The following is a 57,671-nucleotide window of genomic DNA, read 5'->3' on the forward strand; positions in this document are numbered from 1 at the left end:
AAAATTTATAAGGATGATTTAAAAAGAGTGTTTTCTAGTTATGCAGCAATAATTGTTATAGCAGCACTTTGCATACTACCTTCCCTATATGCTTGGTTTAATATAGCGGCATCCTGGGATCCATATTCAGAGGAGGCAACAAGTGGAATAAAAATTGGGGTAGTAAATAATGATGATGGAACTACCTTAAAGGATAAAGAAATAAACATAGGTAATGAAGTTATTGATGAGCTTAAAAATAATAAAAGCTTAGGGTGGCAATTTGTTAGTGAGGAAGATGCTAAAAATTCTGTAGAAAACGGAAAATATTACGCAATGATAACTATTCCTGAAAACTTCTCTAAAGACTTAACTTCAATAGTTACAGATGAAGTGAAAAAAGGGGAAATAATATATGAAGTTAATGAAAAAATAAATGCCATAGCACCAAAATTAACAGATAAAGGGGCTACAGGTGTACAAGAAAATGTAAGTAAGGCTGTAGTAGAAGCAGTTAGTCATGCCATTTTTGGAGTTGGTAATAGTCTTGGAATAGAGCTGGAAAATCAAATTCCTAAAATATCAACATTACATAATTCACTATTAGAGTTACAGGGTAAGTTTAATGGCATAAATGAAACAACAGATTTGGCATATGATGGTGCAACAAAATTAGATGAATTAATAAAAGAAATACAAAAAGATATACCACTAATTCAAGATACTATTAAAAATGCAGAGGGGTTAAGTTCGAGTATAGAAGAATTTTTAGTGGGATCAAAGGATGGAGTAAATAAAATAGCACCAATAATAAAAGATGATATTAACATAATAAATGAAATATCTACAGATGTTTCAAAATACACTGAAGGTGTGATAAATGCAATTAACTCTGGTTCTGAAAAAGTTCCTGAAATGATAGATAGCTTAATAGGTAAGGTTAATGGTATGGAAGACATAACAGAATCATTAATAAATCTTCTTGGAAAGTTAAACAAACTAAGCCCTTTAAAGCCGCTAGATAAGCTTATTGGTGATTTGCAAACTGTTAGTAATACCTTAAATGATGCAATACAATCATTAAATACAGCAAAGGACAATGCTATAAACGGAATAAAGCCAGATTTGAGTCTTTTAAACAATGTAATAACTCTATCTAACAGGGTATCTTCCATAACATCAGAGATATACAATAGTTTTGATACTACAATTATTCCAAAGTTAAATGAAATTTTTGATAAGGGATATGAGGTGGCAGAAAATGCTGTTTTAATATTAAAAGAAGCAGAAAATAAACTACCTGAGGTAGAAGATATATTAAACATTGCCTATAAAGGTGTGGGAAATGGTATAGAAGGTTTAGATTATGTAAAAGAAGTTCTTCCAAAATCAGAAGAGATGATTAATGATTTAACAGAAAAAATAGGAGAAATAGATAATAACCAGGAACTAAATGAAATTATTGACCTATTAAAAGCTAATGTGCAAAAAAGAAGCGATTTCTTATCTAATCCAGTAAACATTATAGAGCATAAAATATTCCCTATAGCTAACTATGGTACAGCTATGACACCATTTTATTCTGTACTATCTTTATGGGTAGGAATATTACTTTTAGTTTCCATACTAACAGTAAATTCAAAAGGAGAATATAAAGTACATGAAGTGTACTTTGGTAAGCTATTACTATTTTCAACTATTGCAGCTATTCAAGGATTAATAGTGGCACTAGGAGATTTATATTTATTAAAAATAACCTGTGCAAATCCAGCACTATTTGTAGCAGGAAATGTATTTACAAGTATTGTGTTTACGTTTATTGTGTATTCATTAGTATCTGTCTTTGGAAATGTAGGTAAGGTTATGGGTATAATACTCTTGGTTCTTCAAGTAGCAGGATCTGGAGGAACCTTCCCAATACAATTAACACCAAAGTTTTTCCAAGTCATAAATCCGTATCTACCATTCACATATGCCATATCCTTCTCTAGGGAAGCAATAGGCGGAGTAGTTCAAACTGTGTTAAGTAGAGATATTATAATCTTATTAATATACATTGCTTTAGGGTTAATAATGGCAATTGTGCTTAAGAAGCCTATTAATAAGCTTTTACATGGATTTGTGGAGAATTTTGAGAAAAGTGAAATTGGGGAGCATTAAATTCAAATCTTTATCTCCTTGACTGGAGGTATGTAAATAAAAAATGGAGCCAGAAAGTCAGTATGACAATCTAGCTCCATTTTATAGTTCATATGAGTAAGTGTTTCAAATAATATATCTTGTTTAAATTAAAAAATAGATTGCATAAAATATATATCAAACAATAAACATTATAACGTGGAAATCATACCCAATAAATACTATAATAAAGTTGTAGGTATATCTAGAAGGGGGTAATGTTAATGGGAAAAGTTTTACTTGAAAGAAAAGATGTAGACCCAGGGATGACTTGGGATTTATCTGCTATTTATGGAACGGTGGAAGAATTTCAGAATGATGTTAAAAGGATGAGTGAACTTTCACAAAAAATACAACAAGAGTATAGAGGGAAATTGAATACTGCAGATACAATTAATGGGTGCTTAGATGAACTGAGAGAGCTATATAAAGTTATGGTATTAACAGTGAATTATGCAGAGCTTGCAGTGGCAGTAGACTATACAAACAATGAAAATCAAGATAGAAGTTCTAAGACAATGAATTTAATTGCTGAAATTGAAAGTGGTCTTAGTTTTGTTGATAGTGAAATAATAGAGGCAGATGATCAGGTTCTTGATGCCGCTATAAATTCATCTAAAGAAAATAGCAATTATTTAAAAGAAAAGAGAAGAAGCAAGGCTCATGCACTTCATCCAGAGGCAGAAAGAGTGTTGGCAGCTTTATCTGAAACATTACAAGGGCCTTATAAAATCTATGAGCAGGCTAAGCTTGCTGATATGGATTTTAAGAGTTTTCAGGTTAATGGAGAAACTCATCCACTTAGTTATTCGCTTTATGAAAATAATTATGAGTATGAAAAGGATACAGAGGTTAGAAGGGCTGCTTTTAATGAATTCTCTAATAAGTTAAGAGAATATAAGAACACAACCGCTACGGCATATCAGCTTCAAGTACAGAAGGAAAAAACCATGGCGAGCCTAAGGGGCTTTGATTCAGTGATTGACAGTTTATTGTTCCCGCAGCAAGTTGGAAGGGATTTATATGATAGGCAGATAGATTTAATAATGGAGAATCTTGCACCTCATATGAGAAAGTATGCAAGACTGCTTAAAAAGATACATGGTTTAGAGGAAATGACTTTTGCAGATTTGAAGATTACAGTTGACCCTGAGTATGATCCAGATGTAACTGTTGAAGAGTCTAAAAAGTATATTGAAGATGCCTTAGCTATTTTAGGTGATGATTATTTAGATATGGTTAAAAGGGCATATAGTGAAAGATGGGTTGATTTTGCACAAAATAAGGGGAAATCCACAGGTGGATTTTGTTCATCACCATATGGAAGTCATTCCTTTATATTATTGTCATGGAGTGAGAAGATGTCAGAGGTATTTACGCTAGCACATGAACTCGGACATGCAGGACACTTTAGCCTTTGTAATGAAGCACAAAATATATTTGATACAGATGTTTCAATGTATTTTGTTGAGGCACCATCTACTATGAATGAACTTCTTATGGCAAATTATCTTTTAAAATCTAGTGATGATAAGAGATTTAGAAGATGGGTGTTATCTTCAATGATCTCAAACACTTATTATCATAATTTTGTTACTCACCTGTTAGAAGCTGCTTATCAAAGGGAAGTATACAAAGTAATTGATGCAGGTGGAAGTGTTCAAGCTGAAACCCTTAGTAAAATTAAGAAGGATGTCCTTGAAAAATTCTGGGGTGAGGATGTGAAAATAATAGATGGGGCAGAGCTTACATGGATGAGACAACCTCACTATTATATGGGCCTTTATTCTTACACATATAGTGCAGGTCTTACCATAGGAACAGAAGTGAGTAAGAGGATTTTAGAAGAGGGCCAGCCAGCTATAGAGGATTGGAGAAAAGTACTTAAGGCAGGTGGATCTAAGACACCGGTTGAGCTTGCAAAGATGGCAGGGGTAGATATAACTACTGATAAGCCTCTTCTTGATACAATTGATTATATTGGAAGTATTATTGATGAAATAGTTAAACTAACAGAGGAAATGTAGGAAGCAGATAAAACTCTCCATATTATATACAATGATATTAAATATACATCATAGATATAAATTGAATCTAAAAAAGATGACTCCTGTTCATGCAGGGGTCATTTTTAAATACTGCAAACAGCATGATATGGTTATAAAATGACTATTCTTGTTAGTGGGATTGCTTTGGGCGTATTTATTATATGTGGGTTTATTTATGATGTATGGGGTATTTCTTGGATAGTATATCTAGTTATTAGTAATACATATAAAAGTAAAGGTTTAACAAGTGTTTAGTAGCGGTTTAAAAATATTTTGCAATTAGTTTAAATTGCTAGAAAAAAATATTAGAATATTTGAAATATACAAATTTATCACCATAAGTTAAAATGTTTAAATGATACTATTGAAAAAAAGGAGGTAATAATATGACTAAAAATGAAACTAAGAGACCATCTTTCGGTGTATCATTCGTAATTTTATTATTCTTAATTGTTGTTTTGGTGGCTCAAGTAATTGCTACAGGAAGCCCAAGTATTCGTATGACATTAATTTATTCTACGGCATTTGCGGCACTTGTACTTATGGTGACGGGAACATCTTGGAAAATTATTGAAGAGGGCATACTGCATGGTTGTTCAATTGCAGCAGTACCTAATGTTATTATGATCCTTATTGGTATGCTTATACCAGCATGGATAGCAGCGGGGAGTATTCCAGCGCTTATATATTATGGACTTCAGATTATTAATCCATCGTTTTTTCTAGTAACGGTTGCAATTGTTTGCTCAGTTGCATCTATTTCAACTGGTAGCAGTTATACAACGGGTGCTACATTTGGAGTTGCGTTTATTGGAATTAGTATAGGACTAGGTATACCAACTTATATGACTGCTGGTGCTGTTATTAGTGGAGCTATAATTGGGGATAAGCTATCTCCATTATCAGATTCAACTAACTTGGCTGCAGGAGTATGTGAAACAAATTTATTTGATCATATTAAGAGTATGATGTATACAACTATTCCAGCCTTTGTAATTTCATTGGTTTTATATGCAGTAATAGGGTTACGTTATTCAGCTGATAGTATTGATACTTCAGCAGTTCAGGTTATCTTAGATGGAATTTCACAGAACTTTAATATAACACCATTATATGCAATTGTTGCGATTATACCTATGGCTATAGTAATAGTTCTTGGTTTAAAGAAGGTTAATGCTATTATAACTATGGTTATAGCAGGTGTTGTTGGAATGATTATTGCAATAGTTATGCAAAAGCATGGAATTCTTGAGATGATAAACTTTATGGATTCTGGATATATCATGAATACAGGTATAGCAGACGTTGATAAGCTTCTTAGTAGAGGTGGTATTCAGTCAATGATGTGGACTGTTTCAGTAGCTATTCTTGGTATGATATATGGCGGAGTTCTAGAGAAAGCGGGCGTACTAGATGTACTTTTAGATAAAATGGTTGCTATAACTAAGTCAGCAAGAAGCTTAATTATAACTCATGTATTTTCTAGTATAATTATTAATTTGTTATCTGCTAGTCAATATGTAGCTATTTTAATACCAGGAAGAATGTTCTTACCAGCATATAAGAAACTAGGTATAGATTTAAAAGTTGCTTCAAGAACCTGTGAGGATTCGGCTACGGTTACGTCACCTCTTGTACCATGGGGTTTATGCGGGGTTTATTTTGCAGGAGTCCTTGGGGTTGATACATTAGCTTATTTACCTTATACATTCTTAGCTCTTCTTGTACCTTTAATATCTATATTCTATGCTTGCACAGGAATATTTATATTTAAAAAAGAGGTAAAAACAGATAATAAGAATGCACAAGCTTAAGGAAAGAAAATATGAATTGTAATATAAAAAAATTTAAAAAGGGAAAAGGCAAAATATATGATTAATAAAGTTGAAACCACGGAATTGTTGAAAAAACTAGTTTCTATTTCTAGCCCATATTTTGAAGAGCAGGAAATAATGGAATATGCAAAAGCTTGGTTCTGCAAGATGGGGATGAAGGCATTTATCCATGAATATCATGAAGATAAGGTAACTGGATATCATGGGCAAAATGTACTATTGGAATTAGAGGGAACTAAACCAGGGCCTGTTATATGTTTGAATGGGCATCTTGATTCAGTTAAGTTATGTAACGGTTGGACAAAGGATTCCTTTGGAGAAGTAATAGAGGACAAATTGTATGGACTTGGAGCTCTTGATATGAAGTCGGGCTGTGCATCTATCATGGTTGCGGTGGAGCATTTCTTTAAAGAGCATAAAGACTTTGCAGGAAAGATTAAAGTATCCTTGGTATCAGTGGAGGAAGGGCCTTATGGAATGGGAACCAACGCTTTAATAGAGGATGGATACTTAGATGATGTGGATTTTTCTATAATCACTGAGCCAAGTGCAGGTTTTACAGGAAAGCCATTTCCAGATTTGTGTTTAGGTGCAAGGGGAGGCTATGGGCTTGAGATAGAGTTCTACGGTAAATCAGCTCATGCGGCATCCCCTGAAAATGGAATAAGTGCTGTTGAAGATGCTGCTAAGGTAGTTTTAGAGTTAAAAAATATTGAATATGTGGAAGATCCACATTTGGGAAAGGGCACTTGTTGTGTGGTGGCAATAAACTCTGATGGTGGGGCATGCAGTGTTCCAGATTTTGCTTCTATTAAAATGTTTTGGCATATAGTTGTGGGTGAAGGTCCAGATACAATTACAAAACAAATTGAGGAAGCCATTAAAAGGGCTGGGGTTCAGTGCCAGTATAAAATAAAATTTAGGGAAGCTCCTTCAGAGAACTCAAAGGGATATATGCCATATACCGTATCTGAAGATGATATTATGGTAGGTAAGTTTATTGAATCTATTACTAAGGTTACAGATAAAAAACCATCTATTTCATATTTTAGCAGTATAGGTGACTTTTGTTATCTTGGTACTAGGATTAATGCACCTGCAGTTATATTTGGTGCAGCTGGGGAGAATTATCACAGTGAGGATGAGTATGTTACATTAGACAGTGTCCACAAAACTTCAGAAGTAATTTTTGATTTTTTAGTGAAAACATTAGTTTAAAGTTAATAGTTATTTTGCATATAAAATGATGTATAATATTTATACAAACATTAAAGGAGATGAGAGCTAGTGGATGTAAATATACTAATTATTAATGGGAAATGTTTATCTATGGATTGTAATATTGTTTACAATTGGATAGGGATTAGTAATAATCGTATTGTAGCTCTAGGCTTTGGTGATGAGTATAAGAATGTTATTAATCATTTTGAGAGACTTATAGATGCTGAAGGAAAAACAGTACTACCTGGATTTATTGACAGCCATTTTCATATGGTTCAGACTGCACTGAATAGGTGTTTTGTTGACTTGAGTGAGGCTAAATCTTTTAAGGACATAGGAGATTTAATTGCTGAGGCGGGAAGAAGTAATCCAGGTAGTAATGTAAAAGGTATACGTATAGACCAGAATAATTTAATTGAAAAAAGGATGCCAAACAGACATGAAATTGATGAGTTTTGGAATGACACTGCAGTGTGGCTTAACAGCTACGATTATGTAACAAGTGCATTAAATACCTATGGTCTTTTATATTACAAGATTCCATTTACTCAGGTTGGGGTACAGTATGATGATAAAAATATGCCAACGGGAATATTTAAACTTAATGCAAATGCACAACTTAGAGCAAATATTCTAAATGAAATTGATGATTTTTATCGTCTAGATGCTCTTAGTAAGCTTATGCCACACCTTGCAGCCAATGGGCTGACTACAGTAAATGCTGTAGAAGGTGGTGTAGTATATTGTGACCGAGATGCAGCTTTTATATATGATGTGATAAAACATAAAAGAGTATATCTAGATATGGAGCTCTTTTTTCAAACCTTTGATTTAGAACGTATACAAGAGATGGGTTTAAAAAGGGTTGGTGGAAGTTTGTATGTTGATGGTACCTTCAATTCTAGGGCGGCAGCAATATCCTTTGATTATAATGATGCTAAAGGTGTAAGAGGAACTTTAAATTTCACTCAGGATAAACTAGATATGATGGTTGAACAGTGTTATAGAAGAAACCTTCAACTAGCATTGTATACATTAGGTGATAGAGCTATAGATATGGCACTTAAAGCACATGAAAGAGCAGTAAATCTTACGGGGAAAACAAATCTTAGGCATAGATTGGAACACGTAGAGCTTCCTACAGATGAACATATTAAAATGGCTAAGGAGCTAGGGATTATTTTTTCCATGCAGCCAACTTATGAGCTGATTTGGGGAGGTCCTAATAAAATGTATTCTCAAAGGTTAGGGGATAGGTATAAGGATACAAATCCTTTACGTAAAATTATTGATGGTGGAGTAAAAATCTGTGGTGGTACTGACAGTGACACTACAGAAACAAATTACATATATGCCATATATGCAGCGGTAAATCATTCAAACCCCCAACATAGAATTCAGGTCATAGAAGCCATTGAAATGTTTACATGCAATGGGGCATATGCCATAAATAAGGAAAATGAAAAAGGGTTTTTAAAGATAGGATATGAAGCAGATATAGTAGTTCTGGATGATGATATTATGAGTATAAATAAGGAAAATATTAAGGATATAAAAGTTAGGACAACTATTAAGCTAGGTAAAATAATTTATGAAAATGGCCAATTTATTGAATATTAATGAGTGGTGATAGATAGTTTTATGGTAAAGATTAATTTGTTAGGCAAAATAAAAATAGAATACATGGATGAGAATTATGAGAAAACATTAAGCAATAAAACTATTGCCCTTATTTATTTGATGATTGCAAATAAGGGACGTTATCTTGCAAAGGATAAAATTATGCTTTATTTGTGGCCTGATAGTTTAGAAGACGCGGCTAGGTATAATCTAAGGTACAACCTGTGGCTGCTGAAAAAAATACTTCCTCCAGGCGAAAATGGAGAGACTTTGATTATATCTGAAAAAGATACTTGTATTTTAAACGATAATTATCCTTTTGAATGTGATCTTATAGATATAAAAGAGTTTAATTTTGACGGAGCATCTATAAATGATTTATTATATGTAAGAGAATTATTTCATGGCAATATCATGGAGGGCTGGTATCTAAAAAATTGCAATGAGTTTAATGAGATGATTTTATTCGATCGTATGATGTGTGAGAATAGACATATGGAACTTTTAAGAGCTTTAACAACTAGGTATGAGACTAAAGAAGAATATAGCAGATCTCTTGAGATACTTAAGGAAATGGCTGTTATAGAGCCAGACAATGAAGAAATAGCTCTGAAAATTATGAAAAATTATATCAGTATAGGAAATAGAACTGCGGCTATAAGTTATTATAAAAATTTTGAAACATCTTTGTGGAATAGTCTTAATATCACCCCTAATGAGGAGATAAGTAGTTTTTATAAAAGTTTATACGCAGGAAATCAAGATAATAAATCCCATAGTGATCAGCTTGAAACGTGCAATAATAGAAAAGAAAAGTTAACAATACGGGGATATTGTATTAGTAATATAGAGTATTTTTTAATTGCAGATGTCATTTCACAGATTGTAAAACTTATAAAGCCACAATACTTGATAGAATTTAACCCAGGTTTTGTCTATGATTTGAGTTATATCCAAAGAGAATTACTAGTTGAATACGGGAAGGTTAACCAGAGTGAAGAGCAGAGGATTAGTAGTGATTTGCCCGGCTTGGTCCCAAATGTTAGACTGATTCATGGATTTTGCAACTTGATAGATATTGTAACAAAGTACTATGTTTTGGAGTTGAACGTAAAGAATTATAAGAATATAGATAGTATGTCTCAAGGAGTAATAGAATATTTAGAGTATATTAAGGTTGAGGGGCTAATTATAAATGTTCTTTAAATTTTTTTGTTCCATAAAAAACAGGAGTGTGGTTTCTACAACAAATGTTCTATAATCTGTTAAAATCAAATGTAAATCGAATAAAATATATAAATTAAAGTGTAAGTGGACAGGAATTTCTGTAAACTTGCACTTTAATTTTTGAGGTATTTTGGTAATTAAAGTTGAAAGTAAATATAATTTACAAAAAGTACTTTACCTGTCGTAGTAGTTGTGTTATGATATTACTACGATAGATAAAGTAATAACTGCATTAGATGGAGTAAAATGTTGATAAGGCATCTGAAGATGAGTAATAACTAAAAAAAAGTCCAACATATTGACTTATTTATTTTTGAAGATGCTAAAAGAAAAGAAGGTGATAAATTGATAAGTAGCGATATAATCAGAGGATATAATGACACCATAATTCTAAGCCTCCTATTAGAGGGAGATTCCTATGGTTATGAAATATCTAAAAATATTAAAGGTATAACAAATGAAGAGTATATGATAAAGGAGACAACCCTTTATTCGGCATTTAACAGACTAGAGAAAAATGGATACATAGAGGCATATTTTGGAGCTGAAACCTATGGGAAGAGACGTACATATTTTAGAATAACACCAAAGGGGAAAGAATTTTACAGAGAAAAATGTGAAGAATGGCAATTAACTAAAACTGTAATAAATAAATTTATTAAGGAGATGGATTAAGTGGATACAATAATTAATTATGTGGAGAATATGTTTAAAACTTTACCAAGGACAAAGGAATTGAAAAATCTAAAATCTGAAATTTTGAACAATATGGAAGATAAATATAGTGAACTGAAGTTAGATGGAAAGTCTGAAAATGAAGCAATAGGAATTGTTATTTCTGAATTTGGCAACATCGATGAGATAATCAGGGAGTTTGGTATAGAACTAGGAAATGATAAGTTGGAAGATGATCTTGTATCAATAGATATGGAACAGGCTAGGGAATATCTAAGAATTAATAAGAAAGCAAATTTTATTGTTAGCATAGGAGTAGCCTTGTGTATGACAGGAGTAGCAATTCTAGTGTTTTTAATTCAGCTTATAGAGGATGGAAAGATATTTAGCACTCTTGGTGAGGATAAGGCGACATTTGTACCTGTTACTATATTATTAATTTTTGTAGGTGTGGCAGTGGCATTATTTATTTTTGTTGGAGTTACAATGGAAAATTATCAGTATATAGATAAAGGAGCTTTTAAGTTAGATTCTACAGTTAGGATATTCTTAAAGGAAGAAATGGATTCAATGAAGCAAAACAAGACTATTGGAGTAATTGTTGGAGTTAGTCTTTGTATTCTTTCACCAATTATATTGTTTATTGGTGGAACATTTGGGGATTCAGGGTATGTTTATGGATCGTCTATTCTTATTATGGTAATTGCTTTAGCGGTATATATTTTCATAAATATAGGTGGAAGTACTGAAAGGTATAAAAAGCTTTTACAGCAAGCGGAATACAGTATTGAGGCTCGTAAAGGAGATAAATTTATAGGTGGAGTAGCTAGTGTTATTTGGCCTTTAGCTACAGCAGTATTTCTTATATGGGGATTTATCTATGATGGGTGGAGTATTTCTTGGATAGTTTATCCAGTTACAGGAATAATATTTGGGATATTCTGTAGCATTTATAAATCAATTAAGGGTATTGAAGTAAATTAAAATTATAAAAAGTTAAGATGTTGTGAAAAAATAGCTATAGGAAAATTTGAGAAAGTGTAAGTTGGCAAGTATTTCTGTCAACTTACACTTTAATTATGGTTAGTTATAACTCATTAAAATAGAGTATGTTTAATAAAGTAGCTAGTCCTTTTTCTTTGTTGCGTCAACTATATCTTGGAATCTACTCATTATATACTCATAATTTTTCTTGTTATGAGGTAATAAACATTGAGAGCAGTCTTTTATTCCGCCTTCAATATACTTTGGATTTCCACCACAGTTAGGGCCTAGTGCATATAGTGGACAATAGCAGAATAAGCAATTAAACTCATCAGGTTTATTAGTATCATGACAAGGAAAAAATTCACAATCCTTGTGATTAAAAAACTTGTAATTTTCGCTCATTTACAACTCCTCCTAAATTATTTTAATAGCTCACGTGGGCTATTTATATTGTATAATCAAGTGATTAATATATTCAAGTTAATATTCATATTTAGAAAGAATTTTAAGGAAATCACTCCTTCGTGAAGGAGAGTTCCAGTGTGGAGAGAGAGTTATCTATTAAAAAACGTGTTGTAAGGCAGTGAATTCATGTATTATAATATGTTTATACTTATGATAAAAAAATTATTATTCTTAATTTTAGGGGGGCGTTTATTTTGAAAAATGCAGAACAAATAAGAAGAGAACTTGAAGAGTCAAAATTAAAAATATCTGAAAAAAGATCCAACTCTAAAGAACGTATAGAGAGGATGAGAAAAAAAGGCGAAGAAATAGTTGATAAAACAGAAAATTGGAGTCGCTCTGGTTGGGAAGATATGAGTGATAAACAAGCTAATACATATAGTGGATTTATGAAATTGATATTTAGAATTATAGCTATAATGCTTATTTTATTAGCTATAGTTTTTCCACCATTTATAATTATATCAATAGTTCTTTTTTACTTATCATTTAAATTTGATGCTAAGAAAATTAAAAATGATTACAAAGGAAGTAAGAGCTTTATACTGTCAATAGCAGGAGTATTGATAATGTTAATTTCATTTGTAGTACCTCCGTTAATAATTTTAGCTGTTGCTTGTTTTATTGCAGCGTATAAAGAGAAAAAGAAGAATGAAAATGAATCAAATTTAGAAGAGAAGTAGCAAGTTCAGTACTAGGGTTATTGCCGAAGTTGTCACAAGGTTAAAATTTCTTAGAAGATAACAATAGATACGCAAGAATTAAAATACATAATATTAAAGAATAAATCCACAGCAATGCAGAGATGTGTTGTTGTGGATTTTTGTTGTAAAAGTTAATGTATTAACAGGGGAAATAGGCATTTTATGTAATAAAGCAAATTGATTAAATAAAATGAAGCAAAGACATAAAAAATACAACAGATTCCATTATTATTTAAAAAAATTTAATATAATATTGAAAACTTATAAATTATTCTGTATAATACAAAAGTAGACAAAAAAAGGTCGAATTTGCGTCATTTTAAAATGTATATATTAAATGATTTCGCAGAGTCCTTTATAAATCTATTAATGAAAATACTAGCAAGGGTAGGCGAGAAGAATGAAAGTATTAATTACAGGATTTGATCCATTTGGCGGAGAAAGTCAAAACCCCGCATATGATGCAGTAAAGTTATTACCATCAGAAATAGCTGGAGCAGAGGTTATTAAACTAGAAATTCCAACTGTGTTTGGCAAGGTTAGAGAAGTTTTAGAGGCAGCGATTATTAAACATAAGCCAGACGTAGTGATATCAATTGGACAAGCAGGCGGAAGCTTTGGAATTGAAGTTGAAAGAGTTGGTATAAACTTGGCAGATGGAAGAATTGCTGATAATGAAGGTGTACAGCCAATTGATGAAATAATATTTGAAGATGGAGATAATGCATATTTCTCAAATTTACCAGTTAAAGCTATGGTAAAGGAAATTAGAGATGCAGGAATTCCGGCAACTTTATCATATTCAGCAGGTTCATATGTATGTAACTATGTTTTATATTCGATACTATATCTAATTAAGAAAAAGTATAACAATATTAGAGGTGGATTTATTCACGTTCCATATGCACCATCACAAGCTACTAGTAAAGCCTCAAATACTCCAACTATGTCAGTAGAAAACATTAGTAAAGGAATAGAAGCGGCGATTAGAGCTAGTATTACAAATGACAAAGACATAAAAACAGCAGAAGGTAAGATTTCATAAAACAATAAACATGTTTTAAGGATAAAAGTTAAAAAAATAACAAATGAAGTTTAGGGGGAAAAAATATGATTAAACTTATTGGTATCTTAATCGTAGTAGTAGGATTTACTTTGAAAATGAATTCTATCGCTATCGTTTTAGTATCAGCATTGGTAACAGGACTTGTAGGTGGACTAGCAATTCCAGAAATTTTTGAAATACTTGGAGCAAGCTTTGTAGACAATAGGACTATTTGTATATTTATTATTATTATGCTTGTAACAGGTACATTAGAGAGAAATGGATTACAAGAGGTTGTAGCAAATGCAATTTCAAAAATAAAAAGAGCGTCATCTGGATTAGTAATAGCTAGTTATGGAGTGATGAGAACTATATTAGGAGCATTTGATATAAATGTTGGAGGAGCGGCTGGATTTGTACGTCCTGTAGTAGTTCCAATGGCAGAGGGTGCTATAAAAGCAAAATATGGTGAAGTAAATGAGGAGCATCTTGAAGAAGTGAAAGGGATGTCAGCAGCAATGGAGAATATTGCTTGGTTCTTTGGACAAGTTTTATTTGTTGGAGGTTCAGGAGCATTATTAGTACAATCAACTCTTAAGGATTTAGGTTATGAGGTAGATCTTTTAGAAATGGCTAAAGTAGAGATTCCGGTAGCTATAGCGGCAATAGCATTAGCATCGGTATACTTTATACTAAAAGATAAAAAGATTGCAAAGAAATGCTATAAGGATACAAAAGAAAAATAGAAAGAGGTGAAGTGTATGTCATTCTTTATGAATGCTGAAATTGGATTATCAGATAAATTATTAGAAGTATTATTTATTGTTATGGGACTCGTTGCACTTTATGTTGGAGTTAAAACACTTTTAGATAAAGAACATAAATCAAAAATTGGAACTGCAACATTTTGGATTGCACTGGCTATAGTTATAGGTTTTGGAAGATGGATTCCAAACAAGGTAAATGGTTTACTTATTGTTGTTATGGCTATACCTTCTGTATTCAACAAGGTTTTACCAGGTGAAAACAAGGTTGCAACGCCAGAGCATAGAAATAAAATGGCAAAAAAGATAGGAAATAAGATATTTATTCCCGCATTAATGATGGGTGCTTTTGCAATTATATTTGCACTATTTACAGATATAAGTCCACTAGTTGGAGTAGGTGTGGGAGTTTTTGTTGCTATGATAATGGTTGTTGTTATGGCTAAAGAAACAAAACCAGTTGATTTTTTAGATGATGCTAAGAGAATGCTTGATATGGTTGGACCATTATCAATATTACCTTTGTTACTAGCTTCTCTTGGAGCTATATTCACAGCGTCAGGTGTTGGTGAAGTTGTTTCAAGCTTAGTTGGATGGATGATACCAGATGGAAATATAGTAATAGGAGTTATAGTTTACGCTGTAGGTATGGCACTATTTACAATGATAATGGGTAATGCATATGCTGCAATTACAGTTATGACTGTTGGTATAGGTGCACCATTTGTATTAGCACATGGATTAGATCCAAATATAGTTGGTATGTTAGCATTAACTTGTGGTTTCTGTGGAACACTTTGTACACCGATGGCTGCAAACTTTAATATTGTACCAGTAGCTATATTAGAGATGAAAGATAAATATACAGTAATTAAAAATCAATTATTAGTAGCTGGAGCTATGCTAGCTTTCCAAATAGTATATATACTACTTATAGCTTAGTAAATATTAATAATAAAATTGAATATATATTGAAACAAACCCATCTGAGATATTATTTTAAGAACTCAGGTGGGTTTGTTATATTAATATAGTAACCATTAGGATAAATGACGAGATACAACGGGTAGATAAATTTTAGAAAAGGTTATAACCTACAATTTGAAAAGTGTATAATTAGTAGTATACAATTATATATTTACAACATTGGAATTTGTAAGTGTTAATGAAAAAGCTGCTACCATAAGAGTAAAAGAGGGATAATGGCTTATAGGGGTTTTTCTGAAATTAGATACAATAGGCCCTATTAGAGTGATTACATAGTCTACTTGTCGTAACCTAGAGGAGGTGTTTTAATGAAGAGATACAAAGTGAAAATTTACTTGTTACTGCTTTTTCCATTGTCGTTATTATTAAATTATATTGCATCGCTTAATCCTAATTTCATTGAAAAATATTATTCGTCTAAAATAAATAGATTTACAATAGAAGTTATAAGTTCAATTACTAACTTTATTCCATTCTCGTTGTATGAAATAACTGTTATCTCTGCGATTATAGGATTTATTGTCTATTTAATATATACACTTATTGAGATAATAAAGGAGACTCCTTCTCAGTTTATTCCAAGGAGTGATTCACTAAGTAAGCTCCAGATACTAAATCAAAGATTTAGGATCTCACTTAAGTTCAAGTATCCAAATCATAGATTTGGATTTTCCATTAAAGAGAGAAGAGCCCATAAAAACAAATTTATTAATTTTCTACTTAATTGTTTTGTAGTTCTTTCAATTTCATATTTTCTTTTCATAATCTTGTGGGGATTAAATTATAATAGAGTTCCACTGGACGAAAGTATGGGTATGAATAATAAAAAATATACAGTTAAAGAGCTTGGTGAGCTTTATGAATATTTAATAGATAAAACTAATTTATTAAGGGAAGAGATTACTGTAGATGATAACAATATAGCAACTGTAGAGGGTGGCTATAAATCAGTTTTAAAAAGAGCTACCTTAGGATATGACATTGCTTCAAAAGAGTATGAAACTTTAGAAGGTTCCTTTGGAACACCGAAGAAACTTTTGCTTTCAGAGTTTTTTAATTACACAGGAATAACAGGTATATACTTTCCTTACTCTGGTCAGTCAGGGGTAAATGTTAATGCACCATTAATGACAATACCAGCGACTACTATTCATGAAATGGCACATCAAAGAGGTTATGCAAGAGAAGATGAAGCGAATTTTATAGCTTTTCTAGTAAGTGCAATGCACCCAGATAAAGATTTTCAATACTCTGGATATATCTTAGCATTAAGTTATACTGGCAGTGCGTTATATGAAGCGGATCTAGAGCTTTATGAAACGCTTAGCTTAAAGAAATCGGAGAATGTGGAGCGAGATAGGCTTTACCGAATAGAGTTTTGGGATAAGTACTCTGGTAAAATAGAGGAATTATCAAGTAAAGTTAATGATACCTATTTGAAATCAAATGGAGTTTCTGATGGTGAAAAAAGCTACGGACGAATGGTGGATTTGTTGCTTAATTACTATATGGAATATATTAAATAAGCTATTAGTAGAGCCAGTAAAAGATTATAAGAAGTTAGAGGTAAGCCTAGAAGAAATGGTTCGGGTATATTAAGTATTCAAAATCCAATAGAGTACTTCAATAGAAATTATTTAAAGGATGAAAAAATAGAAGAATTACACCTTGTGTTAAGATGTAATTCTTTTATTTTTATGCAGACTTTTTTTGATCTTTTATGAATAGAGTAACTATTAAACCTATGGCAGCTATTACAGCGGCACCAATAAATAAATTAGTGAAACCTGTATTCATAGTTGTTTGATAAGCTGTTTCAATGGCAGTTTTTGAACCGTCTAAAGAAGACATATAATTAGTTTTTAACGCATCAAAGTTAATGTTAGGTGTTTTTGATAGCATAGGTTTTAGGCTATCAAACATAGTACTTATAAAATCTTTAACTGTACTAAATACTGTAGTTATATCAGCATTTTGGAAGGCTGCTAAAGTATTAGCAGAAACTGAGGCACCGCTAGTAAATATATCTGAAGGCATTCCTGTTACAGGCGGTAATACTGTTTGAATGGCACCAGGTACTTTGCTTCCAGCATCAGCTATAAAATTAACTAAGATATTTGGAGATATAGCTACACCAATAGACCTAATTAATGATACTGTAGATTGTCCAGATGAAATTTCTTCAGGTGGAACTAAAGACATCATTAAATAGTTAACAGGAGTACCCATGGTAAAGCCCATACCAAATCCCATTAATACTAATCCAATGAAGAGATTAATAAAAGTTGGGTTACTTGCAGTAACTAAAGCTTGATACAATGATCCAACTAATGTACAACTAAAACCAGTTGCAAGAACCTTTTTAACTCCAAATTTATCAATGATTTTTCCACCAAGTGGGGCAGCAATACCAGTAAATACTGCGAATATTGTTATTAAATAACCACCCTCGCCAGATTTAATCATAAGGACATTTTCACCAAATTGAGGTAGGAAAACTGTTCCCATTAAACCGCAACCAACTATAAAACTGATAACTAAAGTTAAGGCTATTTGTCTATTAGTAAAATAATTAAGATTTAATACTGGATCTTCAGCTTTCTTTTCAATCCAAATAAATATTGGTAAAGCTATAATGAATATTAACAAGAAAAGCCAAACACGTAAATCTTGTACAGAGTTAGCTAAGTCATGGAATTTTAGATTTGTTAATCCATACATAAGTGAAAGAATAACTATAGTTATCATTGCTGAACCAGGTAAATCCATTTTCTTTAAAGGACCTTCTTTTTTATTTTCCTTTAGACTAAGAGCGAGTCCTAAAATAATAATACTTAGTGGTAGGTTTATAAAGAATAAATAACCCCAATTACTTGGACCAGCAATGTCTAATACAAATGAACCTAAGCTAGGTCCTATAATTGTTGATATTCCAAATACTGCACCAACTAGACCTAAGGCAGTACCCCTTTTTTCAGGAGGAAATGAAGAACCTATATAAGCTGTAGCTATAGGCATTATTCCACCACCACCAAGAGCTTGGATTACTCTTGAGAAAAGTAAAAATTGATAATTGCCAAAGAAGTTAGATAAACCACACATAAGTGAACCAATGGCAAAAAGTAAAATAGAAATCATATATACTTTTTTTCGACCATATCTATCGGAGAGTTTACCGGTAATAGGCATTGATACTGCATAGGCAAGGGTGTAAATAGTTATAACCCAGATACTCATACTATCAGTTAGACTAAAACTGTTAGCAATTATAGTTCTAGCCGGAGAAACAATACCAGAATCTATGGCCCCCATGAAAATTCCTAGTAAAAAGACAATAATAGCAAGTGTAGTAGATTTTTTTTGCATAAATTTCTCTCCTTAAACATTAATTGTTTAATCTTGTTTACATGAAATATTTATAATTAATTACTAAATATAACAATACTACTTTTGGTTAATTTTTACAATAAAATTTCGATAATAATTGTAAAATTGCATATGGTTGCAGTAAAATATTGACTAGGTGGTTTGTTTAAGGTATTATTTTAAGATAAGGTATTTTATCGGAGGTGGCTATGAATAGAAGACAAGAGCAAAATCAACAAAGTAGAGAGAAAATTATAAATGCAGCGTTAGATGAATTTGGTAAAAATGATTATTTTACTGCATCAACTAATAGCATATGTAAAAATAACGGAATTTCTAAAGGGTTATTATTTCATTATTATGTAAGTAAAGATGAGCTTTTTATGGTGTGCGTTAAAAAATGTTTTGATGAATTAAGTGAACATATTGAGAAACATATTCATAATAGTGGTGGAACAATGGAAGAAATGTTAGGTAATTATATTCAATGTAGAATTGAATTTTTCAGATTGCATCCATATTATAAAAAGATTTTTCATACAGCGATATTTAATGCTCCGATTTACTTAGTAGTAAATATTGAGGATTCAAGAAAAAGATTAAATGAGGTCAATGAATTATTTCTAGCAAAAGTTCTAGATAATTTCGAACTTAAAAAGGATGTTAACAAAAATGAAATTATTAGGACGAGTATAGATTTTGCAAATTATTTGTTATCAAAATATAAACTGTACGGTACTGAGGAAGAAAATTTTATGGAAGGATCAGCCAAAGAGTTTATTCGAATGATGAAAATGCTGTTTTATGGAGTAGTTCAGAAAGATTAGGAGGAAAGTTATGATAAAAGGATTATTGGTTGTAGCTATATCAATATTGATAGCTATGATAGTTGGGAAAATTGTACAAAAAATTAAGTTGCCTGCTATTTTAGGGTGGCTGATAACAGGAATGATTATAGGTCCTCATGCAATGAATCTGTTCAATTCAACAATTATGGATAGTGCGTGGTTTCATATAATTGAAGGATTTGCAGAGGTTGCAATCGGTCTTATTATAGGAACAGAACTGATTTGGAAAGAACTTAAAAAATCTGGCAAACAAATTATTACAATTACTATTACAGAAGCATTAGGTACTTTTGTAGCAGTGTCATTGGCATTTGGGGTTACCTTCTATTTTGCAGGTATTCCAGTTGCATTAGCATTTGTATTTGGAGCAATTGCATTAGCTACAGCACCAGCGCCTTCTTTAGCTATTGTTAAAGAGTATAACACTAGCGGACCTGTAACTAAAACTCTAATTCCACTTGCAGCTATAGATGATATGGTTGCGGTTGTTGTATTCTTTGTGGTTATTGGAATTGTTGCAAGTGGTTCATCAGGGGGAGGATTGCCATTGTGGTTTGTTCCTCTTATGATTATAGTTCCAATTATATTAGGGGCAATTCCGGGGGTAGCAGCAGGGTTTGTATTAAGAAAACCTATGAGTAAAAGAAATACTTGCATAGTAACATTTATGTTTATTATAATTACAGGATCTCTTGGTCTTGGGATTAATCATTTAATGGGTAAAAGTATATTTAACATTATGATTATGGGAATATCTTTTTCAGCCGTATTTTCTAATATGGTAACATTAGAAAGAGTTCATGAAATAATGGAGTCAGTAATGCCTATTGTAGGAGTACTTATGGTACTGTTAATTTTAAATCTTGGAGCGCCCCTAGATTATAATCTAATATTAGGTGCAGGATTATACACTGCGATTTATATTGTGGCTCGTGCTATTGGTAAAATCGGAGGATCTTATACGGGTGCTGTTATATCAAAGGCACCTGACACTGTAAAAAAATATTTAGGATTTACACTGTTACCACATTCAGGGGTATCACTTATGTTTACAGCAATAGCAGTAGGCATGCTTGGAGCTCAATCTGAGGAAGCATTAATTGTTCAAGGAACTATTGCGGCTGCAGCGGTAATCAATGAAATTATTGCAGTATTTGTTGCAAAACAGGGATTTAAGCTTGCTGGAGAAATTAAAAGTGATAATGAAATTACAGATGGTAATAAAGAAGTAGAAGAAAATAAAATTTCATAAGTGGTGATGTTGGAAGTTCTATATAAACTAAAGAAAAATCTTGAAAAGGATTAAATTAAAAAACATTAGAAATTTACTTTGAATGATTGTACCCCTATGATATAATTCTGTATTAAATACGAGTTTTATGTAGAATTTTGCGATAGGAGGTAGAGTTAATGGAAAAAGGTCTTGAAAAGAAATATGGTTTAGCTATGGCCATTGCCATGGTTATAGGAATTGTAATAGGTAGCGGTGTGTTTTTTAAAGCTGAGAAAGTTTTAACAGCAACAGGTGGAGATCTTCCAATCGGAATTTTAGCATGGGTTATTGGTGGTATGATTATGGTCATATGCGCTTACGTGTTTTCTATTATGGCTACAAGATATGAAAAAGTTAATGGGGTTGTAGACTATGCTGAAATAGCTTTGGGGTCAAAGTACGGATACTTTATAGGTTGGTTTATGACGACTATATATTATCCATCTCTAACAGGTGTTCTTGCATGGGTAGCAGCTAGATATACATGTGTTTTGATAGGATGGGAAATTGCTGGAGCAGAAGCTATGGTTATTGCTGGATTTTATCTTATAGGAAGTTATGCAATCAATGCTCTTTCTCCAAAACTTGCAGGAAAACTTCAGGTTTCTTCCACAATAATTAAGTTAATACCATTAGTATTAATGGCTGTCATTGGTACTATTGCTGGAGTTAGCAATGGAATACTTGTTGACAATTTCACTGGTGGCGCAATTGTAGAAGTTGCTGGAAATCCGCTATTTACAGCGGTTGTAGCTACTGCCTTTGCATATGAAGGTTGGATTATTGCTACTAGTATTAATGCTGAATTAAGGGATGCAAAGAAAAATCTTCCTTTAGCTTTAACATTTGGAACAGTATTTATAGTAGTTATATATATTCTTTACTATGTAGGACTCGCTGGTACTGTTGAAAATAGTGTTATGATGTCTGGTGGAGAAACTGGGGCTAAAATTGCATTCTCAAGAGTATTTTCAAGTGCTGGAGGTTCAATTCTATTTGTATTTGTTATTATATCTTGTTTAGGGACGCTTAATGGATTAATGCTTGGATGTACAAGAGGTATGTATTCTATAGCGGCTCGTAATATGGGACCAAGTTCGAAGATATTTAAATCAGTAGATGTAAATACCGATATGCCAACAAATTCAGCAATTATAGGTTTATTATTTAGTTGTGCATGGCTAGTTTATTTCTATGGAGCTAACTTAACAACAAGCTGGTTTGGTGTATTTAGCTTTGATAGTTCAGAACTCCCAATTGTAACTATATATGCAATGTATATTCCTATATTTATCATGATGATGAAAAATGAGAAGGAACTTGGGGTGTTCAAACGTTTTGTTGCTCCAGCTCTTGCAGTATGTGCATGTATATTTATGATTATTGCTGCATGTTATGCGCATGGAACGGCAGTTGTATACTATTTAATTGTTTTTGCTGTAATTATGGGAATTGGATTATTCCTTATGAACCCGAAGGAGAAATAAGGAATATTAAAATGAATGACAAGTCAAATATTCTAACATACTGACTTATTTATTTTTAAAAGATGCCAAATATATAGACAAACCCATCTGAGAGATTATTTAATATCTCAGGTGGGTTTTTTATATTTAAGTTGAAGCTCAAAATTATTAGAGTGAAAATTAAAACAAGTATTGAAAATTTATTTTCAATATATCGTATACTCTCAACATAATCAATCATAGATATATAAGGAATATTTAGTTATGTTAAGGGGTGAGTAAACTGTACATTAGTAAAAAGAGGTATACTGTACTGATGCTAATACTCTGCTGTATTATATCCATTTCCAGTTGGATGTTCTATTATAAACTTGAAAATATTAACAACAGAGATAGGGATATAATTCAAAGAGAAGCTGTTGTAGCTAAAGATAAAGAGAAACTAAATGTAGAGAGAGAAGTCTTAAATAAGGATAAGGGCGATTTAGATAAGTTGAAGGGCGAGGCTAAAGTTAAAGAAAAAGAGATTGCAAATAAAGATAAGGAGTTGAAAGATAAAGAGGAAGAACTAAAGCAAAAGGAAATAGAATTAAAAGCAAAGGAAGAAGAAGTAGAAAAAAAGTTAATAGCCAATAGGACTAAGCCTTCTACGACTGGAGGGAGCGATAGAGTTGCATATTTGACATTTGATGATGGCCCATCAGCTAATACACAAAAGATTTTAGATATATTAGCTGCAAATAAAATAAAAGCAACTTTTTTTGTGAATGGTCATATTGGTTTTGAAAGTACCTATCTAAGAATGGTTAATGAAGGGCATAAAATTGGGAATCATACTTATTCTCATAATTATAGTGAAGTATATTCTTTAGAAGATGGTTTTTTTAATAGTGTAAATCAATTAAATAATTATTTAGCATCATTAGGAATAAGTAAGCCAGATATTATAAGATTTCCAGGTGGCTCAAATAATACAGTAAGTTATCAATATGGTGGATCAGCTTTAATGGGTAGGTTAGTTAATAGTGTTGTTAATAGTGGATATGATTATTTTGATTGGAATGTAAGTTCAGGTGATGCAAGCAAACCAACAGCAGATAAAGAATCAATAATAAGTAATGTGAAAAGTGGATGTACAGGAAAGAAAACTCCTATAATTTTGATGCATGATTCAGCTCCAAAGACAACAACGGCAGAGTCATTGCAAGAAATAATAAATTATTTAAGGGCACAAGGATATAGTTTTGGAACTTTGGAAAAGGGGATAGGAGTATCGGCTAAATTTAAATAGTTTCAATAGAAGAAAATATTTCCATGGATAATATTATGAAGGATCTCTATAGCACTATAAATTTATCAAATAATTACTTTAACAAATTCATTTATAGTAGTGAATAATATGAGGTATGATGAAATGCTTAATTGCCATAAGGAGCAAATCGTGATAATATAATAATTATAATTTAATAAAATCCACAGATTTCTGTGGGAGAGGTTCGTAACCATCCCTCTATAAAAAACTAGGGCAAAAAGACTTTATGGTCGTACTATACCCTTAGTGCGACTTTTTTTATTCTTAATTTGATTTTACATTTGTTTAGTGTATATAGTTTTTAAACACAATACTCTAAATAAATTTATATATGCAAATTAAGTCTATAAGTATTTTGATACCTTGAGATGATTCTCAGGGTATTTTTTATTACTTTAAATATCAAGTGATTCTTATATTCAGATAGAGCATGCCCAAAAGGAATACCAAACTCTATATGAATGGTAGAAGAACTTATTTAGGGTAAGTGTCCGAAGTTATCTTCCACTTAAAGAAGATGAGGGGTTATAGAGGCTAGACATCAAATAAACTTATTGAAGTAGAAGGAGATGATTACATGATTAAAAAGAAAGTAATAATAGACTGTGATCCAGGAATTGATGACGCTTTGGCAATAATGCTAGCTTTAAAATCAGAGGAGCTAGAGGTTGTAGGAATAACGATAACATCAGGAAATGTACATGGTAAAAAAGGAGCAGAAAATGCATTAAAGATTTTAAAAGAGCTAAATAGATTAGATATACCAGTTTATATTGGTTGTTGTGATCCTTTAAAGAGAGAGCTTATTACAGCAGAAGATACTCATGGTTGTGATGGATTAGGAGAAAGCTTTTTACCTAAGGTAGAGGAAGTAACATATAAAGAGGGAGCAATAGATTTTATTTTAGAAACATTAAGTAATGAAGATATTACAATTATCGCATTAGGTCCATTGACAAATATAGCAAGGGGACTAGAGAAGGATAAAAATACTATGAGAAATATGAAAGAATTAGTTCTTATGGGAGGCGCTTTCAAGAGTTTTGGTAATTGCTCACAGGTTGCTGAGTTTAATTTCTGGGTTGACCCCCATGGGGCAGAAATAGTATTTAAAGAATTAAAGCGGAAAATTACTATGGTTGGTCTTGATGTCACTAGACAGTGCATTTTAACGCCAAACTATATAGAAATGATTAAGCAATTTAATGAGCCCTTAGGTGAGTTTATAGTAAAAATTATTAGATTTTATGTGGATTTTCATTGGGCCCAAGAAAGAACCTTGGGATGTGTTATAAATGACCCATTAGCCATAGCTTATTTCATTAACCCAGAATTATGCTCAGGTAAAGAATATTATGTTGATATAGTAACTGAGGGTAAGGCAATAGGAATGTCTTTAGTAGATGAAGGAGATTTTTATAGAGAAAAACCAAATTGTTTAGTGTTAAGTGAAGTTAACTCAAAAGTATTTATGGAAATGTTTTTGACTAGGATTTTTCCTAATCACAAAAAAGATATTTTATCAATTTTGGATAATAGTAAATATGGATTAAATTAAAGGGGGAGTAATAAAATTATGGATAGTAAAAATAATAAAAGAGTTATATTTATGGGGTTAGCAATAGCTATAAATTTAGTGGGAGGATTTATTGCATTATCATTGAAGCTTCCAATTTATATTGACACCATGGGAACTATTTTAGTGTCAATATTATTTGGGCCAATAAGTGGAGCCACCGTTGGAGGGCTATCTTCACTTGTTAATGCTATGACCTTTGATCCAGTATCATTATATTTTGCGCCAGTGCAATTAGTTGTTGGAATCAGTACCGGAATATTATTTAAAGATAGGAAGTTTAATGGATTTAAATCAATTTTATCAATAATAGCAGTTACTGTATTAGGTTCTGCAATAGCATCGGTTATTGCCTCTTTTGTCTTTGAGGGAGTAACCTCTTCGGGTTCAAGTATTTTAGTTGCAATACTTAAGAATTCTGGAATGAGTATTGTTACAGCAGTTTTTTCTACTCAGATTTTTACGGATTTATTTGATAAAGCTATTAGCTTTGGTGCGGTATTTACAGTTATAAAAATGCTGCCATTAAATATTAAAAGTAAAGTTGGTGTGAATGAATAATATGGATAGATATAATATAATAACAGGAAAAAATAAAAGAGAAATAGTGTTACTAAAAGCTTTGCCATGCATCTGGGGAAAGTGTACATTTTGTGATTATATAGAAGATAATTCAATTGATACATCTGAAATAAATGAAGTTAATATAGAGGTTTTAGATAATGTAAAAGGCGTTTATGGAGTTCTAGAGGTAATAAATTCGGGGAGCTGCTTTGAATTGCCAAAGGAAACACTAGAGTATATAAGAGGAGTAGTAAAAGAAAAAAATATAAAGAAATTATTTTTAGAAAGTCATTGGTGTTATAGAAACAGATTACAAGAAATGAGAGATTTCTTTGGTGTAGAAATTATTTTTAAAATAGGTGTAGAAAGTTTTAATAATGACTTTAGAAATCTATTTTTAAATAAGAATGCTAAGTTTAAGGATTATAAAGAGGTAAAAGAATACTTTTCATCAGTATGCTTGATGGTTGGAATAGAAGGACAAAGCAAAGATATGATTAAAGAGGATATTGCTATAGTTCTAGAACATTTCGACTATAGTACTATAAATATTTTTACAGAGAATACCACTAAAATAAAAAGAGATGGAGAGTTGATTAAATGGTTTGGAAAGGAATATAGATTTTTGGAGTCAGTGGAAAAAGTTGAAGTGCTATTTGAGAATACTGATTTTGGCGTAGGAGATTAACTAGAAGTTCTTTTGATATATGAGTAAAAATTCTTCCAGTAGCAACCGGTAGAGGACAGAATTAATATAGGGAAAAAGAACTAATTGAATTAGTATGCTGTAGAGTTTGTTGAAAATTTATACAGGGATTGGTATTATATACAATATAAGAACTTATTGGGGGTGAAATGATATATGAGATTTGAACTCGAATCGAGTGAGCAACTCAAAATACTCTGTGCAAGGTCTGTAAGTATGACATGTGGCGACAATTTGCACAGAGGTAATAAGTAAAGTCGTCTTTATAATTGAATGTTATACATATGCAGGCTTTGTCTCTTTAATTTAGATTGTAAATTAAAGGAGCTGAGCTTTATGGGATATGTAAAGGCAGAAACAATTTTACCGGATAGTTTATTAAGGGAAATTCAAAAATATATTCAGGGTGAATATGTATATATTCCGTCTGAAAATATAACACGGAAAAAATGGGGAGAAAAATCTGGTACTAGAGATTATATAAAGAATAGAAATGAAGAGATATTCAATAAGCATAAAAATGGAAATACAATCTTAGAGTTGGCAGAAGAATTTTTTCTTTCTATTGATAGTATTAAAAAAATTGTATATACAAAAAATAAGCATAAAAAACTACCACTGTAATAATCAGTGGTAGTTTTTTGTATATAAAGAATAATATAGAATCGTTTTTTATATATTATCTTAGTACATGGATATATTAAAATAAATATTATGATAAACCCTATAAATATGAAATCATTGATTAATGACATTTATATTTTAGGATGCAAATTTAGAATGATGATTTATTGCATTAGTGGATTTAATAGATTGATAAACCTATAAGGTAGAAGAAAATTTGGTAATCAACTGATTTCGTAATTTTTGTAATTTAAGTGCGAAGAAAGGAGTCATAGTTAAAATGGAGTTAGATTTTGAACAAACGTATAGAGAATTTTCCAATTTAAGGCTTGTTGGAAGTAAGGAAACTTCAGTAGGAATAATAAATAATTTAATAAAAAATAAAAAGGTTGATGATGAAAATTTATTTGTTATAGAGGGATTATGGGCATATGAAAAAATAATGAAAAGTAATTTAAGAATAAGAAATTTTGTGTTTTGCCCAGAGTTTATTAAAAATAAAGATATGCTTGATATGGTTCGACTTATTGTTTCTGCAGCAGATGACTCTTATCTAATATCAAGCAATTTATGTAGTAGATTGAGTAGTAGAGATGGTGAAGAAGGATTTTTCATGTTATGTAGTTTTCCACAGCATAACCTTGATGATATAGAACTGAAGGAGAATAATTTACTAGTAATACTTGAGGGGTTAGAGAAACCAGGGAATATTGGGACAATCATAAGGTCAATTGATGGTGCTGGTGGAGATGGCGTAATTATATGTAATAGTAAAGTAAAAAAAACAAACCAAAAACTAATAAAATCAAGCATGGGATCTAGTTTTATGTTGCCAGTTATAAATAGCGATATAACAGAAATTATAATGTGGCTTAAAAGAAATGGATTTAAAATTATTATTACTGATTTAAAGGCTAGTAAAAGTTACTATAATGTTGATTATAAAGGAAGAATTGCTATTATTGCAGGAAATGAAATACGTGGTATTTCAGAGGTTTGGAATGAACATGAATGTGAAAGGGTAATAATACCCATGTTCGGAGGGGCAGATTCCTTAAATGTAGGGGTGGCAGCCACAATGGTTGTTTATGAAGCAAGCTTTTGCCAAAAGGATTTAACTAGAAGGGTAGGATAAATTCAATTGATTTATTTAAAAGAGACATGGGACGGCAAAGTCATCCATTAGAAAAACAACTAGGGTAGGGAGCAATAAATCTATATTAAAATAAACCCATCTGAGAAGTTATTTAACTGTTCAGATGGGTTTGCTATATTTTTAAATTAGGTTTTTTATTCTGTTTGATCAACCATTATTAACAAAACGGGTTGAAATTTCTATGTATATATTTTACACTTATGGTAGGTAGCTGAATATTTGAAAATAATAGTTGCTGAGAATGTATAATATATAAGTTTTAGTAAACGTACACATTATGTAGCTTAGATACAAATGGCTGCTAGAATAGCTTTAGTGAAGAAACTTAAATATAATACATATGTTAAAAATATAATATGGGGGGAAAATTATGATACATGGAAAAAATCTTAAAAAGAAGTACAGTTTAGGTGAAGTAGAAATTGTAGCATTAGACATTGATGAGTTAAGCATAAGCAAAGGAGATTTTATAGCTATAATGGGACCTTCAGGGTCGGGTAAATCAACATTACTAAATATCTTAGGATGTATGGATGAACTGACAGAAGGGGAATTAGTTATAGGAGACAAAAATGTTAAAACATTATCTAAAAAGGAAATTAGTAAAGTTAAAAGAGAAGATATTGGACATGTATTCCAATCCTTTAATTTATTAGCACATTTAACAGCTATAGAGAATGTAATACTACCCTTAATACCTTATAAAAATGACTTTGACTTGAAAAAAAGAGGAGAAGAACTTTTGACAAGTGTTGGTCTTGAAAATAGAATAAAGCATTTGCCATCACAGATGTCAGGTGGAGAGCAGCAAAGATTAGCTATATCGAGAGCTCTTATAAATTCACCAAAGATTATAATAGCAGATGAACCAACAGGAAATTTGGATAGTAAGTTTAGAGATGACATTATGAATATATTTATAAATCTAAATAAAGAGGGATATACAATTATAATGGCAACACATGATGCTGAGGTTTCACAGAAAGCTAAAAAAGTAATATACCTGCGGGATGGTAAAATAACTAAAACAGAGGTGAATTAAAATGTTGAACTATATATTTAAGTCCATACGGAAATATAAAGGAAGTTTTATATTCATGATAGTGGGAATATTTACAATATTCAGTTGCATACCGGTAGGAATAGCCTCATTATATACTTCGAAGGCAATTGTAACGGAAGATATTAGTAAATATGGCAGGGGACAATATGATATATTAGTAAGACCAGAAGGTTCTATAACAGAAATAGAAAAAGAAGGTAAGCTTATAGAGGAAATTTATGCTCATGGAGGTAATGGTGGAATATCATTAGAGGATTATGAGACTATTAAAGGTATTCCAGGGATAGAAGTAGTAGCACCTGTGGCTACATTAGGATATTTTGCAGATGCTAATAGTGGGTTATCTATTGTATTACCAAGAGATGATAGTGGATATAAAATATCTATGGAATATAAGACTTCCGATGGTATTAAGGACTACTTAGTAGAAAGTGGGGAAATGTATGCTATACCAACTATTAGAAAGAATATAGCAACAAAAGAAAGAGTAGAAAAGAATCAAGAAAAAGTGGTTCTTTCAACAGAGTTAAGAGAAAATGGTACTATTGAAGTTAAAAGTAATGCACAAGGAATAGACCCAATATTACCATATTGTTTAAGTTACGGAGTAAATTTGAAGGCAGCTTACCCTTATGGAAAAACAAGCAATGTTTTTTATGGTAAAGGGGTAGATGAGTATGATGCTATCTTTTATAAAGGAAAGCATTTTGGGTATGAAATTTCAATGCCAAGATTGTGGTCTATGCTAGTAGCTATAGACCCGAAAGAAGAGTCAAAGCTTGTAGGACTCGATAAATATATAGCTGAGGGACAGTATTTAAATATGGAGAATAATACAATAAAGGAGGATACAGAAACCTTCGAATCTAGTGATTTAAAAATAAAGACAAACAAAATTCCTATCATAAGAAATACTTCAGCTACGTATCCATTTAATATAAATGTAAAGTTAGATAAGTTAGATATTAATAGGCATGAGGGAAGCAAGTTATTGGAAAATAACCTGGGAGATTTAGAACAGATGGAGAATTATGATACGGTTGGTATAGATTTTAACAATACGAGTAATAATCCATATTTAGATAAGAAAGAATCAACGTACAATGAGATTTCAAATATAAAGGTATTAGAGTCAGGAAGTAAAAATATAGATTTGACAGAATATTTAAGTCCGTTTAATCAGGTTAATTTAATAGTAGATCCTGAAAATAATTGGACAGTAGAAAAGGGTAAAACGGGAGAGGAAGTTTATCAAGGTACAAAGTATTATACATCAACACCACTAGAATATAGTAAAAATGAAAAAGAAATAAGTCTTAAATCTAAAGATGCTAAGAATAATTTACTTATATTTAGAAATTTAGAGGAGCATGGTAGTAATGTTAAGGAAGTAGTAGAAAGAGGAGAATCTACTTTTAAATTTGACACCATAGGAACTTTTGATGGAGAAAAGATGTATAATAGCGATGAAATTAAATTAAATGGTAGTCCGCTAGGTATATATGGAGACAGTTATTTAAAACAAGTAGAAGACAGTAAGGGGAATAAAGTGGATAATAAAAAGATATATCCAACTAGTGTTCCAGGATCATTAGCATCATCAGTACCACAAGGATATACAACATTGGAAGCGGCAACACTTATAAAAGGAGATAAACCCATAGATTCTGTAAGGGTAAGAATAGCAGATATAGATAAGTATGATGAAAATGCTAAAAATAAAATACAGCAAATAGCGATGCAGATAAACGAGAAGACAGGCCATCATGTAGATGTGGTAGCAGGTAGCTCAACACAAAATATAGTTACAACAGTAGAAGGGATAGATGGAGTAGATGGATTAGGCAAAATTCTTCAAAGATGGGTTACGTTAGGTACAGCGTTAAAGATAACAAACTCATGGGATGCCATAGGGTTTATATTGGTAGTTCTTTTTGTAATATGTGGAGTCTTATTTGTAATAAATAGAATAAGTTCTTATCTAGGAACTAGAAGCAATGAAATAATAGTATTAAAAAATATTGGATGGGATAATAAACAAATTGCTAAGGTAATTGCTGGTGAAAGCTTTATAGCATCACTAATTTCAACTTTATTAGTTGTAATTACTACTGTAATGTTAACGTCTAGATATGAAATTAAATTTTTAGTAGAAATAGTAACGGGGACTTTAATTATAGGGAATATATTAGTTGTAGTAGTTTCATATATATATGCCCTTGTTGCTAAAAGTAAGACTCATAGTTCAAATGGAAATATGTTTAATAAGACTGTCAATAGGATGGTAGTTAATGAAGTTATTAGAAATAAAGGTAGATATATCCTTACAATGGCTCAAATAGCTTTAAGTGGAGGTTTGGGAATATTTACTTATATGTCTCTTCAGGCTACAAGAAATAATATTGGAAATACAGCATTAGGAAATCAAGTTAATTTATCTACAGGAGAGATGAGCTTAATACTAACAATAGGAGCTTTTGCGCTTATAATATTCACTACATTTGATAGATTTTCTTCTATAGTAGAAAATAGAAAAAGAGAAATAGTTATATTAAGTACCTTGGGCTGGGATAGTTGGAATATAGGCTCAGTAGTTTATGGATCTCTCATATTAGTTGCAGCGGTAGGGAATGCTGTAGCATTTATATTGAGCTTATCATTCTATAAAGTACTTTATTCGGAATTACCAATGAGTTGGTTAAATTTGGTTTTATTAATTATATTAATGATAGGGGTAAGTGTGCTGAGTGGTATATTCCCATTAATTAAAGCCACTAAATCTGTAGTCAATGATAGCATTAAGGATAATAGATAATGGTTTAGGAATCTAAAAATTTTCAATTGTAGAATTAGGTGTTAAAAAAATTTAAGGCTATGTTTTAGTAATAATATGAAGTCCTTATCACACTTATTTAAGACATAGCTTAAATTAAAAAAATCTTGAGGTGTATATAGTGGATAATATGATATTAGAGATAAGAGGGTTAACCTTTGCTTAAATTTTATATTATGGAGTAAAATAATTATAAAACAAATAAAATTAAACAACTAAAACAGGTAAGTAAAATTGACTTTAATAAGGTGTTGTTATAAAATAGCTAAGGAAAATTTGACTAATACTAGTTTTAATTTTTTTAGCTATTTTACTTATTAGGAGGACATAAAATGAACAACAAGAAGAAGATAGGTTTTTTAATTGGACTTATAGGAATTATCATTGTAGCCACAGGGGTATTTGTCGTTAACGGTGGTGGAAATAAGGGTGGAATGAATAAACCTTTAACAGAAGCAGTGGCAGGGCAGGCTGAGTTAAAGGAAAACATTATTGTTATATCTGGCAAACATGCTATTAAGACGCATAAGGAGATAGAGGGAGCAATTCAAGGAGATAGTGGCAATGTAGTGATTTATTTCAAAAAAGAAATTGCTAGTTCAATGAAAGAATTGAAAAATGGTGATATATTTTATTTAGAGCCAAGCTATAATATTGAAGATTCTTTATATAGTGGGTTTATCGGAAAGGTTAATAGTGTAGATGCTAGTGCAAGTACTGTAGAAGTTGCTATGCCAGAATTGGAAGAAGTCTTTAATGCTATCGATATTGATACATCTAAAATGGATAAAGACGTTAGGCTAGATTATGTGCAAGTTGGAGATAACATTGAAAGAATGAAAGGGAGAATTGGTGGATTTGATCCTAGTAAAGGAGAATTTGATTTAGGCAATAATGTAAAGCTTAAATATTCTTTTGAATCTAGTGAGAAGTATAAATCATACATAAATGAATTAGCTTTATCCTTTGATAATTATGATATGAAAGTTGGTAAATTAAGTGGCAATGTAACCCTGAGTGACTTATTTATAGATATGAAATTATCATTAAATGATGGAAGTGTAAAAGAGAGAAGTATGAATGTTGTTTCTGATGTAACGGCAAATACTAAATTTGATTTTACAGATATAAAACTTGGTAATGATACTAGAATTCCTATTGCATATATAGCATATCAATTAGGTGGCGTTAAAATTGGTGTTGGAGATGTTAAGCCAATTTTATTAGGTGCTGGAATAACTGTATATATAGATGTTAACGGTACTATAACATTAGATATGGGAATAGATTTTAATCATGAGTCATTTATAGATATAAATACTGGTGATGATAAAGTTGATATTAAAGGTAAAAATTATCCTCACCCATTTTTAAAAGATGAAAAAGATAATGAAGAAGATATAAATCCTTCTAATGTATTAAATGTAGAGGGGACTGGAAAAGGAATTGCAAATCTTGGGTTACCTATTAAGACAAGGGGATACTTGGGAAATATAGATTTGATAGGTTTTGAGGTTGGACCTCATTTAGATGGTAATATGGATTTATCAGCTAAGGCAGCTTTTGATTTTAATGGAGATAAACAAAGTTTAAATCCTTTAGATAATGTGGATATAGATGTTTCGGCGAAGCTAGATTTTCTAATTAGATTTAAGTTATATAGTGATTTAATAGATCAGGACATTTTAAATAAAGAATTTATGAGAAAAAATCTAATTGATTTTGCTTGGCCAGAAAGAGTGAAAAAAGAAGATATATATTCAATGGTTGATGGATATTGGATTGCTAGTGGTGAATTTGATGATTATATTCACAGACTTAATACGAAAGAGAATACTGCTATGGGATTTAACTTTGGTATAGGTGATGCTTATGGAAGTGTAATATCTAACTATGAGTACGAGGAGGCTAATAATATATTAAAAGTATTTTCTAAAGATGATAAGGGCGATACAGTAAATTATGAATATGAAATAGAAGATGAAAATAATGTGAAATTTAAGCAAGGAAATGGTGTTTATGATAGTGGCGATCCTGTAAGGTTAAAGAGAGTATCTTACAAGGAAGCAGTTTATTTATATTATGGATCTGTAGTGTTTTTTGCAGAAGATAACTATATGAATATTAGCACTTCTGACTATAGAAGTATGCTATATAACACCTATGTTCCAGAAATATTAGTTGATAAAAGTAAGCAGAAGGAAAATTATACAAAACAAGAAGCAATGATGCTTGCAGGTGCGATAGGAAGACCAGATGAACTTGTAGCTAGGGAAATTGATGTTATTCCAGGAATCAGAAGCTGGGATGTTGGTAATATGAATGGTGGTACGGGAGCGTTATCATTTGAAGGTAGCGAAACACCAAATTCACTTAAAGAAAAATACAAGAAGGTTAGAGGAATTAGGTAGAAAATTTAAGTTCAAAGGAAATGTGTTATGCATTCAGAAATATTAAATACAATCAAGAAAATTAAAAATTAAAGATATAATGCAAAAAAACGTATCAATAGTTAAATGCTATAGGTACGTTTTTTTAGTGTGAATGATTGTTAATAAAATATTAGATAAATGGTTTAAATGAATGAAGCATGATAAAGATATTTAGAGACTAGTTAGAAAAATATAAATTAATATACAAAATACTCTAAAAATGAATTTTCTGATAAGAATATAGTTAAAAATTAAACTAATCATACTAAATGTGAAAATATTACATAAAAATAAAAGTATGCAATATACATATATTAATAAATAGTTCATAAAGTAATCTTATTATTTAAGGTTTCTTATTAAACTTTAATGAGTTATTAAAATTTAACAATCCATTGCTCCATTAATTTATATTTTCTATTGATATTTAATTATTTAAATATAAATATTTTATTAGGAAAGGGGGTAAGTTTCATATGCATCATGAATAATGGTTGGGTATGGAGCAGTAGAATGGGAAAAGATTTATCAGTAAAAACCAATGAACCTCAAAGGGAAAATTGGGGTTCGAAATTTGGACTTATTTTAGCTATGGCAGGTAATGCTGTTGGGCTTGGGAACTTCTGGAGATTCCCTTATCAGGCAGCATCAAATGGTGGAGGAGCATTCATGATTCCTTACATCGCAGCACTTTTAATAGTGGGTATTCCTCTAATATTGGTAGAGTGGATGCAAGGAAGATATGGTGGTAAGTACGGACATGGAACATTAGGCTATATGATTTATTTGCAAACAAGAGAAAAGCTTAGACCTAAAAAAGCACTTATAATAGGGTCTATAGTAGGTGCCTTTGTTATTGGGGTAACAGTACTTGTTAATTCTTACTACAATCATATTATTGGATGGACTCTAGGCTACAGCTTCTTAACAGCCACGGGAGCTTACATGGATCCTGCAATACAAGGTGGTAAATTCTTTGTAGAGTACATTCAAAATCCAGTGTATGTATTTACATTTTGGATACTATCTCTAGGGTTCTTAGCTTTTGCGGTAACAAGAGGAATACAAAAAGGAATAGAAGCTTGGGCAAAACTTATGATGCCATTACTTTATATATTTGGATTTATATTAATGTTTAAGGTGTTTACACTAGGTGCACCAGTTAATCCGGATTGGTCAGCTATAGGAGGTCTTAATTACTTATGGACTCCAAGATGGGATCAATTAAGCTTTAAGTCTGTATTAGCTGCCTGTGGACAGATTTTCTTTACGCTATCAATTGGTATGGGGATTGTTCAAAACTATGCTTCTTACGTTAAACAGGATGAGGATATAGTAACAACTGCAATTGCATGCGTTTCTTTAAATGAATTTGCCGAAGTAATTCTTGGCGGAACAATAGCGATTCCTATAGCTTATGCGTTTCTGGGAAATGATGGAATAGGAGCTGGAGTAGGACTTTCTTTTATAGCGTTACCTAATATATTTAAGGTAATGAGTGGTGGAAGAATAATAGGTACATTATGGTTCTTATTACTATTTTTTGCTGGATTTACCTCTGCTATAGCAATGTACAACTATCTTGTTTCAATCTTTACAGAAGATGTGAAAATGTCTAGAAAGAAAGCATCTATGCTAGTATTTGGACTGTATATCTTAGTTGGACTTCCGGTAGGATTAGAGCCGATTTTAACTCAAACTGACGCTCTTGCTTATTTCACAGAGATTGATAACTGGGTAGGTACTTATTTACTGGTTGTAGTTGGATTAATTGAAATAATAGTAACGGGTTGGTTTATGAAGGATAATTTCTTAGATGAAGTAAATAGGGGCGCTTATTGGAAGGTACCTAAATGGATATTTAATGTAATGATTAAATTTGTAACTCCAATTATGCTTATAGTAGTTCTTATAGGATCAACTAGAGATTATATAATAGCTGGATACTTTAAGGCGATACCGAGTTTTGTAGAAAAATTACCAACTTTAGTACCATGGGTTAATAGTGCAAGATTAGTTATATTAACTGTATTTATCATTGGATTTATTGGAACCTATAGAAGTATTAAGAATATCTATGGTGAAGAAATTAAGGGTAATAAGATCTTAATTAAGAAGTAGGAGGTAGAATTATGGAAGGCAGTTCACTTACATTTATGCTTATTACTTGGTGTGTGATATTAGGAACAGCAGCAATTTCGATGACTAAGATATTAAGATATAAAAAGGAGGTTAATAAATAATGCAATTAACTAAAGAGGGTGAAGTTAAGATGGCTTATAATGTTGCCATGTGGTTTACAGTAGTAAGTGGGTTATTTATAGCACTATCGCCTCAATATTTTGGGTTTATATTTCCAGTAATATTTTTAATTCCAATTTATATGGGAATTAAAGCTTTAAAAGGAAGAAGGAAAGCAGGACTTTATTTAAGTTTAGGTATAGTACCGCTTTCAGTAAGCTTATCTAGCATATGGCTGCGATATGGGGTTAATATAATAGGTAGTGGAAATTTAGCAAATGCAGTAGATGTTTCGCCAACTATGTTTCTTATATTCGTAAATTTGGCGTTATTCCTTGGAATAAGCTGTATAATTCTTATAGTTAAGTTAATTAAGTATAGAAATGTATTTATACACTAAGTGAAATTAAAAGGAATGAATTAGAGATAATTCATTCCTTTTGGTATGTTGAGCAAGTATATTGTAAACATAGGTTGTAGAACTTATATTTTTACATTTGTAAGTTTAGAGTGATGATATATAACTGGTGAAAATATAATAAAAACATATATAAAGGATAAATTTAAAGGAAAAGAGATTAATATGTGGAAATATTAAAGAGTTTGAATAATTAAAATATTCCAAGCGATTAAAGAAAGGTAGGTAAATAGCTATGTATAATAAAATGTTTAAATTCGTAAGAGATTATCTTATAACACATGAGGCTGAAATAACTAATGGTGAAAGTAGGCAAATATCTTTTAGAAAACGGTCTGAACATATTCAACGTGTGTTTATGTGGGTTGAGAGACTTATTGAAGGTGAAGATTTCATTAATAAGGAAGCGGTGTTAGTATCTGCTGTATTTCACGACGTAGGGTATGCTCTTAATTTTAACAATTTAGATCATGCAGAAAATAGTGCTACTATATGTGAAAAATACTTAAAAGAAAATACTTTTAGTACTGACTTTATAAATTTAGTTACATATTTAGTGCGAAATCATTCTAATAAAGAATTAATGACAGTTGGAGATACGCCACTAGAGTTAATTGTATTGATGGAAGCTGATTTGTTAGATGAAACTGGAGCCTTATCTGTAGTATGGGATTGCATGGTGGAAGGTTCTGAGAGAATACAATCATTTAAAAATACATATAACCACATTATTAATTACTCATATGACACATTAACGGTTAATCCAATGGTTACCGATAAAGGTAAAAAGTTTTGGGAGGACAAGCAGCAGCTTGTAAAAGAATTTGCAAAGCAGTTGTCATTTGATTTAGGATTAGACGAGGAGAGTGCTAGAGTTAGTTAAAAGGTATAGACATTACTAGGGGGTAGGGATATGGAGAAAATTTCGAGACTTTTTTCACCAAAGGATATGACAGAGGGGACACCATGGAAACGAATTGTAGAGTTTTCAATTCCAATGCTTATTGGAAATATTGCACAACAATTTTATAATACGGCTGATTCTATTATTGTAGGTAAATATATAGGAGACAATGCGCTTGCAGCAGTTGGTAGTGCTTCTCCAATATTAAATCTTTTGCTTGTACTCTTTGTTGGAATTTCAACAGGGGCAGGAATTATGGTATCTCAGTATTTTGGAGCAAAGGATAGGGAAAAACTTTCTCATACTATTGGGATTTGTATAACGCTTACAGCTATTGCATCTATAGTGATTATGGTTATAGGTCCTATTGTTACGCGGCCATTACTTATTTTTCTTAATACGCCGAACTCTATAATAGAATGGTGCTCCGAATATCTTGTTATTTACTATGTAGGGATTGCAGGATTTGCTTACTATAATATTTTGGCAGGCGTTCTTAGAGGGCTTGGTGACTCAGTATCGGCACTAGTATTTTTATTAATAGCCACAGTGTTAAATGTAGGACTAGATATTTGGTTTGTGGCAGGCCTTAATATGGGAGTTCCAGGAGTTGCTTTAGCAACTATTATCGCACAAGGAGTATCAGCAGTTCTTTGTATAATTAAGTTAACAAAAATGAAAAATGTTTTTGATTTTAACCTTCAAATGTTAAAGCCAACAAAGGAGTATTCTATTAGACTTATAAAACTTGGATTACCATCAGGGTTTACACAAGCAATATTTTCAGTTGCAATGATTGTTGTACAATCGCTGACTAATAGTTTTGGTGAGATGGTAATTGCTTGTAACGTGATTGTTATGCGTGTAGATGGGTTTGCTATGATGCCTAATTTTACTTTTGGTATGGCAATGACAACTTATACTGGGCAGAACATTGGAGCTAAAAAGATGGATAGAGTTGAAAAGGGAACTAAAGATGGAACTACAATTGCAGTGGTGGTTTCCACAGTAATAACAATTTTGCTTTTGATTTTTGGTAAATATCTTATGGGGATTTTTACTGATACTTCAGAATTAGTTGACTTGAGTATGAGTATGATGCGTATTCTTGCAATAGGATATATTGCAATGGCAGTGACACAGAGTTTATCGGGAGTTATGAGGGGTGCAGGAGATACAATGACACCTATGTGGATTTCGTTAATAACAACTGTGGTTTTACGTGTGCCTTTTGCCTATGGAATTGCTTACTTAACAAGAAGTGCCGCCTATCCTACAGGAAGACCAGAATCTACATTTATTTCATTACTTGTTTCTTGGACACTTGGGGCAATTATTACTGTGATTTTCTTTAAAAAGGGCAAGTGGAGAAATAAAGGATTTACAGATTAATTTGAAAGGGATTTGGGATTCTTTTATAAAATTTAGCAATCAACTTGGAGATAGTTTATTGTATAAAAAATGACTTTTCCACTAAGTTCAAGTAATAAGAAATAATAACCCTTGAAATAAGAAAATATAAATTTTGAGTTATTGTAATTATTTGTATAGTATAGAGAATATTATTATACATAATAAGAAATGAAATTAATTCAAGGGGGCGATATTTATGAACAAATTTTTCTATTGTGTAAATTGCAAGGCTATAATTAAAAGTGGTGACACATGTCCATGTTGCAATGAAGGGTACATTAAGGAATTAGAAAAAGGAACATCAGTAAGTGTTATAGGTCAAAAAATAAAAGGGAAAATTTTTAGAACTAATGAAGATAGTGCAGAGGTAATAATAATTGCACCTAATAAGGAACGTATAATAAAAGAATATTCAATAAAAGAACTAAGAAAAGTATTGTAGGCAAGAAGATTAAAAAATAAAGAGGCTATATGAAGGGGGATTCATATAGCCTCTTTTAACATCCAAGCTAGAATTAATCTAAAGTTGGAACTGTTTGAGTGATAAATCAATAATCAATGTAACTAAAATATAAATTAAATATGTTACATATTAGTACTTATCGTTACATATTTAGTATTCTTTATATTGATTAGAAAATGTTTGTATTATTTTAAAATAATGAATTATTTTTAATTTTATGATATATTATTTAATAAATTATATTTAATAAATTCATATTATTGAATTTTTGTTAATAAAGTTGTTGAAATTTTGTTCATATAATTGTAAAATAGACATTACATATTAAATTTGTCGAAAAAAGCAGAAAAATTAGAAATGTGCAGGAGGAAGAGGGATGAAAAACGAAAGAAGAAAAGGTTTCTTAGGCAGTGTTGAGAAAATTGGTAATGCATTACCACATCCAGCTATAATATTTGTTATTTTAGCTGCAATAATAGCAGTTTTATCGCATGTATTAGCATCAATGGATGTATCAGTAACATATACTGGCCTTGATGGAGCAACAAATGAAATAAAAGAAATAACCGCAAATGTAGTAAGCTTGCTAAATCCAGAAGGGATTAGATATATGTTTACTTCTACAGTAAAAAACTTTACAAGCTTTGCACCATTAGGAACAGTTCTAGTTGCATTACTAGGTGTTGGGGTTGCAGAAGGGACAGGCCTTATAGGTGCATGTTTAACTAAACTAGTTACTAGCACCCCAAAAAGATTAATAACATTAGTTGTAGTATTTGCTGGTGTAATGTCTAGTATAGCATCAGATGCGGGTTATGTAGTGTTAATACCATTGGGAGCAGTAATATTTATGAGCTTTGGTAGGCACCCACTCGCCGGTATAGCTGCAGCATTTGCAGGTGTGTCAGGTGGTTATAGTGCTAACTTTATGGTAGGACCTACTGATGCATTACTTTCAGGGATCACAACAGAGGCAGCAAAATTATCAAGTAATCCAATAGTTGTTGGAATTACGGACAACTGGTACTTTATTGCAGCATCTGTAATAATAATAACAATATTAGGTACTATCGTTACTGAACGCATAGTAGAACCTAGATTAGGGAAGTACAAAGGAAAACAATCAGAAAAGTTATTAGAAGTTTCTGCTGATGAAAAAAGAGGTTTGAAATTTGCCGGAATTGCTTTATTAGTATCTATAGTTTTAATAGGACTTTTAGTAGTGCCAACTAATGGAATATTAAGAAATCCGGAGAATGGAAATATACTTAAGTCACCATTTATGGATTCTATAGTAGTTATAATAGCTTTACTATTCCTAGTACCAGGAGTGGCTTATGGTTATGGCTGCGGTAGTGTTAAAAATAGTAGTAAGGTTGTAGATTTGATGGGAAAGAGCATGGCAACTATGGGAGGATATATAGTATTAGTATTCTTCGCAGCTCAATTTGTCCAATATTTTACTTATACAAAATTAGGTACTGTAATTGCAGTAAAGGGTGCAGATTTTTTAAAGAATGTAGGATTAACTGGGATTCCCCTAATAATAGGATTTATATTAGTAGCAGCGTTTATTAATATATTTATGGGATCAGCTTCAGCTAAATGGGGTATAATGGCTCCAATATTTGTTCCTATGTTAATAGAATTAGGATATTCGCCGGCATTTACACAAATGGCTTATAGAATTGGAGATTCAACAACAAATATAATATCTCCCTTAATGAGTTATTTTGCGCTAGTAGTTGCATTTTCTCAAAAGTATGATGAGGAATCAGGGGCAGGTACAATAATTTCAACTATGTTACCATATTCAATAGCATTCTTTATAGGGTGGACAGCCCTACTAATAATATGGTATGTTCTAAAATTACCATTAGGACCGGGAGTAATGATAGGGTTGTAACCTATAGTGATATTAAACATTAAAATAGTTTATAGTTTTTAAATTATGATTGACAAGGACTTATATTATTATGTTAAAAGGGTATTGAATCTTTTAGAAGGATTCAATACCTTTTGAACTTTTATGTTGTAAGAATTATTGATTTAAATTATAGTCAAATTATTATTTGCCAACAAATATGGCAGAGCCGTTGTCGCCGGTATAAGCTTCTCCATTTGGGGCAGTTATATAACAGATAATTAAATTGTACTTTGAGCTACTACCAATAGGTTGATTAAAAGTAATAATAAAGCTTGTATTTGTAGAATCTTTAGGTGCTATAGTAACATTATTAGAAGTAAGTGAATTTTTGCTGCTTACTTTATCGTCCTTACCAAGGGTTGCAATACCTACTGGTTTAGTATCAGTTACACTTTGAATCCAATAGTTAGTTGGCGTAATACCTTTTGTTAAATCTACTTCCATATCGTAAGTAATTAATAGTTGATTTGTACTAATCTGTTTTGTGCTTTTTAATTTAGGAATGGGTTGATCAATATTAATCTCTTCGAATTGAATGGTATTTGTTTCTAAATTACTAGTAGGTAACGCATATGTATTACTGGTAGAAACAATTTGAAGAACTATAGCGATTATTAATATGATTAAATACTTAATTTTTTTTTGCATGCTTATGCTCCTTTTCTATCTATAATTTACCGAAATTATTGTTACCTAAAATTATGATAAATATACTTATAAGGATTTTAAACATGAATTTCTAAAAAATACGTTATATATTTTGAGGGTATCTTATGTTATAGCTAAATAGAAGAATTCATAAATTTCAATGTGAATGTCATGTAGAGAGCTAATTGTCATGAATATTAGAATAAAGTGATTTAGTCATATAAGAGTGGTGGCAAATAGTATAGTATAAATATAAGATATATAAAATGTAAAAGGGTGGATGAGGATGAAAAAAGGTATTAAGACTTATATAACATATATAATGATAGGGGTTATTTCTTTAGCGTTGATTGGTTGTGGTAGTAAGGAAGGGACCAAAGTAAGTCAGGTTGAAACAAGTGAAGTGGAAGAAAGCTCAGCTAATAAAGATGCTAAGCCTGTATTAACAAAGATTTCTTCTTCTGAGGCAGATAAAATTATAGAAAATGAAAGTGATATTATAATTTTAGATGTTAGAACCCAGGAGGAATATGATGGTGGTCATATTAAGGATAGTATTTTAATACCAGTAGATGACTTAGAAAAGCTTGCTAAAACTAAGCTGGAAGATAAGAATAAAAAGATATTGATATATTGTAGAAGTGGAAATAGAAGTAACACAGCAGCAAAGATTTTATCTGAATTAGGGTATACTCAGGTCTATGATTTTGGTGGAATAAATAGTTGGACAGGTGAAATAGTTAAATAAGTTTGTGTTAAATTAGTATATATAAGGAGATTAGTATATATAAGTAAACAAGTGTATAGAATTAATTAAGGTTAAATTGTGTTGTGGGATGAGATGAATTCAAAACCATATAAGTACTATAAGCATTTAAATGTGAAAATCTTTATCATATAGGTTATAATGAAACAAATAAAGCGAAGGCAAAAGGAATCGAGTCTATGATTAAAAAGTATTTTTATAATCTTAATTATCCCAAATATGAAAAAGATATATGCGACATGGAAATGAAATATTTATTTGAAGAGAAAGCAGTAGATAAATATATATTTTCAGATAGAGATATAAAGACGTCAAGAAGTCCATTTATTAAAGAAAAAATATCAGTAAAGTATGTAGAGGAAACTCTTGAGGCTATAGTTAGAAGAATAGTTGAGGATGAAATATCTTATGAACAATTTAAGGTGTGTTATATAAAGCTTGAAGGTGGAGACGTAGAATATAAAGACAGATTGCAAAGTATAAGAGAGATTGGATTAATAATTAATGGTGAATCCGAAATGTATGATCCCAAGGTGTTACTAGGAGTAACAAAGGTAGAGGGTAAGTGGATATTTGGAGAATATGAAAAGAATGACTATCAGTGGCATGTTCATGATAGAAAGCCACATTCATATTCAAACTCATTGGGATTAAGATTGTCTAGAGCTCTTGTTAATATAGCAGTAGGAGATGATTTACACCTTAAATTAGTAGACCCTTGTTGTGGGGTTGGTACAGTTGTTATTGATGCGATGTCCATGGGGATAGATGCCAAGGGCTTTGAGATAAATAAGCCTATCGCTAAAAATGCTAAGGACAACTTAAACTTTTTTGGTTATGACAATGTAATAACTACTGGGGATATGAGGGAAATAGATGAAAAATTTGATGTAGCTATTATAGATTTACCTTATGGAGTGTTTACACCAACTACGGTTAAGGAACAAACAGATATTATTACAACTGCACGAAAGATTGCAGATAAATTAGTTTTGGTTACCTTTGAAGATATGGATAATATCATTAAAGAGGCGGGATTTGAGATAGTTGATAAGTGTTTTGTTTGTAAAGGTAAATTTAAGAGACATATAAATATATGTTATTAAACAATTTTAGATAGTGGAATGAAAATTTTGAAAAAAGTTTATGAAAGTTTATGAAAAAAGAGACTGTCTCAAAATTGGATATGTTCTAAATTAGTGTTGGAAGTGGGCTTATATTATTGCTATTGATAATATTTAGACCATTTTTAACATTTAGGTAAAACATAAGACAATGATTTTGAGACAGTCTTTTTAACATTTAAGAATTTGATTTTAAAAATAAATTATAGAATTACACCATCTCTAAAGATAGAGATTTCTTTGTAACCAAATTCTTCATTACGAGTTTGTAATTTTCCAGAGGCAAGGTCTAATAGATATTGGAAAAAATCATCAGTTACTTCGTCAAAGGTTTTTCCATCTAGTAGTTGACCTGCGTTATAATCAATCCAATGCTTTTTTCTATTATAAAGATTAGTATTAGAAGATATTTTAACAGTAGGTACTGGGGAACCAAATGGGTTTCCACGACCTGTTGTGAATAGTACCATTTGAGCTCCACTAGCAACTAGATTTGTGCAAGAAACTTGATCATTTCCAGGTCCTATTAATAGGTTAAGTCCATTCTTTTCTACAGGGTCACCGTAGTTTAATACTCCAACAACTGGAGCCTCGCCACCCTTTTGTGTGCAGCCAAGAGATTTTTCTTCAAGGGAAGATATTCCCCCTTTTTTATTTCCTGGTGATGGATTTTCGTATATTGTTTGATTATATTTTGTGAAATATCCTTTGAAATTATTAATTAAATCTACAGTTTCATTAAAAACTTCTTCAGTGACTGCTCTTTCCATAAGTAAGGTCTCAGCTCCAAACATTTCAGGAACTTCGGTTAAGATAGTGCTTCCACCATGGGTAACTACGGTATCATTAATACGTCCACAAAGTGCATTGGCAGTTATTCCAGAGAAAGCATCAGAGCCACCACATTTAAAACCAAGAACAAGTTTATCGGCAGAAACCTTTTCACGTTTCATAGAGGATGCATAGTCAACTAATTCATCTATGATTTCCATTGCTGCAGCGTATTCATCTTCTACGTCTTGAGTTACTAAAAACTTCACACGATTAGGATCTATATCGCCAAGAATTGGCTTGAAGTTATCTAAGTTATTATTTTCGCAGCCAAGACTAAGGACAAGTACAGCACCAGCGTTTGGATTATTAATTAATCCTTTTAAAATATGTTGAGTTGTTGCATGGTCTTCCGTTAATTGACTACAACCCATATTATGAGTATAGGCAAATACACCATCAATTTTGTCCCCATATTTTTTGTTTGCTGTTTTTTCTAAGAGTTTTGCTGTGGTATTTACGCATCCTACAGTTGGAATTATCCATACTTCATTACGAATACCTACTTTTCCATCAGCTCTTACATATCCATGAAAAAATGCTTTCTTCTTTGTAGCGAATTTAGCTAGAACATCATCATTTCTCTTATATTCGTACTCCAGAACTCCATTTAGGTTGGTTTTTAGATTGTGAGTATGGATATGTTCACCTTTTTTTATGAAAGATTTTCCGTGACCAATTGGCTTACCATATTTTATTATGTTTTCATTTTCTTTAATGTCACATAGCGCAACTTTATGACCGAATGGAATGTCATCTAATAAGGTGATTTCCGTTTGATTTACAGTACAGATGCTTCCTGAAGATAAATCTTTTAGAGATACAGCAACATTATCACTTTCAGATATTGTAATTAAATTTTTATTGTTTTCCATAATCTTCTCCTTAGTCATCTTTAAAAAATAAATAAGTCAGTGTTTTTCACATCTTTGGCTTATTATTTATTTTCAGATACCTTATATTAAAGTTTTAATTAAATCTTTTATATTAGAAGTTTCCATAGATACTAAATGTTTAGAAATAACTTCTTCTAGTCCAGAAACTGTAGTTAAATCTTTGCCACTCCATAGTGAGGTGTTAGAAAGAACTGCATTCGCAACTTTCGATAAATCTTTTTCGGTCCAAGTTTTAGCAAAGAACTCAAGAACTTCAGCATCGTCTTTGATTTGGTACTCAGTACCGTCAGCACGAGTTCCTATATAAGAATTATCCTTCATCTCACCCTTATAGAATTTAATAAAGGCAGCTAAGGAGAAGGCTAAGTACTTAGGAATATCTCCAGTTGTTTCAATGTATCCAAGTAGTGATGGCATACATCTTGCATTGAATTTAGAGCAAGAATTTAATGAAATATCAAGTAGTTTATGTTTTATATAAGGATTTGCAAAACGGTCTGATACTGCAGATGCGAAACTTTCTAATTCTTCCTTTGGCAGGTCTAAAGTAGGGATTATTTCCTCATATATAATTTTATCTAAAAGAGTTTTAAATATTTCATCATCCATAAATTCTAAAACAATATTATGTCCAGCAAGGTAGGCTGCTAAAACAGTAGATGTATGAGCACCGTTTAGTATACGAACTTTTCTCTTTTTATATGGGTTTACATCCTCTGTCCAAATAACGTTTGCATCAGTTTTATGTATTGGCAGAATTTCTGACCACTGTTTTTTACCTTCAATTACCCATAGATTAAATAATTCACTTGTAACAATTATATTATCTTTATAACCTAATTTTTCTTCAAAATAATCAAGTTGATCCTTAGGGTATCCAGTAACAATTCTATCTACTAAAGTGTTTGTAAATTCGTTAGCAATTTCAATCCAGTTTATAAAGTCTAAGCCTAATTCCCACTCGCTTGCATATTGTAGAACTATTCTTTTTAATTCTGAACCATTGTTATCGATTAATTCTACTGGAAGGAATAATAGACCACGATTAACGTCACCATTGAATGCTTTGAATCTTTCAAATAACAATGCAGTTATCTTTGCAGGGAATGATGATGGTGGAGCATCTGTTATCTTACATTCACTTTTGTATGAAATACCAGCTTCTGTAGTATTAGAAATAACAACCTCTAAATCAGAACTTCTTGCAATTTCCATTAAGGCTTCATAATCTTCATATGGGTTTATACATCTAGATACTGAAGTGATTTGTTCAATTTTCTCTACAGCAGTTCCATTTTCAATTCCCCTCATAGCTAGGGTATAAATTCCATCTTGATCATTAATTATATTTGCAAGTCCTTGTGCTATTGGTTGACACAGAACTATACTTCCTTCATATATACCATCCTTATTTGCTTTATTAATCATCCAATCTGTAAAAGCTCTTAAGAAGTTTCCTTCACCAAATTGAAGAATTTTCTCGGGATAGTTACCGTATACTTTTTTTATGGTTTCGTTTACTTTCTTCATTTTTGCACCTCCAAAATATGTTTTAATTAATAATGTTAGATATATAGTGTATAAAGAAAAGTGGATTTGATAAAAATCCACTTTTCTTTTATATTATTTGAATTTATTATCTTTGAACACGTCCAGAAGCGTCTCCACCAGCTAGTTTTGATACTTCATCAATAGAAACTTGGTTAAAGTCTCCTTCGATACTGTGCTTTAAGCAAGATGCAGCTACTGCAAACTCGATAGTATTTTGAGAATCATATCCGTTTAGTGTAGCGCATATTAGTCCACCACCAAAGCTATCTCCGCCACCTACACGGTCAACGATGTGCATTTTGTATTTTTTGCTGAAGAAATAGTCGCTTCCATCGAATAACATTGCAGACCAATTGTTATCATTTGCAGAAAGAGATTCTCTTAAAGTAATAGCTACTTTACTAAATCCAAAACGCTCTGAAAGTTGTTTTGCAACGTCCTTGTATCCTTCGTGGTTAACAGTACCAGTTGTTACGTCTGTGTTAGCAGCGTGAATACCAAATACGTCAGCAGCATCTTCTTCGTTAGCGATACATACATCAACATATTTACATAATTCAGCCATAACCTGGCCAGCTTTTTCTTTAGTCCATAGCTTGTTTCTATAGTTTAAGTCACAAGATATAGTAATGCCAGCTTCTTTAGCAGCTTTACATGCTTCAAGACAGATAGCAGCTACTTCGTCATTAAGTGCTGGAGTGATACCTGTAAAGTGGAACCATTCAACACCAGCAAAAATTGATTTCCAATCGAAATCAGAAGCACTTGCAGTTGCAATTGAAGATCCGGCACGATCATATATAACTTTAGAAGGTCTTTGAGAAGCACCTTTCTCTAGGAAGTAGATACCAACTCTGTCTCCTCCACGTGCGATGTCGGTAGTATCAACACCATATTTTCTTAAAGAGTTAACAGCAGCTTGACCTATTTCATGCTTTGGAAGTTTAGTAACAAATTTTGCATCAAATCCATAGTTTGCAAGTGATACAGCTACGTTTGCTTCTCCACCACCGTAAGTTGCACCAAAGCTATCAGCTTGTACAAAACGAGAATATCCCTCTGGGGCAAGTCTTAACATAATTTCACCAAATGTAACAACTTTTTTTGTCATAATTTTTTAATCTCCTTTATATTTAAATATATTTTATAATTTATCTTAAAGTTTACTTTAGAATTTATATAGGTTTTAAAACTGATATTTATTTTTGTACTAGATGAATTGCAAATCCGCCAACTTCATCTTTGAAGTAAATAGCTTTTAAGTTTCCTTTTGCATCATATCTTGCAGTATCCATGTCAAATTCAAAGTTTTGAGATTCAAGGTAAGCTACAGCACGATTAATGTAATTAGTAGAAACTGCAATGTGACCATTAACTCCTAGGTAAGGTTGTTTTGTTACTTCAATACCATTGCCAGCGAAGTAAGAGCTATTGCCTTCCTTCTTTGCAAAACCGAACATGTTTTCAAAGGTAGTTGCAATACTACAAGCTTCCTCAGAGTTTTTACCGTTGATTCCTATATGAACCACGTTAAAGCCTAACATTGATTGAATAGCCTCTTTAGTTAAATCTCTAATTTTATCAAATTCTCCAGCGGCAACTAAATCACCTTTTACCATCCAACTTCCACCACAAGCGATAATCTTAGAAAAATCAAGGTATGAAGTTAGATTAGCGGCACTAATTCCACCAGTTGGCATAAATTTCATGTTTGAATATGGAGCAGACATAGCCTTTATCATATTAATTCCACCAGCTGGTTCAGCAGGGAAGAATTTTACAACATCAAGACCTAATTCAATAGCTTGCTCAATATCACTTGGATTAGTAACTCCAGGAGTTATTGGAACTCCTTTTGATAGACAGTATTTTACGATTTTAGGATTTAAACCAGGACTAACAATAAATGTTGCACCTGCATCAACTGCGCGGTCTACTTGCTCAGTAGTTAATATTGTTCCTGCGCCTACTAGCATATCAGGGTATTTATTAGTCATTATACGTATAGATTCTTCGGCAGCTTCAGTACGGAATGTTACTTCTGCACATGGTAGTCCACCTTCACAAAGAGCCTTTGCTAATGGCTCAGCATCCTTAACGTCATTTATTACAACAACTGGTACTATTCCGAATTTTTGAATCTTGCTTAATACTTCATTCATTACGATTACCTCCAATTAAATCTATATTTAGTCCATATATAAAACTGAAATGGGTTTCATATCATGGAACTGAGTTTCATAAAGTGATACTCACAAATAGAATTATACAGAATAAAATTCTATATTTCAATAGAAATCAGATTTATTGATAATTAAATGTGGGAATGTTACAATAAATTATAATATTTGAATTTAATTAAAAATGAAGTGAAAGGGGGATTTGTTATATGGAAGACAATATTATAGGGGATTCAAAAAATCCAATTCAAGTGGTAGATAGACTTTTTCAAGTTATTGAAACTATGTCAGTTGTTGGTAATGTTGGGTTAGTTGAGCTTAGCAATATTTTGGGGCTACATAAAAGCACCACTCATAGGCTTTTGAATTCATTAGTACATATGAAATATGTAAAACAAGATGAGAATACAGGAAAGTACTTATTAACTTTTAAATTTTTGGAAATATCCAATAGAATTTTGAGTAGAACTGATATTTTTTCATTAGCACATCCATATCTTGAGAGGCTTTCGATGAAGACTGGGGAAACTATTCATTTGGTGCAGAGAGAAGGTACCCAAGCTATGTATATAGATAAGGTAGAGTCTAATGCTAATTCCATAAGAATGTGTTCTAAAGTTGGGAGTGTAATACCTTTATACTGTTCGGGGGTTGGAAAAGCTATACTTGCATCTATGAGTGATGATGAAGTGAGGAACATATGGGAGCAGAGCAAAATTAATAAGCTTACACCATATACAATTACAAACTTAAAAGATCTTCTTAAATGTATAGAACAGGTTAGAGAAAATGGATATGCAACAGATGATGAAGAAAATGAGGAAGGTGTAAGGTGTATCGCGGCGTGTATTTTAGACTATAAAGGAAATGCAAAGTATGCATTTAGTTTATCGGCACCTAAAATTAGAATGGGAAATGATAGAATTAAGGAACTTGCAGCATATGTATTACAACTTAAGGCGGAACTATCAAAAGAATTCGGGTATTGTGAAATTTAGGTATAGAAACTCATAGGTTTGAGTTTTAGATATAAATACAATTCGTATATATGTTCTAATTAAATTTATACATTTGATTATTTGAAGATCTATTAAAGATTGTAACTTAATTTCAAATTCTAGATTTAGAATCCTAAATTTAGAATTGTACATTCTTAATTAGGGTATATATATGAAAATTGGATTGTGGTGAAGAATCATCTCGCAATAAAAAAATATATGTGGAGATTTAGATTTATAAAAAAAGAAATTTGGTTTAAATTGTTACCGTTAACATATATTATAGATTTAAATCATCTGTAAATTAATTATATAACTGAAAATATTAAAAATATTATAATTTTATCTATATAAATGCGTGTAAACTATTGCAATGTGATAAAAATTAACTTATAATCAAAAACAAGAAGTGAGAATGTTCACGTAAACAATATTCGAAAATCTATTGTGAAGGGATTGAGATTATGAAAAAATTTATGGATGCAAACTTTTTATTATCTAATGATACTGCAATAAATTTGTATAATAATTATGCAAAGGATATGCCAATTATTGATTATCATTGCCATTTGAATCCAAAAGAAATATTTGAAAACAAGAAATTTAAAAACATAACTGAAGCTTGGTTATATGGAGATCATTATAAATGGAGAGCGATGAGAAGTAATGGAATAGACGAAAAATTCATTACTGGTTGTGGTAGTGATTATGAAAAGTTTATGGCTTGGGCAAAAACAATGCCAATGGCATTAGGAAACCCTCTTTATCATTGGACACATTTAGAGCTTCAAAGGTATTTTGGAATATATGAAGTTTTAAACGAGAAAACTGCTCCTGGTATTTGGGAGAAAATGAATGAACTACTTAATGGAGAAGGTTTTGGAGCAAGAGATTTAATAAAAAAATCTAATGTAAAGATAATATGTACAACAGATGATCCAACAGATTCATTAGAATATCATATAAAAATTAAAGCAGATTCTGAATTTAATGTAAAGGTTTTGCCAACATTAAGACCAGATAAGGGATTACAAATAAGTAAGGATACATTTATACCTTGGGTTGAAAAACTTGGTAGTGTAGCTGGAAAAAATATAAAAACATATGGAGAATTCTTAGAGGCACTAGAATCTAGAGTGAGATTCTTCCATTCTGTTGGTTGTAGGATATCAGATCATGGTCTAGATACTATATCATATAGAGAAGGGTCAAGAGAAGAGGTACAAGTTATATTTGAAAAAGGACTGAATGGTCAAGCTGTATCTAAAGATGACTCAGACAAATATAAAACCTACACATTACAATTCTTAGGTAGATTATATTCAGAGTTAGGATGGACAATGCAACTTCATATTGCGGCATTAAGAAATAATAATACAAGAATGTTTAAAGAACTTGGAGCAGATTGTGGATTTGATTCTATTAGTGATGAAGATGTGGCTTACCCATTATCAAGATTCTTAGATTCATTAGAAATAGATAAAATGCTTCCTAAGACTATAATATATACTTTAAATCCTAAGGATAATTATGTGATTAGTACTATGCTAGGAAATTTCCAAGGGACTGAAATTCCAGGAAAGATACAATATGGATCTGCATGGTGGGTACTAGATCATAAAGATGGAATGATAGAACAAATGAAGGTTCTTGGAAATACAGGTCTTCTAAGTCGTTTTGTAGGGATGTTAACTGATTCAAGAAGTTTCTTATCTTATACAAGACATGAGTACTTCAGAAGAATATTATGTAACTTGATAGGTGAATGGGCAGAAAATGGAGAAGTGCCAGATGATATGGAGCTTCTTGGCAATATGGTTAAAGGAATATGCTATGGTAACGCTAAAGAGTACTTTGGGATAGAGTGTTAGTATAAGTTACATCAAAAAATATCTAAAAATGTAACTTTATCATTCATTTAAGAGACCTAGCTGATTTCTATATGATATCATATAAATATTCGTTAGCAATCGGGGGGATTAATATGGATGTTACAATAAAAGACATAGCAAAAATTGCAAAGGTTTCTCATACTACTGTTTCAAGGGCACTTAATGATAGTCCTTTTATAAAAGAGGATACGAAGGTTAAGATAAAAGAAATAGCTAAGGAACTTAACTATGTACCAAATTATAGTGCTAAAAGTTTGATATTAAATAGATCTTATAATATAGGATTGTTTTTTACAACTATAAGCAAAGTTACCTCACCAAGCTTCTTTTATGAAACTGTAATTGGTGTAAATAGTGTGGTGAAAGAAAAGTATAATTTGACAATTAGAGGGATAGATGATTATAAAGATTTTACCTTTGTAAATAAAAAAAACTTTGATGGAATTATATTGATGAGTCAAAGTAATAGTGATAATTCTTTTATATATTATTTGTTAGATAAAAAAATACCGTTAGTTGTATTAAATAGAGATATAGATGAGGACTCTGTAGTTAATATATTATCTTCAGATAAAAAGGGGTCCTATGAAGCTATAAAATACCTTATAGAAAATGGACATTCGGATATAGCTATAATAGAAGGAAAATATGGATTCAATTCCAGTACTGAAAGGAAAAGTGGCTATTTAGATGCATTGATTCAAAATAAAGTACAAATTAATAGTGAATACATGGTAGAGGGAGACTTTACTATTGGAAGTGGATACAAAGCAATGAAAAAGCTATTAGTATTAGAAAAAATGCCAACAGCGGTTTTCTGTTCAAATGATGAAATGGCAGTAGGTGCAATGAAGGCTGTATTTGAAGCCGGACTTAGTGTGCCAAAGGATATTTCTATTATAGGTTTTGATGAAAGTGAACTAGATGCATTTTTAACGCCAGCATTAAGTAGTGTAAGAAGACCTATTAAGGAAGTTGGGAGAAAAGGTGCAGAAAAATTGCTACAGATTATAGAAAAAAATGATTATATAGGTGAAAAGATTTATATAGATACAGAACTTATTAAGAGGGAATCGGTGTCAGAATTAAAATAATTTTGACGCCAAGGTTTTGAATTAGTTGTTAACGTTAACAACTAAGGGGTAATATTACAGTGGTGTAATGGATTTATAAATAAATAATTATATTTTACCAAAGCTTAAAGGGATAAGGGAGGAAAAAATATGTTAAGATCTATAAAAAAAATTATTGCTATTATAGCTGCGTCAACTCTAGCGTTTAGTTTGGTTGGGTGCAGTAGTGCCAATAGTGGTAAACGTATTGTTCGTATTTCTCACTCACAATCGCAGGAACATCCTGATCATTTAGGATTAGTAGCATTTGAAGAGTATGTAGAGTCCAAATTAGGGGACAAGTATGATGTTCAAATTTTCCCTAATGAATTATTAGGACCTTCTGTAAAAGCTATAGAACTAGTTCAAACAGGGGCAATTGACTTTGCAGTTGCAAGTACTGGTAACCTTGAAACTTTTGATGATGTTTATCAGATATTTAGTATGCCTTATTTATTTGATAGTGTAGATAGCTATTATAAGGTAATGGAAGATGAAGAATTAATGAGTAGTATTTTCAAATCTACAGAGGCTGCTGGGTTTGAGGCAGTAACATGGTTTGATGCAGGAACAAGAAACTTTTATGCAACATCTCCTATAAATACGCCAGATGATTTAAAGGGTAAAAAGATTCGTGTTCAGCAAAGTCCTACAAACGTGCGTATGATGCAAGCTTTTGGAGCTGCAGCGGCACCAATGAGTTTTGGTGAAGTATACACAGCTATACAATCAGGAGTAATCAATGGTGGTGAAAACAATGAATTAGCGCTTACTAATAACAAACATGGGGAAGTTGCTAAATTTTATTCATACAACCAACATCAGATGGTTCCAGACTTATTAATTGGAAATCTTAAGTTTTTAAATAGTTTACCAGAAGATGAGAGAAAAGTATTTGATGATGCGGCGATAGAATCTACAAGGGTTGAACGTGAACATTGGGATACACAAGTAGATAAGGCAATTGAGGATGCTAAAGCTATGGGTGTTGAATTTATATATCCAGATGTAGAATTATTTAAACAAAAGGTACTTCCTTTACATGATGAATTATTAGCGGGTAATGAGAAACTAAAACCTATATATGATAAAGTTCAAGAAGTGAATAAGCAAGTGAAGGGGGTAAATTAATATGAAAAATCTAAAAGCAATATTAAATAAGAGCTTAGAAATAGTATGTGTTCTTTTATTTGTATTCATAACAATTGTAGGATTATATCAGATTACTACAAGATATGTGTTCAATGCTCCTAGTACAATTTCAGAAGAATTACTGACATTTGCATTTACTTGGATGGCACTATTAGCAGCTGCCTTAGTTTTCGGAAAACGTGATCACATGAGAATGGAATATGTGGCTAATTTCTTAAAAGGTAAAGCTTCAATAATTTTAAGTATTGTTTCTGAAGTTTTAATTTTACTATTTGCTGCACTAGTGCTTGTTAAGGGTGGAATACAAATTACACAACTTACAACACTACAAACTACAGCTTCATTAGGTGTATCTATGTCATACATATATGTTATTGTTCCAATCAGTGGAATTTTAATAGTTCTTTATAATTTTATTAACATAAGTGAGTTAGTATCACAATTAAAATCTGAGGATTGTAAATAGAAAGGGAGGAATAGATATGAGCATAGCATTAACAGCAGGACTAATAATAGCAATCGCTTTAGTAATCTTATTGCTTGGAGGTATTCCAATTTCCATTGGACTAGGAATAGCCTCACTACTAGCTATATTACCAACATTAAATTTTGATGCTGCGGTATTGACAGCGGCACAAAGAATTTTTTCAGGAATATCAGTATTTACATTAATAGCAATACCTTTCTTTATACTAGCAGGTAACATCATGAATAAAGGTGGAATTGCTTTACGTTTAATAAATTTTGCAAAAGTTTTAACTGGTAGAATGCCAGGTGCAATGGCACATACAAACTCAATTGCTAATATGATGTTTGGATCAATTTCAGGTTCAGGTGTTGCAGCAGCTTCAGCTATGGGTTCTATTGTAGGACCAATTGCAGAAAAAGATGGTTATGATCGTGATTATATGGCTACTATAAATATAGCAACGGCACCAACAGGATTATTAATACCACCAAGTAATGTATTAATAACATATTCCCTTGTAAGTGGTGGAACTTCAGTAGCAGCTTTATTTATGGCTGGTTATATTCCAGGACTTCTATGGGGTCTTAGTTGTATGATAGTTGCATTCTTTATAGCTCGTAAAAAAGGGTACCGTAGTTCAGAGAGAATTACAGCGAAGCAAGCATTAAAAACAACTATTGATGCTATTCCAAGTTTATTACTAATTTTAATTGTTATCGGTGGAATTGTTGCTGGAGTGTTTACAGCTACAGAAGGTTCAGTAATAGCAGTTGCCTATAGTTTAATATTATCTCTATTTGTATACAAAACAATAAAAGTTAAAGATTTATTTACGATTTTCAGAGAAAGTGCTGAAATGACAGGTATCATAGTATTTTTAATCGGTGTATCAAGTGTTATGGCATGGGTTATGGCATTCACAGGAATACCATCAGCAATTTCAAGTGCACTATTATCAGTTAGTAATAACCCAATTGTAATATTGTTAATTATAAATGTAATACTACTATTTGTAGGAACATTCATGGATATTACTCCAGCGGTTCTTATTTTCACACCAATCTTCTTACCAATATGCTTAGGTCTTGGAATGTCAGCAATTCAGTTTGGTATTATGGTAACATTCAACTTATGTATAGGTACAATTACACCACCAGTAGGAAACATACTATTTGTTGGAGTTAAGGTGGCTAAGACAAAAATAGAAACAGTAATTCCAAAATTAATACCATATTACATAGCGATTTTCGCAGTGTTAATGCTTACAACATTTGTACCAGCGGTAACTATGTGGTTACCTAAGGTGATGGGGTATTAGGAGTTTAGAATTTAAAATTTAAGATTAAAAATTAAGAGTTAGAATCTTAAGTTGAAGATTTGGAATTAAGGTTTAATATTAAAATTACAAATTACAAATTACAAATTAAAAATTACAAATTAAAAATTAGAATTAAGAATTAACATTAAGGATAAACTCATTGTGGGATTTTGTATTGCCTGATATAAGGCATCTTGAAAAAATAAATAAGTCAGTATATTTAACTTATTATTTATGTTCAGATGCCTAATACAAAATTTCATAGTGGATAACTAAAGATGAAATATATATGCAATTAAAGGAGACGATTTTATGAAAATGACATTAAGATGGTTTGGAAAAAATTATGATTCAGTTACACTTGAGCAGATAAGACAAATTCCTAACGTTACTGGGGTTATTACAACGCTTTAT

The 57,671-nt window shown here is 31.5% G+C and carries 47 protein-coding genes and 1 riboswitch (2 of these 48 cut by a window edge); of the genes, 40 read left to right on the plus strand and 7 right to left on the minus strand.

Going from position 1 to position 57,671, the window contains the following annotated elements; genetic code table 11:
- From RSA29_RS07545 to RSA29_RS07580, 8 genes are all read left to right on the plus strand, one after another.
- A protein-coding gene (locus RSA29_RS07545) for a YhgE/Pip domain-containing protein (RefSeq protein ID WP_346943424.1) crosses the window boundary here: on the plus strand, positions 1-2,139 show its 3' portion. It extends 15 nt beyond the left edge of the window; 2,139 of the gene's 2,154 nt are visible here — the last part of the coding sequence; its start codon lies beyond the left edge, outside the window; the stop codon is at positions 2,137-2,139.
- A gap of 242 nt (positions 2,140-2,381) precedes the next feature.
- Complete coding sequence (gene pepF / locus RSA29_RS07550; RefSeq protein ID WP_346943425.1) at positions 2,382-4,184, plus strand: oligoendopeptidase F; 1,803 nt, start codon at positions 2,382-2,384, stop codon at positions 4,182-4,184.
- A 407-nt stretch (positions 4,185-4,591) separates the two neighbouring features.
- Positions 4,592-6,019: a Na+/H+ antiporter NhaC gene (nhaC, locus tag RSA29_RS07555; protein ID WP_346943426.1), complete on the plus strand. Its 1,428-nt coding sequence runs from the start codon at positions 4,592-4,594 to the stop codon at positions 6,017-6,019.
- A gap of 57 nt (positions 6,020-6,076) precedes the next feature.
- Positions 6,077-7,258, plus strand: a complete 1,182-nt coding sequence (locus RSA29_RS07560; RefSeq protein ID WP_346943427.1) for a M20/M25/M40 family metallo-hydrolase — start codon at positions 6,077-6,079, stop codon at positions 7,256-7,258.
- 69 nt (positions 7,259-7,327) lie between these two features.
- Positions 7,328-8,881 carry an amidohydrolase gene (locus RSA29_RS07565; RefSeq protein ID WP_346943428.1) on the plus strand — a complete coding sequence of 518 codons (1,554 nt, stop codon included), beginning with the start codon at positions 7,328-7,330 and terminating at the stop codon, positions 8,879-8,881.
- 63 nt (positions 8,882-8,944) lie between these two features.
- Positions 8,945-10,087, plus strand: coding sequence for a BTAD domain-containing putative transcriptional regulator (locus RSA29_RS07570; protein WP_346944396.1), 1,143 nt, complete (start codon positions 8,945-8,947; stop codon positions 10,085-10,087).
- Between the two features lie 366 nt (positions 10,088-10,453).
- A complete protein-coding gene (locus RSA29_RS07575) occupies positions 10,454-10,783 on the plus strand; it encodes a PadR family transcriptional regulator (RefSeq protein WP_346943430.1) in 330 nt (109 codons plus the stop codon).
- Positions 10,784-11,767, plus strand: a complete 984-nt coding sequence (locus RSA29_RS07580) for a permease prefix domain 1-containing protein (protein ID WP_346943431.1) — start codon at positions 10,784-10,786, stop codon at positions 11,765-11,767. It begins immediately after the preceding gene.
- 141 nt (positions 11,768-11,908) lie between these two features.
- On the opposite strand, the gene RSA29_RS07585 is transcribed toward RSA29_RS07580, so the two are convergent.
- Positions 11,909-12,172, minus strand: coding sequence for a cysteine-rich small domain-containing protein (locus RSA29_RS07585; protein ID WP_346932139.1), 264 nt, complete (start codon positions 12,170-12,172; stop codon positions 11,909-11,911).
- 257 nt (positions 12,173-12,429) lie between these two features.
- Here RSA29_RS07585 and RSA29_RS07590 point away from each other — a divergent pair, with 257 nt between their 5' ends.
- The 5 genes from RSA29_RS07590 to RSA29_RS07610 all read left to right on the plus strand — a co-directional run bounded on the left by RSA29_RS07590 (position 12,430) and on the right by RSA29_RS07610 (position 17,261).
- On the plus strand, positions 12,430-12,918 hold the full coding sequence (locus RSA29_RS07590; RefSeq protein ID WP_346943432.1) for a hypothetical protein: 489 nt from the start codon (positions 12,430-12,432) through the stop codon (positions 12,916-12,918).
- A 421-nt stretch (positions 12,919-13,339) separates the two neighbouring features.
- A complete protein-coding gene (gene pcp, locus RSA29_RS07595) occupies positions 13,340-13,984 on the plus strand; it encodes a pyroglutamyl-peptidase I (protein WP_346943433.1) in 645 nt (214 codons plus the stop codon).
- 65 nt (positions 13,985-14,049) lie between these two features.
- A complete protein-coding gene (locus RSA29_RS07600) occupies positions 14,050-14,730 on the plus strand; it encodes a DUF969 domain-containing protein (protein WP_346943434.1) in 681 nt (226 codons plus the stop codon).
- Between the two features lie 15 nt (positions 14,731-14,745).
- Positions 14,746-15,690, plus strand: a complete 945-nt coding sequence (locus RSA29_RS07605; RefSeq protein WP_346943435.1) for a DUF979 domain-containing protein — start codon at positions 14,746-14,748, stop codon at positions 15,688-15,690.
- Between the two features lie 353 nt (positions 15,691-16,043).
- Positions 16,044-17,261 (plus strand): DUF3810 domain-containing protein, encoded by a 1,218-nt coding sequence (locus RSA29_RS07610; RefSeq protein ID WP_346943436.1) that lies wholly within the window; start codon positions 16,044-16,046, stop codon positions 17,259-17,261.
- Between the two features lie 169 nt (positions 17,262-17,430).
- Here the strand turns inward: RSA29_RS07610 and RSA29_RS07615 are convergent, their stop codons facing one another.
- Positions 17,431-19,101 (minus strand): MFS transporter, encoded by a 1,671-nt coding sequence (locus RSA29_RS07615; RefSeq protein ID WP_346943437.1) that lies wholly within the window; start codon positions 19,099-19,101, stop codon positions 17,431-17,433.
- Between the two features lie 209 nt (positions 19,102-19,310).
- On the opposite strand from RSA29_RS07615, the gene RSA29_RS07620 reads away from it, so the two are divergent.
- The 18 genes from RSA29_RS07620 (at position 19,311) to RSA29_RS07705 (ending at position 42,299) form a co-directional block, all read left to right on the plus strand.
- Positions 19,311-19,928 carry a TetR/AcrR family transcriptional regulator gene (locus tag RSA29_RS07620; protein WP_346943438.1) on the plus strand — a complete coding sequence of 206 codons (618 nt, stop codon included), beginning with the start codon at positions 19,311-19,313 and terminating at the stop codon, positions 19,926-19,928.
- Between the two features lie 10 nt (positions 19,929-19,938).
- Positions 19,939-21,201 carry a cation:proton antiporter gene (locus RSA29_RS07625; protein WP_346943439.1) on the plus strand — a complete coding sequence of 421 codons (1,263 nt, stop codon included), beginning with the start codon at positions 19,939-19,941 and terminating at the stop codon, positions 21,199-21,201.
- A gap of 158 nt (positions 21,202-21,359) precedes the next feature.
- Entirely contained in the window at positions 21,360-22,709 is a 1,350-nt protein-coding gene (locus RSA29_RS07630; protein ID WP_346943440.1) for an APC family permease, read from the plus strand.
- Positions 22,710-23,043: 334 nt separating this feature from the next.
- Positions 23,044-23,979, plus strand: coding sequence for a polysaccharide deacetylase family protein (locus RSA29_RS07635; protein ID WP_346943441.1), 936 nt, complete (start codon positions 23,044-23,046; stop codon positions 23,977-23,979).
- Positions 23,980-24,173: 194 nt separating this feature from the next.
- Positions 24,174-24,218: riboswitch (PreQ1 riboswitch) on the plus strand.
- Positions 24,219-24,577: 359 nt separating this feature from the next.
- On the plus strand, positions 24,578-25,558 hold the full coding sequence (locus tag RSA29_RS07640) for a nucleoside hydrolase (protein ID WP_346943442.1): 981 nt from the start codon (positions 24,578-24,580) through the stop codon (positions 25,556-25,558).
- An 18-nt stretch (positions 25,559-25,576) separates the two neighbouring features.
- Complete coding sequence (locus RSA29_RS07645) at positions 25,577-26,137, plus strand: ECF transporter S component (RefSeq protein ID WP_346943443.1); 561 nt, start codon at positions 25,577-25,579, stop codon at positions 26,135-26,137.
- Between the two features lies 1 nt (position 26,138).
- Entirely contained in the window at positions 26,139-26,828 is a 690-nt protein-coding gene (locus RSA29_RS07650; RefSeq protein ID WP_346943444.1) for a radical SAM protein, read from the plus strand.
- A gap of 291 nt (positions 26,829-27,119) precedes the next feature.
- Complete coding sequence (locus RSA29_RS07655; protein WP_346943445.1) at positions 27,120-27,470, plus strand: CD3324 family protein; 351 nt, start codon at positions 27,120-27,122, stop codon at positions 27,468-27,470.
- A 280-nt stretch (positions 27,471-27,750) separates the two neighbouring features.
- Complete coding sequence (locus RSA29_RS07660; RefSeq protein ID WP_346943446.1) at positions 27,751-28,605, plus strand: RNA methyltransferase; 855 nt, start codon at positions 27,751-27,753, stop codon at positions 28,603-28,605.
- Positions 28,606-28,996: 391 nt separating this feature from the next.
- Complete coding sequence (locus RSA29_RS07665) at positions 28,997-29,668, plus strand: ABC transporter ATP-binding protein (RefSeq protein ID WP_346943447.1); 672 nt, start codon at positions 28,997-28,999, stop codon at positions 29,666-29,668.
- Between the two features lies 1 nt (position 29,669).
- Positions 29,670-32,504: an FtsX-like permease family protein gene (locus RSA29_RS07670; protein WP_346943448.1), complete on the plus strand. Its 2,835-nt coding sequence runs from the start codon at positions 29,670-29,672 to the stop codon at positions 32,502-32,504.
- 350 nt (positions 32,505-32,854) lie between these two features.
- Positions 32,855-34,933 carry a hypothetical protein gene (locus tag RSA29_RS07675; RefSeq protein ID WP_346943449.1) on the plus strand — a complete coding sequence of 693 codons (2,079 nt, stop codon included), beginning with the start codon at positions 32,855-32,857 and terminating at the stop codon, positions 34,931-34,933.
- 504 nt (positions 34,934-35,437) lie between these two features.
- A complete protein-coding gene (locus tag RSA29_RS07680) occupies positions 35,438-37,075 on the plus strand; it encodes a sodium-dependent transporter (protein WP_346943450.1) in 1,638 nt (545 codons plus the stop codon).
- 121 nt (positions 37,076-37,196) lie between these two features.
- Positions 37,197-37,595 carry a hypothetical protein gene (locus tag RSA29_RS07685; protein ID WP_346943451.1) on the plus strand — a complete coding sequence of 133 codons (399 nt, stop codon included), beginning with the start codon at positions 37,197-37,199 and terminating at the stop codon, positions 37,593-37,595.
- Between the two features lie 265 nt (positions 37,596-37,860).
- On the plus strand, positions 37,861-38,496 hold the full coding sequence (locus tag RSA29_RS07690) for an HD domain-containing protein (RefSeq protein ID WP_346943452.1): 636 nt from the start codon (positions 37,861-37,863) through the stop codon (positions 38,494-38,496).
- Between the two features lie 30 nt (positions 38,497-38,526).
- The gene (locus RSA29_RS07695) at positions 38,527-39,909 is read left to right on the plus strand and encodes an MATE family efflux transporter (protein ID WP_346943453.1); all 1,383 of its coding nucleotides are present in this window, start codon (positions 38,527-38,529) and stop codon (positions 39,907-39,909) included.
- 217 nt (positions 39,910-40,126) lie between these two features.
- A complete protein-coding gene (locus tag RSA29_RS07700; protein WP_346943454.1) occupies positions 40,127-40,372 on the plus strand; it encodes a hypothetical protein in 246 nt (81 codons plus the stop codon).
- A 397-nt stretch (positions 40,373-40,769) separates the two neighbouring features.
- The gene (locus RSA29_RS07705) at positions 40,770-42,299 is read left to right on the plus strand and encodes an AbgT family transporter (RefSeq protein ID WP_346943455.1); all 1,530 of its coding nucleotides are present in this window, start codon (positions 40,770-40,772) and stop codon (positions 42,297-42,299) included.
- A gap of 162 nt (positions 42,300-42,461) precedes the next feature.
- On the opposite strand, the gene RSA29_RS07710 is transcribed toward RSA29_RS07705, so the two are convergent.
- Entirely contained in the window at positions 42,462-42,764 is a 303-nt protein-coding gene (locus tag RSA29_RS07710) for a hypothetical protein (protein ID WP_346943456.1), read from the minus strand.
- A gap of 490 nt (positions 42,765-43,254) precedes the next feature.
- Between RSA29_RS07710 and RSA29_RS07715 the strand changes: the two genes are divergently transcribed.
- Positions 43,255-43,716 carry a rhodanese-like domain-containing protein gene (locus RSA29_RS07715; protein WP_346943457.1) on the plus strand — a complete coding sequence of 154 codons (462 nt, stop codon included), beginning with the start codon at positions 43,255-43,257 and terminating at the stop codon, positions 43,714-43,716.
- Positions 43,717-43,913: 197 nt separating this feature from the next.
- A complete protein-coding gene (locus RSA29_RS07720; protein WP_346943458.1) occupies positions 43,914-44,840 on the plus strand; it encodes an SAM-dependent methyltransferase in 927 nt (308 codons plus the stop codon).
- A gap of 221 nt (positions 44,841-45,061) precedes the next feature.
- On the opposite strand, the gene RSA29_RS07725 is transcribed toward RSA29_RS07720, so the two are convergent.
- The 4 genes from RSA29_RS07725 to RSA29_RS07740 form a co-directional block, all read right to left on the minus strand.
- Positions 45,062-46,564 (minus strand): altronate dehydratase family protein, encoded by a 1,503-nt coding sequence (locus RSA29_RS07725; protein ID WP_346943459.1) that lies wholly within the window; start codon positions 46,562-46,564, stop codon positions 45,062-45,064.
- Positions 46,565-46,645: 81 nt separating this feature from the next.
- Entirely contained in the window at positions 46,646-48,115 is a 1,470-nt protein-coding gene (locus RSA29_RS07730; RefSeq protein ID WP_346943460.1) for a tagaturonate reductase, read from the minus strand.
- A 106-nt stretch (positions 48,116-48,221) separates the two neighbouring features.
- Entirely contained in the window at positions 48,222-49,247 is a 1,026-nt protein-coding gene (locus RSA29_RS07735) for a sugar kinase (protein WP_346932166.1), read from the minus strand.
- A gap of 88 nt (positions 49,248-49,335) precedes the next feature.
- Positions 49,336-50,298 carry a bifunctional 4-hydroxy-2-oxoglutarate aldolase/2-dehydro-3-deoxy-phosphogluconate aldolase gene (locus RSA29_RS07740; RefSeq protein ID WP_346943461.1) on the minus strand — a complete coding sequence of 321 codons (963 nt, stop codon included), beginning with the start codon at positions 50,296-50,298 and terminating at the stop codon, positions 49,336-49,338.
- 227 nt (positions 50,299-50,525) lie between these two features.
- On the opposite strand from RSA29_RS07740, the gene RSA29_RS07745 reads away from it, so the two are divergent.
- From RSA29_RS07745 to uxuA, 7 genes are all read left to right on the plus strand, one after another.
- The gene (locus RSA29_RS07745) at positions 50,526-51,314 is read left to right on the plus strand and encodes an IclR family transcriptional regulator (RefSeq protein ID WP_346943462.1); all 789 of its coding nucleotides are present in this window, start codon (positions 50,526-50,528) and stop codon (positions 51,312-51,314) included.
- Between the two features lie 464 nt (positions 51,315-51,778).
- A complete protein-coding gene (uxaC, locus tag RSA29_RS07750) occupies positions 51,779-53,185 on the plus strand; it encodes a glucuronate isomerase (protein WP_346943463.1) in 1,407 nt (468 codons plus the stop codon).
- 113 nt (positions 53,186-53,298) lie between these two features.
- The gene (locus RSA29_RS07755) at positions 53,299-54,300 is read left to right on the plus strand and encodes a LacI family DNA-binding transcriptional regulator (protein ID WP_346943464.1); all 1,002 of its coding nucleotides are present in this window, start codon (positions 53,299-53,301) and stop codon (positions 54,298-54,300) included.
- A 129-nt stretch (positions 54,301-54,429) separates the two neighbouring features.
- The gene (locus RSA29_RS07760; protein ID WP_346943465.1) at positions 54,430-55,449 is read left to right on the plus strand and encodes a TRAP transporter substrate-binding protein; all 1,020 of its coding nucleotides are present in this window, start codon (positions 54,430-54,432) and stop codon (positions 55,447-55,449) included.
- Position 55,450: 1 nt separating this feature from the next.
- Positions 55,451-55,936, plus strand: a complete 486-nt coding sequence (locus RSA29_RS07765) for a TRAP transporter small permease (RefSeq protein WP_346943466.1) — start codon at positions 55,451-55,453, stop codon at positions 55,934-55,936.
- Between the two features lie 16 nt (positions 55,937-55,952).
- Positions 55,953-57,257 (plus strand): TRAP transporter large permease, encoded by a 1,305-nt coding sequence (locus tag RSA29_RS07770; protein WP_346943467.1) that lies wholly within the window; start codon positions 55,953-55,955, stop codon positions 57,255-57,257.
- 312 nt (positions 57,258-57,569) lie between these two features.
- On the plus strand, positions 57,570-57,671 hold the 5' portion of the coding sequence (gene uxuA, locus RSA29_RS07775; RefSeq protein ID WP_346943468.1) for a mannonate dehydratase. 972 nt of this gene lie beyond the right edge of the window; only the first 102 of its 1,074 coding nucleotides appear in the window; the start codon lies at positions 57,570-57,572; its stop codon lies beyond the right edge, outside the window.

Source organism: Clostridium sp., assembly GCF_036660475.1.
Taxonomy (GTDB): domain Bacteria; phylum Bacillota; class Clostridia; order Clostridiales; family Clostridiaceae; genus Clostridium_J.

Bases quoted from the DNA above. Each gene is read 5' to 3' on its own strand.
- RSA29_RS07630 (WP_346943440.1), top strand. From the start codon at position 21,360: ATGGAAAAAGGTCTTGAAAAGAAATATGGTTTAGCTATGGCCATTGCC.
- RSA29_RS07745 (WP_346943462.1), top strand. From the start codon at position 50,526: ATGGAAGACAATATTATAGGGGATTCAAAAAATCCAATTCAAGTGGTA.
- RSA29_RS07735 (WP_346932166.1), bottom strand. From the start codon at position 49,247: ATGACAAAAAAAGTTGTTACATTTGGTGAAATTATGTTAAGACTTGCC.
- RSA29_RS07620 (WP_346943438.1), top strand. From the start codon at position 19,311: ATGAATAGAAGACAAGAGCAAAATCAACAAAGTAGAGAGAAAATTATA.
- RSA29_RS07645 (WP_346943443.1), top strand. From the start codon at position 25,577: ATGGATAGTAAAAATAATAAAAGAGTTATATTTATGGGGTTAGCAATA.
- RSA29_RS07700 (WP_346943454.1), top strand. From the start codon at position 40,127: ATGAACAAATTTTTCTATTGTGTAAATTGCAAGGCTATAATTAAAAGT.
- RSA29_RS07715 (WP_346943457.1), top strand. From the start codon at position 43,255: ATGAAAAAAGGTATTAAGACTTATATAACATATATAATGATAGGGGTT.
- RSA29_RS07675 (WP_346943449.1), top strand. From the start codon at position 32,855: ATGAACAACAAGAAGAAGATAGGTTTTTTAATTGGACTTATAGGAATT.
- pcp (WP_346943433.1), top strand. From the start codon at position 13,340: ATGAAAGTATTAATTACAGGATTTGATCCATTTGGCGGAGAAAGTCAA.
- RSA29_RS07760 (WP_346943465.1), top strand. From the start codon at position 54,430: ATGTTAAGATCTATAAAAAAAATTATTGCTATTATAGCTGCGTCAACT.
- nhaC (WP_346943426.1), top strand. From the start codon at position 4,592: ATGACTAAAAATGAAACTAAGAGACCATCTTTCGGTGTATCATTCGTA.
- RSA29_RS07665 (WP_346943447.1), top strand. From the start codon at position 28,997: ATGATACATGGAAAAAATCTTAAAAAGAAGTACAGTTTAGGTGAAGTA.
- RSA29_RS07570 (WP_346944396.1), top strand. From the start codon at position 8,945: ATGGATGAGAATTATGAGAAAACATTAAGCAATAAAACTATTGCCCTT.
- RSA29_RS07740 (WP_346943461.1), bottom strand. From the start codon at position 50,298: ATGAATGAAGTATTAAGCAAGATTCAAAAATTCGGAATAGTACCAGTT.
- RSA29_RS07600 (WP_346943434.1), top strand. From the start codon at position 14,050: ATGATTAAACTTATTGGTATCTTAATCGTAGTAGTAGGATTTACTTTG.
- RSA29_RS07720 (WP_346943458.1), top strand. From the start codon at position 43,914: ATGATTAAAAAGTATTTTTATAATCTTAATTATCCCAAATATGAAAAA.
- RSA29_RS07615 (WP_346943437.1), bottom strand. From the start codon at position 19,101: ATGCAAAAAAAATCTACTACACTTGCTATTATTGTCTTTTTACTAGGA.
- RSA29_RS07670 (WP_346943448.1), top strand. From the start codon at position 29,670: ATGTTGAACTATATATTTAAGTCCATACGGAAATATAAAGGAAGTTTT.
- RSA29_RS07605 (WP_346943435.1), top strand. From the start codon at position 14,746: ATGTCATTCTTTATGAATGCTGAAATTGGATTATCAGATAAATTATTA.
- RSA29_RS07635 (WP_346943441.1), top strand. From the start codon at position 23,044: ATGTTCTATTATAAACTTGAAAATATTAACAACAGAGATAGGGATATA.
- RSA29_RS07685 (WP_346943451.1), top strand. From the start codon at position 37,197: ATGCAATTAACTAAAGAGGGTGAAGTTAAGATGGCTTATAATGTTGCC.
- RSA29_RS07710 (WP_346943456.1), bottom strand. From the start codon at position 42,764: ATGGAAGTAGATTTAACAAAAGGTATTACGCCAACTAACTATTGGATT.
- RSA29_RS07690 (WP_346943452.1), top strand. From the start codon at position 37,861: ATGTTTAAATTCGTAAGAGATTATCTTATAACACATGAGGCTGAAATA.
- RSA29_RS07625 (WP_346943439.1), top strand. From the start codon at position 19,939: ATGATAAAAGGATTATTGGTTGTAGCTATATCAATATTGATAGCTATG.
- RSA29_RS07640 (WP_346943442.1), top strand. From the start codon at position 24,578: ATGATTAAAAAGAAAGTAATAATAGACTGTGATCCAGGAATTGATGAC.
- RSA29_RS07610 (WP_346943436.1), top strand. From the start codon at position 16,044: ATGAAGAGATACAAAGTGAAAATTTACTTGTTACTGCTTTTTCCATTG.
- uxaC (WP_346943463.1), top strand. From the start codon at position 51,779: ATGAAAAAATTTATGGATGCAAACTTTTTATTATCTAATGATACTGCA.
- RSA29_RS07650 (WP_346943444.1), top strand. From the start codon at position 26,139: ATGGATAGATATAATATAATAACAGGAAAAAATAAAAGAGAAATAGTG.
- RSA29_RS07755 (WP_346943464.1), top strand. From the start codon at position 53,299: ATGGATGTTACAATAAAAGACATAGCAAAAATTGCAAAGGTTTCTCAT.
- RSA29_RS07730 (WP_346943460.1), bottom strand. From the start codon at position 48,115: ATGAAGAAAGTAAACGAAACCATAAAAAAAGTATACGGTAACTATCCC.
- RSA29_RS07660 (WP_346943446.1), top strand. From the start codon at position 27,751: ATGGAGTTAGATTTTGAACAAACGTATAGAGAATTTTCCAATTTAAGG.
- pepF (WP_346943425.1), top strand. From the start codon at position 2,382: ATGGGAAAAGTTTTACTTGAAAGAAAAGATGTAGACCCAGGGATGACT.
- RSA29_RS07560 (WP_346943427.1), top strand. From the start codon at position 6,077: ATGATTAATAAAGTTGAAACCACGGAATTGTTGAAAAAACTAGTTTCT.
- RSA29_RS07695 (WP_346943453.1), top strand. From the start codon at position 38,527: ATGGAGAAAATTTCGAGACTTTTTTCACCAAAGGATATGACAGAGGGG.
- RSA29_RS07725 (WP_346943459.1), bottom strand. From the start codon at position 46,564: ATGGAAAACAATAAAAATTTAATTACAATATCTGAAAGTGATAATGTT.
- RSA29_RS07770 (WP_346943467.1), top strand. From the start codon at position 55,953: ATGAGCATAGCATTAACAGCAGGACTAATAATAGCAATCGCTTTAGTA.
- RSA29_RS07765 (WP_346943466.1), top strand. From the start codon at position 55,451: ATGAAAAATCTAAAAGCAATATTAAATAAGAGCTTAGAAATAGTATGT.
- RSA29_RS07680 (WP_346943450.1), top strand. From the start codon at position 35,438: ATGAATAATGGTTGGGTATGGAGCAGTAGAATGGGAAAAGATTTATCA.
- RSA29_RS07585 (WP_346932139.1), bottom strand. From the start codon at position 12,172: ATGAGCGAAAATTACAAGTTTTTTAATCACAAGGATTGTGAATTTTTT.
- RSA29_RS07705 (WP_346943455.1), top strand. From the start codon at position 40,770: ATGAAAAACGAAAGAAGAAAAGGTTTCTTAGGCAGTGTTGAGAAAATT.
- RSA29_RS07655 (WP_346943445.1), top strand. From the start codon at position 27,120: ATGTTATACATATGCAGGCTTTGTCTCTTTAATTTAGATTGTAAATTA.